Origin of the sequence: Streptomyces sp. P1-3, assembly GCF_050613155.1 — a bacterium.
GTDB lineage: Bacteria > Actinomycetota > Actinomycetes > Streptomycetales > Streptomycetaceae > Streptomyces.
This window is the reverse complement of record NZ_CP192512.1, coordinates 907,936-962,285: the sequence shown is the minus strand read 5'-3', so window position 1 is coordinate 962,285 and position 54,350 is coordinate 907,936. Positions and strand designations below refer to the sequence as shown.

At 73.2% G+C, this 54,350-nt stretch carries 57 protein-coding genes (2 of these 57 only partly in view); 31 read left to right on the top strand and 26 right to left on the bottom strand.

All coding sequences use genetic code 11. From position 1 onward, the window contains the following. Positions 1-590, top strand: partial view of an endo alpha-1,4 polygalactosaminidase gene (locus ACQUSR_RS04050; RefSeq protein ID WP_431041143.1) — the 3' portion only. 298 nt of this gene lie to the left of the window's left edge; only the last 590 of its 888 coding nucleotides appear in the window; the start codon falls outside the window, past its left edge; its stop codon occupies positions 588-590. A 59-nt stretch (positions 591-649) separates the two neighbouring features. Continuing rightward, complete coding sequence (locus ACQUSR_RS04045) at positions 650-901, top strand: EF-hand domain-containing protein (protein WP_431041142.1); 252 nt, start codon at positions 650-652, stop codon at positions 899-901. A 130-nt stretch (positions 902-1,031) separates the two neighbouring features. On the opposite strand, the gene ACQUSR_RS04040 is transcribed toward ACQUSR_RS04045, so the two are convergent. After that, entirely contained in the window at positions 1,032-1,832 is an 801-nt protein-coding gene (locus ACQUSR_RS04040; RefSeq protein WP_431041141.1) for a GntR family transcriptional regulator, read from the bottom strand. 300 nt (positions 1,833-2,132) lie between these two features. Between ACQUSR_RS04040 and ACQUSR_RS04035 the strand changes: the two genes are divergently transcribed. Further along, entirely contained in the window at positions 2,133-3,296 is a 1,164-nt protein-coding gene (locus tag ACQUSR_RS04035) for an ABC transporter substrate-binding protein (RefSeq protein ID WP_431047363.1), read from the top strand. Positions 3,297-3,388: 92 nt separating this feature from the next. Here the strand turns inward: ACQUSR_RS04035 and ACQUSR_RS04030 are convergent, their stop codons facing one another. After that, entirely contained in the window at positions 3,389-4,303 is a 915-nt protein-coding gene (locus ACQUSR_RS04030; RefSeq protein ID WP_431041140.1) for an aldo/keto reductase, read from the bottom strand. Between the two features lie 114 nt (positions 4,304-4,417). On the opposite strand from ACQUSR_RS04030, the gene ACQUSR_RS04025 reads away from it, so the two are divergent. Further along, positions 4,418-5,383 (top strand): ArsR family transcriptional regulator, encoded by a 966-nt coding sequence (locus ACQUSR_RS04025; protein ID WP_431047361.1) that lies wholly within the window; start codon positions 4,418-4,420, stop codon positions 5,381-5,383. An 87-nt stretch (positions 5,384-5,470) separates the two neighbouring features. Here ACQUSR_RS04025 and ACQUSR_RS04020 read toward each other — a convergent pair whose 3' ends face one another. Both ACQUSR_RS04020 and ACQUSR_RS04015 read right to left on the bottom strand, forming a co-directional pair. Further along, complete coding sequence (locus ACQUSR_RS04020; protein WP_431041139.1) at positions 5,471-6,409, bottom strand: D-alanyl-D-alanine carboxypeptidase family protein; 939 nt, start codon at positions 6,407-6,409, stop codon at positions 5,471-5,473. Between the two features lie 158 nt (positions 6,410-6,567). Continuing rightward, complete coding sequence (locus ACQUSR_RS04015) at positions 6,568-7,080, bottom strand: Lrp/AsnC family transcriptional regulator (protein ID WP_431041138.1); 513 nt, start codon at positions 7,078-7,080, stop codon at positions 6,568-6,570. Positions 7,081-7,316: 236 nt separating this feature from the next. On the opposite strand from ACQUSR_RS04015, the gene ACQUSR_RS04010 reads away from it, so the two are divergent. Beyond that, positions 7,317-8,798: an FUSC family protein gene (locus tag ACQUSR_RS04010; RefSeq protein WP_431047359.1), complete on the top strand. Its 1,482-nt coding sequence runs from the start codon at positions 7,317-7,319 to the stop codon at positions 8,796-8,798. A gap of 218 nt (positions 8,799-9,016) precedes the next feature. Here the strand turns inward: ACQUSR_RS04010 and ACQUSR_RS04005 are convergent, their stop codons facing one another. The 7 genes from ACQUSR_RS04005 to ACQUSR_RS03975 all read right to left on the bottom strand — a co-directional run bounded on the left by ACQUSR_RS04005 (position 9,017) and on the right by ACQUSR_RS03975 (position 15,846). Beyond that, positions 9,017-10,021 (bottom strand): sirohydrochlorin chelatase, encoded by a 1,005-nt coding sequence (locus tag ACQUSR_RS04005; RefSeq protein WP_431041137.1) that lies wholly within the window; start codon positions 10,019-10,021, stop codon positions 9,017-9,019. A 184-nt stretch (positions 10,022-10,205) separates the two neighbouring features. Next, entirely contained in the window at positions 10,206-11,429 is a 1,224-nt protein-coding gene (locus tag ACQUSR_RS04000) for an N-acetylglucosamine kinase (RefSeq protein ID WP_431041136.1), read from the bottom strand. A 5-nt stretch (positions 11,430-11,434) separates the two neighbouring features. Continuing rightward, on the bottom strand, positions 11,435-12,247 hold the full coding sequence (locus ACQUSR_RS03995; protein WP_431041135.1) for a phospholipid scramblase-related protein: 813 nt from the start codon (positions 12,245-12,247) through the stop codon (positions 11,435-11,437). A gap of 38 nt (positions 12,248-12,285) precedes the next feature. After that, complete coding sequence (locus ACQUSR_RS03990; RefSeq protein ID WP_431041134.1) at positions 12,286-12,963, bottom strand: uracil-DNA glycosylase; 678 nt, start codon at positions 12,961-12,963, stop codon at positions 12,286-12,288. A 108-nt stretch (positions 12,964-13,071) separates the two neighbouring features. Continuing rightward, positions 13,072-13,359: a hypothetical protein gene (locus tag ACQUSR_RS03985; RefSeq protein ID WP_431041133.1), complete on the bottom strand. Its 288-nt coding sequence runs from the start codon at positions 13,357-13,359 to the stop codon at positions 13,072-13,074. Between the two features lie 161 nt (positions 13,360-13,520). Continuing rightward, positions 13,521-14,609: a WD40/YVTN/BNR-like repeat-containing protein gene (locus ACQUSR_RS03980; protein ID WP_431041132.1), complete on the bottom strand. Its 1,089-nt coding sequence runs from the start codon at positions 14,607-14,609 to the stop codon at positions 13,521-13,523. 145 nt (positions 14,610-14,754) lie between these two features. Then, positions 14,755-15,846 (bottom strand): NADH:flavin oxidoreductase/NADH oxidase, encoded by a 1,092-nt coding sequence (locus ACQUSR_RS03975; protein ID WP_431041131.1) that lies wholly within the window; start codon positions 15,844-15,846, stop codon positions 14,755-14,757. 141 nt (positions 15,847-15,987) lie between these two features. On the opposite strand from ACQUSR_RS03975, the gene ACQUSR_RS03970 reads away from it, so the two are divergent. Further along, positions 15,988-16,356 carry an ArsR/SmtB family transcription factor gene (locus tag ACQUSR_RS03970; protein ID WP_431041130.1) on the top strand — a complete coding sequence of 123 codons (369 nt, stop codon included), beginning with the start codon at positions 15,988-15,990 and terminating at the stop codon, positions 16,354-16,356. 71 nt (positions 16,357-16,427) lie between these two features. On the opposite strand, the gene ACQUSR_RS03965 is transcribed toward ACQUSR_RS03970, so the two are convergent. Next, positions 16,428-17,063 (bottom strand): TetR/AcrR family transcriptional regulator, encoded by a 636-nt coding sequence (locus ACQUSR_RS03965; RefSeq protein WP_431041129.1) that lies wholly within the window; start codon positions 17,061-17,063, stop codon positions 16,428-16,430. 278 nt (positions 17,064-17,341) lie between these two features. On the opposite strand from ACQUSR_RS03965, the gene arsM reads away from it, so the two are divergent. Further along, positions 17,342-18,127: an arsenite methyltransferase gene (arsM, locus tag ACQUSR_RS03960; RefSeq protein WP_431041128.1), complete on the top strand. Its 786-nt coding sequence runs from the start codon at positions 17,342-17,344 to the stop codon at positions 18,125-18,127. Positions 18,128-18,142: 15 nt separating this feature from the next. Here arsM and ACQUSR_RS03955 read toward each other — a convergent pair whose 3' ends face one another. After that, positions 18,143-18,556, bottom strand: a complete 414-nt coding sequence (locus ACQUSR_RS03955) for an arsenate reductase ArsC (RefSeq protein WP_431041127.1) — start codon at positions 18,554-18,556, stop codon at positions 18,143-18,145. A 76-nt stretch (positions 18,557-18,632) separates the two neighbouring features. Here ACQUSR_RS03955 and ACQUSR_RS03950 point away from each other — a divergent pair, with 76 nt between their 5' ends. Beyond that, positions 18,633-18,761 (top strand): hypothetical protein, encoded by a 129-nt coding sequence (locus ACQUSR_RS03950; RefSeq protein ID WP_431041126.1) that lies wholly within the window; start codon positions 18,633-18,635, stop codon positions 18,759-18,761. Next, positions 18,758-20,035 (top strand): APC family permease, encoded by a 1,278-nt coding sequence (locus ACQUSR_RS03945; protein ID WP_431041125.1) that lies wholly within the window; start codon positions 18,758-18,760, stop codon positions 20,033-20,035. The genes ACQUSR_RS03950 and ACQUSR_RS03945 overlap by 4 nt, the downstream gene beginning before the upstream one ends. Before the next feature lie 43 nt (positions 20,036-20,078). Here ACQUSR_RS03945 and ACQUSR_RS03940 read toward each other — a convergent pair whose 3' ends face one another. Then, complete coding sequence (locus ACQUSR_RS03940) at positions 20,079-21,539, bottom strand: PLP-dependent aminotransferase family protein (RefSeq protein ID WP_431041124.1); 1,461 nt, start codon at positions 21,537-21,539, stop codon at positions 20,079-20,081. Positions 21,540-21,642: 103 nt separating this feature from the next. On the opposite strand from ACQUSR_RS03940, the gene ACQUSR_RS03935 reads away from it, so the two are divergent. From ACQUSR_RS03935 to ACQUSR_RS03920, 4 genes are all read left to right on the top strand, one after another. Beyond that, positions 21,643-22,326, top strand: coding sequence for a YczE/YyaS/YitT family protein (locus ACQUSR_RS03935; RefSeq protein WP_431041123.1), 684 nt, complete (start codon positions 21,643-21,645; stop codon positions 22,324-22,326). 126 nt (positions 22,327-22,452) lie between these two features. Continuing rightward, on the top strand, positions 22,453-23,385 hold the full coding sequence (locus ACQUSR_RS03930; RefSeq protein ID WP_431041122.1) for an enoyl-CoA hydratase/isomerase family protein: 933 nt from the start codon (positions 22,453-22,455) through the stop codon (positions 23,383-23,385). Then, positions 23,385-24,521, top strand: a complete 1,137-nt coding sequence (locus ACQUSR_RS03925) for a saccharopine dehydrogenase family protein (protein ID WP_431041121.1) — start codon at positions 23,385-23,387, stop codon at positions 24,519-24,521. Before ACQUSR_RS03930 ends, ACQUSR_RS03925 begins: the two co-directional genes overlap by 1 nt. A 48-nt stretch (positions 24,522-24,569) precedes the next feature. Continuing rightward, entirely contained in the window at positions 24,570-25,364 is a 795-nt protein-coding gene (locus ACQUSR_RS03920) for an alpha/beta fold hydrolase (protein ID WP_431041120.1), read from the top strand. Positions 25,365-25,380: 16 nt separating this feature from the next. On the opposite strand, the gene ACQUSR_RS03915 is transcribed toward ACQUSR_RS03920, so the two are convergent. After that, positions 25,381-25,593 carry a hypothetical protein gene (locus ACQUSR_RS03915; protein WP_431041119.1) on the bottom strand — a complete coding sequence of 71 codons (213 nt, stop codon included), beginning with the start codon at positions 25,591-25,593 and terminating at the stop codon, positions 25,381-25,383. A gap of 295 nt (positions 25,594-25,888) precedes the next feature. Here ACQUSR_RS03915 and ACQUSR_RS03910 point away from each other — a divergent pair, with 295 nt between their 5' ends. Then, positions 25,889-26,065 carry a CsbD family protein gene (locus ACQUSR_RS03910; RefSeq protein ID WP_431041118.1) on the top strand — a complete coding sequence of 59 codons (177 nt, stop codon included), beginning with the start codon at positions 25,889-25,891 and terminating at the stop codon, positions 26,063-26,065. 52 nt (positions 26,066-26,117) lie between these two features. Here the strand turns inward: ACQUSR_RS03910 and ACQUSR_RS03905 are convergent, their stop codons facing one another. Next, on the bottom strand, positions 26,118-27,086 hold the full coding sequence (locus ACQUSR_RS03905) for a pirin family protein (RefSeq protein ID WP_431041117.1): 969 nt from the start codon (positions 27,084-27,086) through the stop codon (positions 26,118-26,120). Continuing rightward, positions 27,083-27,772, bottom strand: coding sequence for a phosphatase PAP2 family protein (locus ACQUSR_RS03900; RefSeq protein WP_431041116.1), 690 nt, complete (start codon positions 27,770-27,772; stop codon positions 27,083-27,085). The genes ACQUSR_RS03905 and ACQUSR_RS03900 overlap by 4 nt, the downstream gene beginning before the upstream one ends. Positions 27,773-27,778: 6 nt before the next feature. Between ACQUSR_RS03900 and ACQUSR_RS03895 the strand changes: the two genes are divergently transcribed. Then, positions 27,779-27,943 carry a hypothetical protein gene (locus ACQUSR_RS03895; RefSeq protein WP_431041115.1) on the top strand — a complete coding sequence of 55 codons (165 nt, stop codon included), beginning with the start codon at positions 27,779-27,781 and terminating at the stop codon, positions 27,941-27,943. Positions 27,944-27,984: 41 nt separating this feature from the next. On the opposite strand, the gene ACQUSR_RS03890 is transcribed toward ACQUSR_RS03895, so the two are convergent. The 4 genes from ACQUSR_RS03890 to ACQUSR_RS03875 all read right to left on the bottom strand — a co-directional run bounded on the left by ACQUSR_RS03890 (position 27,985) and on the right by ACQUSR_RS03875 (position 31,452). Further along, positions 27,985-28,920: a M56 family metallopeptidase gene (locus tag ACQUSR_RS03890; RefSeq protein WP_431041114.1), complete on the bottom strand. Its 936-nt coding sequence runs from the start codon at positions 28,918-28,920 to the stop codon at positions 27,985-27,987. A 222-nt stretch (positions 28,921-29,142) separates the two neighbouring features. After that, on the bottom strand, positions 29,143-29,739 hold the full coding sequence (locus ACQUSR_RS03885; RefSeq protein ID WP_431041113.1) for a DUF5134 domain-containing protein: 597 nt from the start codon (positions 29,737-29,739) through the stop codon (positions 29,143-29,145). A gap of 196 nt (positions 29,740-29,935) precedes the next feature. Continuing rightward, positions 29,936-30,379: a VOC family protein gene (locus ACQUSR_RS03880; RefSeq protein WP_431041112.1), complete on the bottom strand. Its 444-nt coding sequence runs from the start codon at positions 30,377-30,379 to the stop codon at positions 29,936-29,938. A 680-nt stretch (positions 30,380-31,059) separates the two neighbouring features. Beyond that, on the bottom strand, positions 31,060-31,452 hold the full coding sequence (locus ACQUSR_RS03875) for a VOC family protein (protein ID WP_431041111.1): 393 nt from the start codon (positions 31,450-31,452) through the stop codon (positions 31,060-31,062). A 220-nt stretch (positions 31,453-31,672) separates the two neighbouring features. Between ACQUSR_RS03875 and ACQUSR_RS03870 the strand changes: the two genes are divergently transcribed. After that, a complete protein-coding gene (locus ACQUSR_RS03870; protein ID WP_431041110.1) occupies positions 31,673-32,239 on the top strand; it encodes a GNAT family N-acetyltransferase in 567 nt (188 codons plus the stop codon). 256 nt (positions 32,240-32,495) lie between these two features. On the opposite strand, the gene ACQUSR_RS03865 is transcribed toward ACQUSR_RS03870, so the two are convergent. Continuing rightward, complete coding sequence (locus ACQUSR_RS03865) at positions 32,496-33,179, bottom strand: glycerophosphodiester phosphodiesterase (protein WP_431041109.1); 684 nt, start codon at positions 33,177-33,179, stop codon at positions 32,496-32,498. Between the two features lie 359 nt (positions 33,180-33,538). On the opposite strand from ACQUSR_RS03865, the gene ACQUSR_RS03860 reads away from it, so the two are divergent. The 4 genes from ACQUSR_RS03860 (at position 33,539) to ACQUSR_RS03845 (ending at position 37,474) form a co-directional block, all read left to right on the top strand. After that, positions 33,539-34,936: a DUF6421 family protein gene (locus ACQUSR_RS03860; RefSeq protein WP_431041108.1), complete on the top strand. Its 1,398-nt coding sequence runs from the start codon at positions 33,539-33,541 to the stop codon at positions 34,934-34,936. Positions 34,937-34,962: 26 nt separating this feature from the next. Further along, complete coding sequence (locus ACQUSR_RS03855) at positions 34,963-35,748, top strand: SDR family NAD(P)-dependent oxidoreductase (RefSeq protein ID WP_431041107.1); 786 nt, start codon at positions 34,963-34,965, stop codon at positions 35,746-35,748. Next, positions 35,727-36,824 carry a threonine aldolase family protein gene (locus tag ACQUSR_RS03850; RefSeq protein ID WP_431041106.1) on the top strand — a complete coding sequence of 366 codons (1,098 nt, stop codon included), beginning with the start codon at positions 35,727-35,729 and terminating at the stop codon, positions 36,822-36,824. Before ACQUSR_RS03855 ends, ACQUSR_RS03850 begins: the two co-directional genes overlap by 22 nt. Before the next feature lie 71 nt (positions 36,825-36,895). Further along, entirely contained in the window at positions 36,896-37,474 is a 579-nt protein-coding gene (locus tag ACQUSR_RS03845; protein ID WP_431041105.1) for a transglutaminase-like domain-containing protein, read from the top strand. 17 nt (positions 37,475-37,491) lie between these two features. On the opposite strand, the gene ACQUSR_RS03840 is transcribed toward ACQUSR_RS03845, so the two are convergent. Further along, the gene (locus tag ACQUSR_RS03840; protein WP_431041104.1) at positions 37,492-38,223 is read right to left on the bottom strand and encodes a lysophospholipid acyltransferase family protein; all 732 of its coding nucleotides are present in this window, start codon (positions 38,221-38,223) and stop codon (positions 37,492-37,494) included. 242 nt (positions 38,224-38,465) lie between these two features. Between ACQUSR_RS03840 and ACQUSR_RS03835 the strand changes: the two genes are divergently transcribed. The 5 genes from ACQUSR_RS03835 to ACQUSR_RS03815 all read left to right on the top strand — a co-directional run bounded on the left by ACQUSR_RS03835 (position 38,466) and on the right by ACQUSR_RS03815 (position 42,940). Then, the gene (locus ACQUSR_RS03835; RefSeq protein ID WP_431041103.1) at positions 38,466-38,783 is read left to right on the top strand and encodes a TlpA family protein disulfide reductase; all 318 of its coding nucleotides are present in this window, start codon (positions 38,466-38,468) and stop codon (positions 38,781-38,783) included. A gap of 230 nt (positions 38,784-39,013) precedes the next feature. Then, on the top strand, positions 39,014-39,520 hold the full coding sequence (locus tag ACQUSR_RS03830; protein WP_431041102.1) for a flavin reductase family protein: 507 nt from the start codon (positions 39,014-39,016) through the stop codon (positions 39,518-39,520). A 186-nt stretch (positions 39,521-39,706) separates the two neighbouring features. After that, the gene (locus ACQUSR_RS03825; RefSeq protein ID WP_431041101.1) at positions 39,707-40,492 is read left to right on the top strand and encodes an electron transfer flavoprotein subunit beta/FixA family protein; all 786 of its coding nucleotides are present in this window, start codon (positions 39,707-39,709) and stop codon (positions 40,490-40,492) included. Positions 40,493-40,542: 50 nt separating this feature from the next. Continuing rightward, complete coding sequence (locus ACQUSR_RS03820) at positions 40,543-41,505, top strand: electron transfer flavoprotein subunit alpha/FixB family protein (RefSeq protein WP_431041100.1); 963 nt, start codon at positions 40,543-40,545, stop codon at positions 41,503-41,505. 154 nt (positions 41,506-41,659) lie between these two features. Then, the gene (locus tag ACQUSR_RS03815) at positions 41,660-42,940 is read left to right on the top strand and encodes a DUF6986 family protein (protein ID WP_431041099.1); all 1,281 of its coding nucleotides are present in this window, start codon (positions 41,660-41,662) and stop codon (positions 42,938-42,940) included. Between the two features lie 35 nt (positions 42,941-42,975). Here the strand turns inward: ACQUSR_RS03815 and ACQUSR_RS03810 are convergent, their stop codons facing one another. Next, entirely contained in the window at positions 42,976-43,968 is a 993-nt protein-coding gene (locus ACQUSR_RS03810) for a LacI family DNA-binding transcriptional regulator (protein WP_431047357.1), read from the bottom strand. A 205-nt stretch (positions 43,969-44,173) separates the two neighbouring features. On the opposite strand from ACQUSR_RS03810, the gene ACQUSR_RS03805 reads away from it, so the two are divergent. The 3 genes from ACQUSR_RS03805 to ACQUSR_RS03795 all read left to right on the top strand — a co-directional run bounded on the left by ACQUSR_RS03805 (position 44,174) and on the right by ACQUSR_RS03795 (position 48,382). Beyond that, a complete protein-coding gene (locus ACQUSR_RS03805) occupies positions 44,174-45,130 on the top strand; it encodes an ROK family protein (RefSeq protein ID WP_431041098.1) in 957 nt (318 codons plus the stop codon). 354 nt (positions 45,131-45,484) lie between these two features. Then, on the top strand, positions 45,485-47,218 hold the full coding sequence (locus tag ACQUSR_RS03800; RefSeq protein ID WP_431041097.1) for a serine/threonine-protein kinase: 1,734 nt from the start codon (positions 45,485-45,487) through the stop codon (positions 47,216-47,218). 129 nt (positions 47,219-47,347) lie between these two features. Further along, positions 47,348-48,382 (top strand): NUDIX hydrolase, encoded by a 1,035-nt coding sequence (locus ACQUSR_RS03795; RefSeq protein ID WP_431041096.1) that lies wholly within the window; start codon positions 47,348-47,350, stop codon positions 48,380-48,382. 760 nt (positions 48,383-49,142) lie between these two features. On the opposite strand, the gene ACQUSR_RS03790 is transcribed toward ACQUSR_RS03795, so the two are convergent. Further along, positions 49,143-50,513, bottom strand: coding sequence for a dipeptidase (locus ACQUSR_RS03790; protein WP_431041095.1), 1,371 nt, complete (start codon positions 50,511-50,513; stop codon positions 49,143-49,145). 167 nt (positions 50,514-50,680) lie between these two features. On the opposite strand from ACQUSR_RS03790, the gene ACQUSR_RS03785 reads away from it, so the two are divergent. The 3 genes from ACQUSR_RS03785 (at position 50,681) to ACQUSR_RS03775 (ending at position 54,202) form a co-directional block, all read left to right on the top strand. Then, a complete protein-coding gene (locus ACQUSR_RS03785) occupies positions 50,681-51,886 on the top strand; it encodes a geranylgeranyl reductase family protein (protein ID WP_431041094.1) in 1,206 nt (401 codons plus the stop codon). 310 nt (positions 51,887-52,196) lie between these two features. Further along, a complete protein-coding gene (locus ACQUSR_RS03780) occupies positions 52,197-53,540 on the top strand; it encodes a sensor histidine kinase (RefSeq protein ID WP_431041093.1) in 1,344 nt (447 codons plus the stop codon). Next, positions 53,537-54,202, top strand: coding sequence for a response regulator (locus tag ACQUSR_RS03775; protein WP_431041092.1), 666 nt, complete (start codon positions 53,537-53,539; stop codon positions 54,200-54,202). Before ACQUSR_RS03780 ends, ACQUSR_RS03775 begins: the two co-directional genes overlap by 4 nt. Positions 54,203-54,242: 40 nt before the next feature. Here the strand turns inward: ACQUSR_RS03775 and ACQUSR_RS03770 are convergent, their stop codons facing one another. Next, positions 54,243-54,350, bottom strand: the final stretch of a protein-coding gene (locus ACQUSR_RS03770) for a DUF2797 domain-containing protein (RefSeq protein ID WP_431041091.1). 792 nt of this gene lie beyond the right edge of the window; only the last 108 of its 900 coding nucleotides appear in the window; its start codon lies off the right edge, out of view; its stop codon occupies positions 54,243-54,245.

The following is a 54,350-nucleotide window of genomic DNA, read 5'->3' as shown; positions in this document are numbered from 1 at the left end:
GCTACGTCAACGCCTTCCAGGCTCAGCCGGACGCCACCGGCTGGTGGCAGGCCCACCACCCCGACCTGCTGCTCCGCGACGCCAACGGCGCGTTGGTCGTCGACAAGGACTGGGACGAGGCCCTGCTGGACATCTCGACATCCGCCAAGCGCGAGCGGCTCGCCAAGATCGTGGGGGAGTGGATCGACGGCTGCGCCGCGGCCGGCTACCAGGCGGTCGAGGCCGACAACCTCGACTCGCACGAGCGGTCCAAGGGGCTTCTGACCGCCGATCACGACATGGCCTTCGGGAAGTTGCTCGTCGCCCGGGCCCACGCGGCCGGTCTGGCGATCGGCCAGAAGAACGCCGCCGGCCTGGCGCGGCAAGGACGGAGCCTCGGATTCGACTTCGCGGTCGCCGAGGAATGCGGACAGTACGACGAATGCGGCGATTACGCGAACGCATATGACGACCGGGTCTTCGTCATCGAATACCAGGCGGCGGGGCTCACCGCCGCCTGCGCGGCCTGGGGTGGAAGGCTGTCGGTGGTCCTGCGCGACGTGGACGTCGCCCCGGCCGGGGAAGCCGCGCACCGCCGCCGCACGTGCTGAGCGGACGCTCCCGGCCCGGTTGTCGGGCAGGTGCCGGGTCAGGGCAGTACTGTGACTCGATGAGCGAAAAGGCCCGCAAGCTGTTCAAAGCGCTGGACCTCAACGACGACGGCACCCTGACCCGTGAGGAAGTCATCACCGCCCTGCGTACCAAGGGCCCGACCCTTGCCGCCCAAGGCGACCTGCCGTTCTGGGGTCTGGGGGACGCCGACGCCTCCTCGGCCCTGTTCGACGCCGCCGACCAGGACGGCGACAGCGTGCTCACGTTCGAGGAGTTCGCCCGGGAGGTCGACCGCCGCTTCGGCTGGTAGGAGGGCGCCCGACTCCTCGGTGGCCCGAGCTGCGTCCCCGCCGCCGCCGACGCCGCCCGTCGGTCCGCCATGCCCCGCGAACGCGAACGCGAAGGCGGGCAAGCACAGTTCCCTACGTCGCCTACGTCGCCTACGTCGGAGAGCCCTTGCCCGGTCGTCCCTGCCGGGCGTCTCCGTCCGGTAGCGCGATGCCCGGACCGGCTTGCCGGGCCAGGGGGTTGGAGCCGATGGAGTTGTGGACGCTGAAGTTGACCGCGTCCGAGCGATAGCGGTCGTCGGACCACTCGACGGGCCGGCCCGTGTGCGTGGTGGTGACGCGCCGGACCCGGAGCAGGGGGCTGCCGCGGCGGAGGCCGAGGAGTTCGGCGTCCCGGGTGCCGGCCGCCACGGCGTCGATCAGGTGCTCCCCGTAGGTGAACACGAGTCCCGTGCTGTCGTAGAGCCGTTGGGTGACCGACTCGCAGTCCGGTTCGATGTGCTCGACATCCGGGGCGATCCAGTCCGCGTAGACGGTGCGCTCCAGCAGGACGCGTTCACCGTCGAGGCTGCGGACGCGCAGCACCTGGAGGACTTCGGCGCCGTCCCCCAGGTGCAGCCGGGCGGCGTCCTCGGCGGTTGCCGGGCGGCGGCGGCTGGAGATCACCAGACCGGTGGGGGTGCGGCCCAGGGAGTGTGCCCACTGGGCGAAGCTGCACAGTTCGGCGAAGCTCTGGCCGCGCCGGCTGGCCAGGACGACGCGACGGGCCCCCTGGCGGGAGCCGATCAGTCCCTCGGAGGTCAGAGCCGCGATCGCCTGCCGCACGGTGCCGCGTGAGACCCTGTACTCGGTCGCGAGTTGGGATTCGGACGGCAGGAGGGCGCCGACGGCGTACTCCTCGCCGTCGATGGCGCGCCTGAGTGCGTTGGCGATCTCCTCGTGGCGTGCCCCCACCGGCTCCCCCTTCGCTCGACACTTGCGCGACACTTCGCCGTTGTGTGCGCATTTCACCGCATCACGGTCAGCCTAACCGAGCCTTGCGGCCATCCGCTGGTCGCGGGTGGCGACAGGATCGCACTCCGTGAGCGGCTGGTCGAAGCGGGCCTGATCGACTTCTCGTAGGGCATGAATCTTGTTCTCGTGTTCACCTTCCGTTCACCGATGCCGGGCCTACTGAGCCCCAACTTGTTCAGACAAGTTGTCGGCATCGCGCAGGCGACCGCTCGTATCGACCCGTATCGAGGAGACATCGTGATCACGTTCCGGAACAGACGGGCGGCCCTTCCCAAGCCGGCCGCCCTGACCTGCGGCCTCGCCGCCACCGCTCTCCTCCTGAGCGCGTGCGGCGGGTCGGGGGACTCCGGTACGGGCGACGCCGAGAACGTGGCGACCGCGACCTCGATGGAGGAGGCCGGCGGCTTGGACTCCCTCGTCGCGGCAGCCCAGAAGGAGGGCACGCTCAACGCGATCGCCCTGCCGCGCGACTGGGCCAACTACGGGCAGTTGATCGACGGCTTCACCGACAAGTACGGGATCAAGGTGAAGGTCGAGAACCCGGACGGCTCCAGCGAGGACGAGGTCCGCGCCATCACCTCCCGCAAGGGCCAGAGCGGGGCCCCGGATGTGGTCGACCTCGGCAGCTCCTTCGCCATCGGCGCCGCCGAGAAGGGCCTGCTCGCCCCGTACCGGGTCGCCGCCTTCGACGACATCCCCGAGGGCCAGAAGGACCCCAAGGCCCGCTGGTACAACGACTACGGCGGCTACATCTCCATCGGCTGCGACGCCAAGCGGGTCCAGCGCTGCCCGACGACCTTCGCCGAGCTGCTCAAGCCCGACTACGCGGGGAAGATCGGCCTGAACGGCGACCCGACCAAGTCCGGAGCCGCCTTCGCCGCCGTCTACGCGGCCTCCCTGGCCAACGGCGGCTCCTTCGCCGACATCCAGCCGGGACTGGACTTCTTCGCCGAGCTGAAGAAGAAGGGCAACTACAACCCGGTCGAGGCCACCGCCGCCACCATCAAGGCGGGGGAGACGTCGATCATCATCGACTGGGACTACCTCAACGCCGGCTATGCCGAGCAGTTCAAGACCAAGGGCGTGGACTGGCAGGTCGCGGTTCCCGACGACGGCCAGTTCGCCCAGTACTACTCGCAGGCGATCAACAAGGACGCACCGCACCCCGCCGCGGCCCGGCTGTGGCAGGAGTACGTATACAGCGCCGAGGGGCAGAACACCTACCTCTACGGCTTCGCCCGCCCGGCGCTGATGATCGCGATGGCCAAGAACGGCACCCTGGACCGGGACGCCGCGTCCAAGCTGCCGCCGGTGATCGGCGTCCCGTCCTTCCCCAGCGAGGCCCAGCAGGCCCAGGCCAAGCAGACCGTGGCCCGGGGCTGGAGCAAGGCCATCTCTGGCTGACGCCGCCCTCGGTTCCGCTGCCCGCGGCCGGCGGCTCGCCGTCCACGGGCAGCGGACGGCGCAGGGGCTGTCCGCCGCCCTGTTCTTCCGGCTCAGGCTCCGTCCTGGTGGAGTCGGTCCAGGGCGGCCAGTTCGTCCTCGGAGAGGCGCAGCGCGCCGGCGGCCACGTTGGCGACCAGGTGATCGGGGTTGCCGGTACCGGGGATGGCCAGCACATGCGGCCCGCGGTGCAGCGTCCACGCCAGCCGCACCTGCGCCACGCTCACCCCGTGCGCCCGCGCGACGGCGAGCACCTCCTCGCTGTCGGCGCCGCTCGCGCCCGCCTCGCGTCCCGCACCGGCGACCGCGTAGAACGGTACGAACGCGACTCCCTGCTCACCGCAGCTCCGCACGAACTCGTCGTGCTCGGGCCGCACGCCGATGCCGTACATGTTCTGGACGCAGACCACCGGCGCGATGGCCTGCGCCTCGGCGAGGTGTTCGGGGGTGACGTTGGAGACGCCCAGGTGGCGGATGAGCCCGGCGTCGCGTAGTTCGGCCAGGGCGCCGAAGCGCTCGGCGATCGAATCGGTTCCGACGACGCGCAGGTTGACCACGTCGAGGTGGTCACGGCCGAGCTGGCGCAGGTTCTCCTCGACCTGGCCGCGCAGCTGCTCCGGCGTCCTCGCATGCGCCGCCCACTGCCCTGACGCGTCCCGGCACGGCCCGACCTTGGTGGCGATGACGAGATCGTCCGGGTAGGGGGCGAGTGCCCGGTTGATCAGCTCGTTGGCGGAGCGCAGCGGCGAGAAGTAGAACGCGGCGGTGTCGATGTGGTTCACCCCGAGCTCAACGGCGCGGCGCAGCACGCCGATCGCCTCGCCGCGGTCGCGTGGCACGGCGTCGGCCGAGAGCGCCGCGCCGGTCTGCGGCAGGCGCATCGTGCCGAATCCGATGCGGTTGATCTCCAGGTCGCCGCCGAGCTTCCAGGTGCCTGACGCGGCCGCGTTGATCGTTTGTGAGGTCATGCCGCAATGATCTCCCCGCTGTAGGCTGACGGCCATTCATTAAGGAATATGTGAATCCTGGGTGGGGTGGCCGTCCTGGCGGAGCTGGCGTTCTCGGCGAGTGATCTGGCGCAGATGCGGTTCGCCATCTCGCCGATGTGGGAGGTCGGGACCAGCTTCCGGCTGCTGAGCTCCGGGGCCGCGCATCCCGTGCACCGGCCCTGGGCCGAGCAGGTGCGGCCGCGGGTGGCGGCCGCCGGGCTCGACCGGGGGTGGCTCGCCGAGCTCATCCCGCCCTCGGGCTACGTTCCCGACTTCCTCAACCCGGCACCCGCCGGCCCGGCCCCCACACTCGCCGAGGAGTTGGCCGGGATCCTGGCCGCTCCCGTGGCCCGCGTACGCCAGGACCTCGACCGCCTGAGGGACGACCAGGGGCGTCGCGGCCCCCGGTTGCGGACCCTGTACGCCGAGCCGCGGGCCCGCCTGGCGCGGGTCGCGGAAGAGATCGAGACGTACTGGGAGCTGGCGCTGGCCCCCTACTGGGCGCGGATCCGGACCGTGCTCGACGCCGACGTCCTCCACCGGGCCCGGCAGGTCGCCGAGCAGGGCACGGGCCGCCTCTTCAACGATCTGCACCCCTCGGTGAGCTGGGACGACAACGCGCTGCGACTGGCCCTCCGGCAGCGGCCTCTGCCCCGCAAGGCGGCGGGCGCGGGGCTGCTGCTGATTCCCTCGGCCTTCACCGGACCGGGCCCGTTCACCCGCGTGACGCTTCCGGACCCGCCGCAACTCGCCTACCCGGCGCGCGGCGTCGGCTCACTGTGGGAACCCCGGCCGCTGGCCGGCACCGGCGCCATCGCCGCCGTACTCGGCCGCTCGCGGACCCTGCTGCTGACCGAACTGGAGACCCCGGCCTCCACCACCGAACTGGCCCGCCGTACGGGGCTCTCCCCGCCCGGGGCGTCCCAGTACCTCACCGCGCTGCGCGACGCGGGCCTGGTCAGCGCCCACCGGGCAGGCCGCTCAGTGCTCTACGCCCGCACCTCCGTCGCCGAATCCCTCCTCGCCGCCGCGCGCGGCGGCCGGGGCGACAGGCCCTGACGGCAGGGTGCTCCGGCCGGACTCGGTCCGGCCGGAGCGTCGGGTCCGCTCAGTGGTCTCGGGCCCTGAACCGAGGCAGGCCGGACGTCAGTCCTGCTGCGCCTCGGGCGAGAGCTCGCGCCACTTCACCGCGGACTTGGTGCGGAACGACCAGTCGAGCATCTTCTTGGCGTCCGTGTAGCGGTTGGTGTCGTTGAGGATGACGCCCACCACCGTGCGGTCGCCGCGCTTCGCGGCGAACACCAGGCACTTGCCGGCCGCGGTGCCGGTGCCGGTCTTTATGCCGATGGCACCCCGGTACGACCCGAGCAGCTTGTTGGTGTTCTCCCAGGAGTAGATCCGGGTCCTGCCGTTGGCCGCCGGGGCCTTCTGCTTGGTGAACGTCGTCTTCACGACCGTGCCGAACGTGGAGTCGCCGATCGCGTGCCGGGCCAGCTTCGCCAGGTCCCGCGGCGTGCTGAAGTTGCGGTTACTCGACGAGATGCCGTCGAAGGAGTCGAACTGGGTCTTCGTCATCCCCAGTGCCTTGGCCTTGCTGTTCATCTTGGAGACGAACGACTTGGTGCGCTTGGCCATGGTGTCGCCGGTGCCGAAGGTGTCCGCGAGCGCGTAGGCGGCGTCGCAGCCCGACGGGAGCATCAGCGCGTACAGCAACTGCCGCACGGTGAGCTTGTCGCCGGTCTTCAGATCGGCCGTGCTGGCACCCTGACGGGTGACGTAGTCACGGTACGCCTTCTTGACGGTGACCTTCTTGTTCAGGTTCACCCCCTTGGTGTCGAGTACCACGACCGCGGTCATGATCTTGGTGGTGCTCGCCATCTGGCGCTTGGTGTCGGCGCCCTTGGCCCACAGCTGCTTGTCGGACCCGCTGTCCAGCAGGTACGCGCCCTTCGCCGTGACGCCGGACGGGCTGCTGGTCGCCGCTTCGGCGGTGGCGGTCGGCAGCACCACTGACAGGGCCGCGGTCGAGGCTATGACCGTCGCTCCCCAGCGGCGCATCGCCCTGCCCCCACATGCTCGTTCCATATGCGCTCCGTTCTCCGAATGGATGGAATTGGGCGAGCGCATAGTCTCATCCGGTCAAATCCGAAATCTCCACGGGGGCGGTGGCCCACCGTCAGGAGTGCGCGTACGAGGGGCGGATGCGGGGGCCGGTCCGCGAGTCCACAGAGCGGGTCGCCGGGTCAGAGCGGGCGGCGGGCGCGGGCCGCGGCGGCGCGGCCGATCTCGTCGACGAGCGGCAGCACGCGGTACGCCACGCGCTCGCGCAGCGCCATCTCGGTGCGGGTGCGCACCACGCCCGGCAACCGGATCAGCCGCTGGATCACGTCCTCCAGATGCTCGTTGTCCCGCGCCACGACCCGCGTCAGCAGATCGCCCCCGCCGGTGATCGAGAACGCCTCGATGATCTCCGGCACCGCGGCCAGGGCGTCACCGACGTCGTCCAGATGCCCCTGCGTGACCTCGATGTGGACGAACGCCAGCACCGGATGGCCGAGGGCCGCGGGCGAGAGGTAGGGGCCGGAGCCGGTGATCACGCCGTCCCGCTCCAGCCGGTCCAGCCTGGCTTGCAGGGTGCCGCGGGCGATGCCCAGCATGCGGGCGTACTCCCGGACGCTGGTGCGGGGCTGCTCCAGCAGCAGACGCAGGATCCTCGCGTCGAGCGCGTCCACCGGCGCCGGGTCCACCGCCGACATGGGCCAACGGCCTCCCTCTGGTCGGATCATCTCGCATCTGACTGTACCAATGGCACACCTGCGGCTGCATCGGTTGAGCCATCGTCCCTGCGGATGCTTTCCTTCCGTTAACAATGGCGTTGCGGGGAGTCCTCGCAACGCCTTTTCCATGCCGGAAACAGTTTTCCCACGTCGGAAACAGCGCGTATCAGAGGATTCAGGTGAGCAGGGGGCGTTCGGCGACAGTGCTGCAACGGATGTTCGTGACTCCGGACCCGGGCCGGCTGCGGCTGCGTACCTCGGCGCGGGCCGTCGTCGGCGTCGGCCTGGCGGTGACCGCCACCGTGCTGTGCGGGCTGTCCTTGGCCGCCTCGATCACCGCGGGGCTCGCCGCGATGCTGGCGCTGTTCACCGTCGCCGACCCGACCGTACGCCGCCAGGCCGCCACCACCGCGCTGCTGCCACTGGTCGGGTTCCCCGTGCTCGCGGTGGCCACCGCGCTGCACGAGCTGCCGCTGCTGCGGGACGCCGCCTTCCTCGCCGTGGTCTTCTGCGGGGTCGCGGCCCGCCGCTGGGGTCCGCGCGGCAACGCGCTGGGCATCTTCGCGTTCATGATGTTCTTCGCCACCCAGTTCCTCCACGCGGTCCCCGGCCAGCTGCCCCAGCTGTACGCGGCCGTGGCCGTCGCCCTGCTGGCGGTGGCGGGCGTCAGGTTCGGCGCCTGGTGCGTCGAGCGCCGCAACCCGCCGCCCGCCGCCCCCGCCCCGCCGACCGGGCGCCGCCTGGCGCACCCGGCGACCCGGCAGGCGTTCCAGGCCACCGCTGCCTGCGCGTTCGCCCTCGCCATCGGGCAGGCGCTCTCCGGCGAGCGCTGGTACTGGGCCGTCGGCGCCGCCTGGTGGATCTTCGTCAACACCGCCTCGCGCGGGGAGACGCTCGTGCGCGGGTTCCGCCGGATCGTCGGCACGGTCTGCGGCATCGCGGCCGGGCTGGTGGTCGCCGTACCGCTGCACGGCGCGCCCGCGCCCACCGTCGCGCTGATCGCCGTCTGCGTGTTCGGGATCTTCTACACCGCGGCCCCGTCGTACAGCTGGATGATGTTCTTCGTCACCGTGATGGCCGCCCTGCTGTACGGGCTGCTGGGCGTGCTGCACCCGGGGCTGCTGGCGCTGCGCTTCGGGCAGACCGCCGTCGGCGCGCTCGGCGCGGCACTGGCCGTCGCGACCGTCCTGCCGATCACCACCCACGCCGCGACCGACGCGTGGATCCAGCGCGCCCTGAACTGCGTACGGCGCTGCACCGCGGCGGCCGCGCGGCGGCTCGCGGGCGACGCGACCGCCGACCCCGCTCCCGACGTCGCCGAACTGGAACTCCTGCTGGCCCGGGTGCGGCTCTCCCTCGCCCCGCTGCTGCACCCGCTCAGCCCGCTGCGCGCCCGCAAGGACCGGGCCCGCGCCGTCATGGTGCTCCTCGACGACTGCGCCCGGCAGGTGCGCGGGCTCGCCGAGACGGCCGCCGACCCCGACGCCTCCCACGACGCGCGGCTGACCGCGGCCTGCCAGCGGGTGGAGGCGGCGGTCCACCGGCTGACCTCGCCCGGCTGCGAACCGTCGCCCGCGTCCGCCGCCCTCACGGCCGACGCGCACCACCACCCGGGGGCGGAGCGGGCGCTGGCCCATCTGCACGGGCTGGAGACGGCACTGACCGGCCTGGCCGCGCCGCTGGGCGCGGCCAGGTAGCCGAGGGCCGGGGCGGCTCCCGGCCTGGCCCCGCCTCGGGCCTCAGAACGCCGAATGGGGCCCTCCGCGACGCGGAGGGCCCCATTCCGTGCAAGGTGCGCTGAGCGAGCGCGTACGGCTCGCACAGCGGCTCGTACAGGTCGTACAGCGGGTGGTGCGGCTCGTGCGGTGGCTCGTGCCGTACGAGAGGGTCGGGCCGTACGGGGAGCGGACGGTGCTCAGCGCAGCGGCGCGCCCTGTGCCCCCGACCGCAGCGTGATGCCCAGAGCCGCCGCGTACATCGACAGCACCAGCTTGCCCACGGCCGGATAGGCCCCGAGCGGCTCCGCCGTCGCGCAGCCGGCCTCCCGGGCGGCCTCGGCGGGCACGCCGCCGGCCACCTCGGGGCCGATGAGATACGGGGCCAGGGCGAGCTGCCCGGAGCCGGAGCCCCGCAACTGCTCGGCCACCCGGACCACGGAACCCTGCTCGTCCAACGCCGCGGCCATCACCGGCACCGCGAGGCGCGCGGAGAGCAGCATGCCGGTGATCCCGGCGGCCTGCACGGCCTCGGGGCCGCCCACCGTCGCCAGGATGATGCCGTCCGCGGCCGTCGCCACGGTGAACAGGCGGGCGCGGTCGGCACGGGCGAGCCCGGCCTCCGACAGCCGCACGTGCAGCGCCTCGGCCAGCAGCGGGTGCGGGCCCAGCACATCGGTGATCTCGGCGGCGGAACCGCTGCTCACCACGGCTTCGCGTATCCGCCGCAGCAGGCCGGACTCCGGACCCGCCAGCAGCGGGACGACGACGGCGGCCGGACCCTGGGCGGCGGCGCGCACGCCGGAGTCGTCCAGCGGGACCTCGGCCGGGTCCACACCCTCCGCCTCGGCGACGACGAGCAACTCCTCACGGGCCGCACGCGCCGCTTCCTCGGCCCGGCGCACCCGGTCCCCGCGCTCCTCGGCCGCCTGCTTGAGCACGGCCTCCAGCTGCGGGAACTCCTCGCCGTCCGCCGCGGCGAAGGCCAGCCGGGCGTCGAGGCCGGGCAGCTCGGAGCGGGTGATGCTCAGGATCTCCTCCGCCACGCCGCGCGCGGCGGCTTCGGGCGCGCCCGGGACGGCCAGCACCAGCGGAGGTGCGCCGACGGGTGCTGCCGCGGGCTCCGGTCGGCGGTGCCGTCCGGACTGGCGGGGACGCGGTGTTCGTACTGGCAGGCCGGACGAGGGCCCTGTGGGGGAGCTCATGGCGCCGCATGTTAGTCGTTCGAAGGCCCGTGCTGCGCAGGCGGGTGCGACGTAGCGTCATACGTCCGGCTATGCCGGTTTCCATATTGACGCCGCCGGTCCGGAAGGGCCCTTGGCGGGTCGTCGTACGGGACCCGTGCCCGCGCCGCACGCGTGCCCGCGCCGCACGGGGCGTGCCCGCGCCTCACGCGATGCGCAGCAGCGCCGCGTCCTGAGGGAGCAGCAGCCGGTCCGTGGCGAGTGCCGCCGCCACGCGCAGCGCGCCGGTCAGGGGGTCCGCGACGGACTCGACGACCCGGGCCCGCGGCAGCCGCGCCGACAGCTCGGCGTGCAGGGGACGCAGCAGCGGCTCGCCCATCCGGAAGAGCCCGCCGGTGAGTGCCACCGTGTACGTCTCGCCGCGCCCGGCCGCCCGCTCGGGAGCACGCCCCGCCGAGGCCGCCACGGCGGTCGCCGTCCTCGCCCGGCCCGCGGCCGAGCCAGCGGCGCGCCCGCCCGCCGGACCGGCATGCCCCGCCAGGTCGGTCGGATGCGCGATGCTCTCGGGATCCGCCGGGATCGCGCGCGTACGGCGCCCGTCCCACGCCCTGCCGCGCGTACCGGCGGCGCCCCGGTCGTCGCCTTCCGGCGCCCCGCCGTGCGGGCAGACCGCTTCCGCCGCCTCGGCGATATGCCGGGCCGCCTGCCGCAGGATCCGCGCCGCCACCGGGTCCTCGGCCGCGCACCGGCCGACCTCCGGCGCGAACGACGCCAGTACGGCGGGCCGGTCGGCCCGCGGATACAAGATGCCGGGCAGCTCTCCGGCCGGCCCGAAGGCCGCCTCCGCCCGCGCGAGCAGTGCCGCCGAGCCGCCGCGCCGCCCGTCGTGGGCGCGCATCGCCGCCTCCAGACCGGCCCGGCCGATCCACGCGCCGCTGCCGCAGTCGCCCAGCAGGTGCCCCCAGCCGTCGGCGCGCCGCCAGCCCGTGACCAGGTCGGTGCCCAGGGCGATGAGCCCGGTGCCCGCGGCGATCACCGCGCCGGGCCGCTGGCCGAGCGCTCCGGCGTACGCGATCACCCCGTCGGCGGCCAGTGCGAGCCGCCGTACGCCGAGCTCCCGCGCCAGCGCGTCCGGGAGCGCGGCCCGCAGATCGCCGCCGAGCGCGGCCATGCCCGCGGCCCCGACACAGGCGGCCGCCGGCCGCGCCGCTCCGGCCTCGCGCAGCAGGTCATGGGCGGCTGGCAGCACCTGCGCCAGCAGACTCCGCGCGTCGATGCCGCGTGCGCCGACCACGGCCGGGGTGGGTGAGGACCACGTCAGAGGCTGGCCGGGGCCGTCGACGGGTGCCACCGCGACCCGTACGCCCGAGCCGCCGGAGTCGATGCCGAGCACGTGGCCGGGGTGCTCCGGGTGCCGTCGTGCGCCCATCGGGCTCAGCCGAATCCGCGGGCGTCCTGCTTGAGCGCGGTGTCGACCGTCAGCGCGGTCGCCACGACCAGGCTCAGCAGCGGGTCCGGAAGCGGCCGGTGGATCTGCAGGACGTAGTTGTCCGCTGTGGTGAACATGGTCTTCGCCAGGCCCTCCCACGTCTTGGTGATCCGGGCGATCTCCGTCTCGGTGTGGTCGACGATGGCGAAGTTCCAGGCGCGCCAGTTCTCCGCCTTGATCGCACCGACGCGCTGCCCGTTGGCCTCGATCGAGAAGTTGATCTTGCCGATGACGTTCTGCTGGACGATCTCGCCGACCGGCTGCCCGTCCGGGCGCGCCACGATGACCCGGGACTTCATGAACTTGGCCGGGCGCGTGAGCACCAGGTGTGGCTGCCCGTTCGCGTCCCGGATCTCCAGGCGGTGGGTCATGAACTGGTCGAGGCTGGAGACGAAGCGCGCGACCTTCTTCAGCGTGCTCTGCCCGACCTGCACCACCGAACCGATGGTCCGGCCGTGCTGGTCGAAGACGCTGTACTCGTTGGTGAGCTCGATCAGCTTGGCCTTCTGGTTCACCACCAGGACCGGCTCGCTGAACAGCGTGCCTCCCCCGACCCCCGCCGGGGCGACCCCTGCCTGCTGATGGACCTGGTGCTGGATCTTGACCGGGTCCGCGGGCGCGGGCTGCTGCGGGACCTGGCCGGGCTGCCCGGGGTGGGTGTGCTCGGTCCATTGGGTGCCGTCCCACCAGCGCAGCAGGTTCGGCGTGCCCTGCGGGTCGGCGTACCAACCCGAAGGGGTGTTCGGTTGCGTCGTCATGGCGGGCACCCTACCTCCGCCCGCTGTCACCCGCCCGGTCAGGGAAGACGCCACTCCACGGGCTGCGCACCCTGCTGGACCAGCAGGTCGTTGGCGCGGCTGAACGGCCGGGAGCCGAAGAAACCGCGGTCGGCGGACATGGGGGAGGGGTGGGCGGACTCCACGCACGGCAGCCCGCCCAGCAGGGGCCGTACGTTGCGCGCGTCCCGGCCCCACAGGATCGAGACCAGCGGGCGGCCTCGCGCGGCCAGCGCCCGGATGGCCTGCTCGGTGACCTCCTCCCAGCCCTTGCCGCGGTGCGCGGCGGGGCGGCGCGGGGCGGTGGTGAGCGCCCTGTTGAGCAGCAGCACCCCCTGCTGGGACCACGGCGTGAGGTCCCCGTTGGAGGGGCGCGGGTGCCCGAGGTCGTCGTACATCTCGCGGAAGATGTTCTCCAGACTTCCGGGCAGCGGCCGCACCTCCGGGGCCACCGAGAAGCTCAGCCCGACCGCGTGGCCGGGGGTGGGGTACGGGTCCTGTCCGACGATCAGCACCCGCACCTCGTCGAAGGGCTGCTGGAAGGCGCGCAGCACATTCGCCCCCGCGGGGAGGTAGGTACGGCCCGCGGCGATCTCGGCCCGCAGGAAGTCGCCCATCGCGGCGATGCGCCCGGCGACCGGCTCCAGCGCCTTGGCCCAGCCCGGTTCTACGATCTCGTTCAACGCTCGTGCAGCCACGATGCGTCACTCTATCGGCTCAGCCTGTGAGGGCCTCACCGGTGCGGCGGGCGGTCGGGCGGTACGGGGCAGGAGCGGCCGCGGGCGCATCGTCCCGCGGGGAAGTGATCAGCTCGTCGAGGTCTGCTCGATCCGGATGCGGCCGCCGTCGCCGGGGGTCACCGAGTATGTGCTGGGGGCCACCGAGAATCCTCCGAAGAGACCCGAGAGTCCGTCGTCGTCCTTGTCGGAGCCACCCGAGCCACCGGAACCGCCGGAACCACCAGAGCCCTGCGAGCCTCCGGAGCCTCCGAAGTTCCCGAGGTCGTCCCAGGGGTCGTCGGCGGCCGATGCGGGGGCCGCGAAACCGAACATGAATGCCGCGATTCCGGCGGCGGCGACCAAAGTTCTGCGCATGCGAAATTCTCCTTTGCGGTGAAGTGCTGGAAGGGGTGAGGTTGTGGGAAGCAAGCACAGGAATGCCCCGCCCCGCACCCGGATATTCCTTGGTTAGTTCGCATGGAGCAGTCCCACTTGACTCGCCCGGCGCAGGCTCCCTCGATTCGCCAGGAGCGGTCTCAGCCGATTACCGCGGCCCGGACGCACAGCACGTCAGGCAGGTGCGAGGCGATCAGTCGCCAGCTGTCTCCCTCGTCCGCGCTGGCGAACACCTCGCCATTGCGATTTCCGAAATACACCCCCGCGGGATCGGCGTCGTCGGTGCGCAGCGCATCGCGCAACACCACTCCGTAGTGGTCCTCCGCGGGCAGCCCCGCGGTGAGAGCGGACCATGAGGACCCGGCGTCCTCGGTGCGGAAAACCCGGCAGCGGTAGTCCGGCGGAAAGCGGTCACTGCCGTCACTGACGGGGAAGACATACGCGACGCCGCCGCGCCGGGGGTGGGTGGCCACGGCGAATCCGAAGTCGGCGGGAAGCCCGGCGCCGATCTCCGTCCAATTCGCCCCGGCGTCGTCGCTGCGGTACACCCCGCCGTGGTTTTGCAGATACAGCCGATCGGGGTCGGTCGGGTCAGGGGCGATCTTGTGCACGCACTGGCCGAACTCCGGATAGGGATCGGGCAGGAACTCCGCCTTGAGGCCCGCGTTGGACGGCTCCCAGCTCGCGCCGCCGTCGCGGGTGCGGTAGACCCCGCCGGCGGAGACGGCGACCAGCACCGACCCCGTTTCCCGCGGGTCGGTCACCACGGTGTGCACGGCCTGGCCGCCGAACCCCTCCCCCCACTGCTCGCGTTGCGGGTGCTCCCACAGGCTCCGTACGAAGGCGAAGGTCTCGCCGCCGTCGTCCGAGCGGAACAGGGCGCCCGGCTGCGTGCCCGCGTAGACGACGTCCGGCTCCGCGGGGCCGGCGGGCTGCAACTGCCAGACCCGCTCCAGCGAAGCGCCGGTGTCCCGCGGGAACTTCACCGCGGGCTTCGGCGGTTCCTGCCAGGTGGCTCCGAGGTCGTCGGAGCGGAAGACCGAGGGCCCCCAGTGTGAGCTGTCCGCCCCGGCCAGCAGCCGGGGCAGGGCGCGGCGGGTGTCGATGCCGACGGAGTACACCGCCTGCATGGGGAAGTGCGGGCCGGTGAAGGCCCAGTCGGCCCCGCCGCCGCGGCGCCCCAGGAACAGCCCCTTGCGCGTGCCCACCGCGAGCAGCACGTCCGCCATGGCGCGTCACCTCCGGGATTGAGGATGTGTCCGGCACCACAGAGTCTGCACCCCGGCACTGACAACGGCTTGCCGGCGACGTGCCGACGGCCTGCCGCCTGCCGCCTGCCGCCCGGGACGGCGGCAGGCGCGGGGCAGGGTCCCGTCAGGCGGCCCGGCCGTACTGCGGCGGAACCGCGACCGCCGCGCCCAGCTCGCGTGCCGCGCGCCGGGCCCAGTACGGGTCGCGCAGCAGCTCCCGGCCCAGCAGCACCGCGTCCGCCTCGCCATCCGCGAGGATCCCCTCGGCCTGCTCCGGTTCGGTGATCAGCCCGACGGCGGCGACCGGCAGCCCGGTCTCGGCCCTCACCCGCGCGGCGAACGGCACCTGGTAACCGGGGCCGGTCGGGACCCGCACGCTCGCCGCGTTGCCGCCGCTGGAGACGTCCAGCAGATCCACACCGTGCTCCTTCAGCAGGCGCGCCAGCCGTACGGTGTCGTCCACCGTCCAGCTCTCGCCCGCGCCGTTCTCCGCCAGCCAGTCGGTGGCGGAGATCCGGAAGAACAGCGGCAACTCCTCGGGCCACACCTCCCGTACCGCGTCGACCACCTCCAGCGCGAAGCGCGTGCGGTTCTCGAAGGACCCGCCGTACTCGTCGGTGCGGTGGTTGCTGTGCGGCGAGAGGAACTCGCCGATCAGATAGCCGTGCGCGCCGTGGATCTCGACGACCTCGAAACCGGCCGCGAGCGCGCGCCGTGCCGCGTCCGCGAACTGCCCGGTGATCTCCTTGATCTGCGCGGCCGTCAGCTCGTCCGGCACCGGGTGGCGCTCGTCGAACGCCGCCGGGCTCGGCCCCACCGGCTGCCAGCCGTGCTGGTCCGGCCCGAGTGGCGCGCCGCCCCGCCACGGCCGGTCCGTCGACGCCTTCCGCCCCGCGTGGCCGATCTGGATTCCGGGGGTGGTGCCGTGCTCCTTGAGGAAGCCGGTGATCCGGCGGAACGCCTCGACCTGGGTGTCGTTCCAGATGCCCAGGTCGAACGGGCTGATCCGGCCCTCGGGGCTGACGGCGGTGGCCTCGGTCAGGATCAGACCGGTGCCGCCGCTGGCGCGCGAGGTGTAGTGGGAGAAGTGCCAGTCGTTCGGGACGCCCGCGTCCGGCCCGCAGGGCTCCGCGGAGTACTGGCACATGGGAGCCATCCAGATCCGGTTGGCAATGGTCAGGGACCGCAGGGTGCAGGGCTCGAACAGGGCGCTCACGGGCTGCCTCCATGTCTCACGTCCGGCGGGATGCCGCTCGTACGATAAACCTCGTACTACGGCGAGTGTCAAACTACGATGGTTCTCGTACGATGGGGGATCCGATGGAGATCCCTACGGAGAGCGAGCGAGGTCCCCGCCGTGCCGACGCAGACATCCAGCACACCGGAGTCCCCGGCGGGCCGCGCCCTGGACCACCCCGAGCGGGCGGCCATCCGTTTGGAAGACGTGCTGCACGCACTGTCCGACCCCATGCGCCTGCGGGTGGTCCGGGCGCTCGACGCCGGCGCCGACGCGCTGGCATGTTCGGAGATCGAGCTGCCCGTGAGCAAGTCGACCTGCACGCACCACTACCGGGTGCTGCGCGAGTCCGGTGTGGTCAGCCAGATCTACCGGGGTACGGCCAAGCTGAACGCCCTGCGCCGGGAGGACCTGGACGAGCTGTTCCCCGGACTGCTGGACGCCGTCCTGCTGGCCGCCGCCCGCCAGTCCGACCGGCTCGGCCATTGATCCTCTGATCCCCGGCCGTTGACCCTCGGTCGGTGCGGTTGCCGGTGTCAGTGCCCCTGTCGATGCCGGTGTCAGTGCTGGTGGTGCGGCCCGGCCGGCGGTCCGCCCTCCGGCGGGTCGCCCTGGGTCCAGTCCAGGCCGTACCGGTGGAAGAGTTCCGCGCGCAGCCGTTCCGGCGGCATCGGCGCCCCCGGCAGCAGGATCGCCACCACCGCGCCCATCAGCAGCGCGCGCAGCAGGACGTAGTCCTCGTCCGGGTCCCGCGAGCCGTATTCGGAGACCGTGCGGCGCAGCAGGGCCGCGAGCCGCTGCTGCTCGGGGCACTGGACGAAGCCCTCCGCCGTCAGGATCCCCGCCATGTGGGTGCGCATCAGGCGCGGCCGGTCGCGGGCGAGCCCGAGGATCGCGTCGATCGCGCGCGCCAGCCGCTCCCGGCCGGCGTCCGGTCCGGTGGGCAGCGGCTCCCGGTCCAGGGCGGCGGCCAGCCGTATGTGCATCAGGCGGTGCACCGCGCTCTGCAGGAGCTGGCGCTTGCTGGGGAAGTAGTACGAGACCAGGCCGCGGGCGGTCCCGGCCCGGTCGGCGATGCCGGCGAGCGTCGTGGCCTCGTAGCCGTGCTGGCCCACCAGCTCGACCGTCGCCTCCAGCAGTCGCGCCTTGGAGCGTCGGCGCAGTTCCTCGTTGACCGATGCGCTACGCGGGGACATGCGATAACTCCTGCGTTGACTGGCTGGTAGCCAATATACTCAGGGGGCCGCCGGGCATCCGTGCTCCGCCGAACAGTTCGGATTCCGGTGGCTGCCGTCGATTTCGGGCGAAACGGGGGATCGTCCGAAATCGGCGGCTTCGTGCGTCTGGCGTGCTGGAGGCGCCGGCGGCGATCCAGCCCCGAAGCGGGCCAGCTAATTAGATGAATATCTATGTTGACAGACGTCGATGCAGGGAGGAGAGTCGTGTCCGCGGGGACATGAAGGAAGGAGCGGTCATGACCGACCATGCCTCTGATCTGCGCGAGATCGTCCGAGCCGGATACGCGGCGGCGGCCCTCAAGGTGGCCGAGGGGGGTACGGCCTGCTGCGGCTCCGGGGCGGCTTGCGGCCCGGGGGCGGCCGCGGAGGTCGACGAGAACTTCGGCGCCGGGCTGTACGGGGCCGAGGAGCGGGACTCGCTCCCCGCCGAGGCGGTCGCGGCGTCCCTCGGCTGCGGCAACCCGCTGGCCGTCGCGGACCTCCACGACGGTGAGCGGGTCCTGGACCTCGGCTCCGGAGGCGGCATCGACGTCCTGCTGTCCGCCCGCCGCGTCGGCCCCACCGGCAAGGCGTACGGCCTGGACATGACCGAGGAGATGCTGGCGCTCGCCCTGACCAACGCCGAGAAGGCGGGCGTCACCAATGCCGAGTTCCTCAAGGGCACCATCGAGTCCGTGCCGCTGCCCGCGCACACCGTCGACGTCGTGATCTCCAACTGCGTGATCAACCTGTCCACGGACAAGCCCGCCGTCTTCGCCGAGATGTTCCGCGTGCTGGTCCCCGGCGGCCGCGTCGGCGTCTCCGACATCGTGGCCGACGACCACCTCACACCGGATCAGCGCGCGGAACGCGGCGACTACGTCGGCTGCGTCGCCGGTGCGCTGTCGTTCGCCGAGTACCGCACCGGCCTGCGGGCCGCGGGATTCACCGCTGTCGAGATCACCCCGACCCATCGCGTGGCGGACGGCATGCACTCCGCCGTCATCCGGGCCGTCAAGCCCGCGGCGGCGACGGGGCTCTAAGCCGTCACCGGGCCGTCACCCGGCCGTCTTCGGGGCGATGTCCTCGATCAGGTCCGCGACGAGTCTCCTGATCTCGTCGCGGATGGGGCGCACGGCCGCCACGCCCTGCCCGGCGGGGTCGTCCAGCTTCCAGTCCAGGTAGCGCTTGCCGGGGAAGACCGGGCAGGCGTCGCCGCAGCCCATGGTGATGCACACGTCCGACGCCCTGACCGCGTCGACGGTGAGGACCTTGGGTACCTCGGCCGACATGTCGATGCCGACCTCGCGCATGGCCTCGATGGCGGCCGGGTTGACCTGGTCCGCGGGGGCGGAGCCCGCGGACCGGACCTCGACGCGGTCCCCGGCCAGGTGGGCCAGCCATGCGGCGGCCATCTGCGAGCGGCCGGCGTTGTGGACGCAGACGAACAGCACGGAGGGCTTGTCGGGCATCAGGCGGTCTCTCGTCTCTGTCTCATGGCGGGGTCGGCGTGACGTGAAACTATCAGCGCATGCCGAGGTCCTGTCCGTGACCGGGACGACAACGCAGGCCACCGCTGCCGACGGGCCGGTACTCCCGGCCGGGGCGCTGGTGTATGTCTCCCTCTCGTGGCGGAAGACGTTCCGCGACCGCGCCGACGAGGGAGTGGGCCCATGAGCAAGCCATCGACCGCCGGAGCCGCCCCGGAGGAACTGCGGCGGCGGCTGGGGGTGTTCGACGCGGTGGTGATCGGCCTGGGGGCGATGATCGGCGCCGGGATCTTCGCCGCGCTGGCCCCGGCGGCGCGTGCGGCCGGGTCGGGGCTGCTGCTCGGCCTGGCGGTGGCGGCCGTGGTCGCGTACTGCAACGCGACCTCCTCGGCACGGCTGGCCGCCCGCTACCCGGCCTCCGGCGGCACCTACGTCTACGGCCGCGAACGGCTCGGCGACTTCTGGGGCTACCTGGCCGGCTGGGCGTTCGTCGTCGGCAAGACCGCCTCCTGCGCGGCCATGGCGCTGACCGCCGGTTCGTATCTCTGGCCCGGCCAGGCGCACGCGACCGCGGTGGCCGCGGTGGTGGTGCTCACCGCGGTGAACTGCGCCGGGGTGCAGAAGTCCGCCTGGCTGACGCGGGCCATCGTCGCGGTCGTCCTGGCCGTGCTCGCCGCCGTGGTGGTCGCCGCGCTCACCTCCGGCGATGCGGACACCGTACGGCTGGACGTCGGCGACGACGCCACCTTCGGCGGCGTCCTCCAGGCGGCGGGTCTGCTGTTCTTCGCCTTCGCCGGATACGCGCGCGTCGCCACCCTCGGCGAGGAGGTCCGCGACCCGGCCCGCACCATCCCCCGCGCCATCCCCACCGCGCTCGGCATCACCCTGGCCGTCTACGCCGTCGTCGCCACCGCCGTCCTCATGGTGCTGGGGCCGCAGCGGCTGGCGGAGGCCGCCGCACCGCTGTCGGACGCCGTACGGGCCGGGGGCGCGGACTGGCTGGCACCGGTCGTCCGCGCCGGCGCGGCCGTCGCCGCGCTCGGCTCCCTCCTCGCCCTGATCCTCGGCGTCTCCCGTACGACCCTGGCCATGGCGCGCGACCGCCACCTGCCGCACGCCCTGGCCGCCGTCCACCCGCGCTTCAAGGTGCCCCACCGGGCCGAACTCGCGGTCGGCGCGGTCGTGGCGGTGCTCGCGGCAAGCGCGGACGTGCGCGGGGCGATCGGCTTCTCGTCCTTCGGCGTGCTGGCCTACTACGCCATCGCCAACGCCAGCGCCTGGACCCTCACCCCGGCCGAGGGCCGGCCACCGCGGATCATCCCCGTGGTCGGACTGACCGGATGCCTGGTCCTGGCCTTCGCGCTGCCGGTCTCCTCGGTGGTCTCCGGTGCCGCGGTGCTGGCCGTCGGCGCCGCCGCGTACGGGGCCCGCCGCGCGATCACCGCCCGGCGGGAGAGGTGAGGGCCGGAGCGCTCAGCGCGCCCGTCCCGACGGGGAGCCGCTCTCAGGCGACCCAGTGCGCCCGCCGGCCGGCGGGCGAGGGCCAGGGTCCGTCCGCGAGGGCGGTGGCCATGCGGCGCACAGCCTCGCGCAGGGTGTCCGGAGGCGTGGTGTAGGGGATGCGAAGGCGCTGTTCGAAGATGCCCGGGTCGGTGGCGAAGTAGGCGCCGCCCTCCATCCGCACCCCGTAGCCCAGTGCCTGCTCGGCCAGTGTCGAGGCGATGGGCTCGCCCAGATCGACCCAGAGCGACAGACCGCCGGGCGGCAGCCGCCAGCTCCACTGGGGGAGGTGTTCGGCCAGGGCGGCGGCCAGGGCGGCGCGTTGCCCGCGCAGCTGCTCCAGGCGGGGCGGCAGCAGCTCCCCCGTCCGGGCCAGCAGGGCCAGGGCCAGGAGCTGGTCCAGGACCGAGCCGCCCATGTCGGTGGCCACCCGCTGGCCCGCGAGTTCGGTGACGAGCCGCGCCGGGGCGCGCAGCCAGCCGATGCGCAGCCCCGCCCAGTGGGTCTTGCTCATCGAGCCGACGGTGATGACCTGGCCGGTGCCACCGGGCGCGGCGTGGCAGGCGAAGGGCGGCGGCGCCGGAACGTCGAGGGCGAGGTCGGCCAGGGTCTCGTCGATGACCAGCCAGGTGCCGGAGCACTGAGCGGCGCGCAGGAGGCGGGCGCGCTCCTCATCGGGCATGAGCGCACCGGTCGGGTTGTGGAAGTCGGGGATCAGATAGGCCAGGCGGGGCACCACCTGACGCAAGGTCGATTCGACGATCTCGATGTCCCAACCGGTGTCGGTCACGGGGACCGAAACGGCGCGCAGTCGGGCGCGGCGCATGGCGTCCAGAGCGTTCGGGTACGACGGGTTCTCCACCATGGCGCGGTCGCCGGGCCGGCACAGCAGCCCCAGGACCAGCGTGAGCGCGTGCTGAGCGCCGGAGGTCACCAGGATCTGCTCGGGCACGGTGGCCAGTCCCCGCCGGGTGAATCGCTCGGCGACGGCGGCGCGCAGTTCCGGAAGCCCATAAGGGTGGTAGCCGGGAGTGTGCGCGTGCTCGGCCAGTCGCGGGGTGACCTGGGTGAGGGCGTCGACGAGCGTCTGCCCGGGCAGCCCGGGGGCGGCCCGGGCCAGGTCGATCGCGGTGTCCTCGGGGCCGAGGAGCCGGGTGATGCCGTTGGGCCTGCGGCCTTCCGGCAGCTCCGTCCAGGTACCGGAGCCCTGGCGGCTGCGCGCGTAGCCGCGTTCGCGCAGCAGGTCGTAGACGGCGGTGATGGTGGCCCTGCTGGTGTTCAGGGAGGCGGCCAGTTCCCGTTCGGCGGGGAGTCTGACGTGCAACGCGATCCGCCCGTCCAGGATCAGCGTGCTGATCGCCTGCGCCAGGTGCCGATAGGCGGGCCGCGCCGCGGCCGGGTCGGGCAGCATGGCGGCGAGCTGCCGGCTGCCCAGCGCCCGGTCACCGCGTTCCATCCCCTCCATACCAACCATTCTCCTGAGATTGGCCATGTTCTCTGGGCCAATCACTCTACAGAATCGCCCCATTGGTCTTGAAGGCAGACAAGCACCTTGTGGAGCGAGCGGTATGAAGCAGGAAGTCACCTACATCCCCCTGGGCGAGCGTCCGCTGCGACGCCTGCCCCAGTTGTTCATAGGCCTCGGCCTGTACGGATTCAGCATCTCGCTCATGGTCCGGTCCTCGCTGGGCATCAGCCCCTGGAGCGTCCTGAACGAGGGTCTGGAGCACCACACCGTCCTGAGCTTCGGCACGATCAGCGCCCTCGTTGGTGCTCTCGTGCTGCTGCTGTGGATCCCCCTCAAACAGCGGCCGACGTTCGGCACCGTAGCCAACGTCGTCATCGTGGCGTGCTCGTCCGACCTCGGTCTCTGGCTCGTCCCCGAGCACCTCGGGCTCCCCGCCCGGATGGGCCTGCTCGCCGCAGGTGTCCTGCTCAACGGGCTGTCCATCGCCGTCTACGTCGGGGCGCGCTTGGGCCCCGGACCCCGGGACGGGCTGATGACCGGCGCGTCCGCCGCGACCGGGCGTTCCATCCGGCTCGTCCGTACCTCGATCGAGGTCACCGTGCTCGCCGTGGGCTGGCTGCTCGGTGGCAGCGTGGGCGCCGGCACCGTGCTGTACGCCCTCACGATCGGCCCGACCGCCCAGTTCTTCATGCCGCGGTTCGCCTACACCGGCGCCGCCGAACGCGCCGCCGAACGCGTCGGCGACACGGCGCCGTCCGAGGAGCCGAGTCCGGCGGAACGGTGACCGACACCCCGGGCTCGGCCTGCCTGCCGTCCGTCGGGTGGGCCCAGTTGTAGCTTGCAGCGAAAGGGCGACGGCCAAGGACCCAGGGGGGCTCAAACGGAGGTTCGATCGTATGGAGGCACAGCGATGAGCGGCACGCTCACCGTGGAGGAGCGGGGAAACGTCCTGGTGGCGACCATCGCCAACCCGCCCCACGCGTTGCTGGACGCGGCGATCCACATGGAGCTGGCGGCGCTGGCCCGACGCGCGGACGAGGATTCCGGCGTCGGGGCGGTCGTCCTCACCGGCGCGCATCCGGAGCGCTTCGTCGCGCACTTCGACGTCAGCCTCGTCCTCGCGAACGCCGAGTCCTCCCCACCGATGAGCCCCAAGACGGCGCACGCCGCCCTGAAGGCCGTCGGCGCGGCCCTGCGCGTTCCTGGTTCCCAGGAGGCGCTGCGCCGTAGCCCGGCCGCCGGGCTGGCGGTCATGGAGCGCATGCGCCAGGTCAGTCTGGGGATCGAACGCTGCGCGGCCGTGTGGATCGCGGCTCTCAACGGCCATGTGGGCGGCGGTGGTTGTGAGCTCGCCCTGGCCTGCGACATGCGGCTCATGGCCGACGGCGACCACTGCATCGCCCAGCCCGAGGTCTTCCTGGGCTTCCCGCCGGGCGGCGGGGGGACCCAGCGGCTCACGCGGCTGCTGGGCCGAGGCGCCGCCTTGCGCATGTGTCTGGACGGCGGGCCCCTCACCCCCAAGGAGGCGCTGGACATCGGGCTGGTCGACGAGGTCGTCGACCCGGAGCGGTTGGTCGAACGAGCGGTCGAGGTGGCCTCCCGCCTCGGACGGCGCCCGAAGGCGGCGATCGGCGCGATCAAACGCGCCGTCAACGTCGGCGGCTCACTGCCGCTCGTGGACGGTCTGCGCCTGGAGGCGGCGGAGTTCCTGAGCGCGATCACCACGCCGGAGGCGATCACGGCGATGAAGGCCTACGCGGCGGCGACGGAGGAGCTGGGCGATCTCCCGGCGTCCGATCCCCGCGTCGTCGACGAGGTGCTCGAGCGCGGAAGGTTCGCGTGATGGCCGGCCGGATCGTGGTCTTCGGGGCCACGGGCTACACCGGGGAACTCGTCGCCCGCGCCCTCGTCGCCCAGGGAGCCCGCCCCGTACTCGCCGGCCGCTCCGCCCGGCGCCTGGAGCGGCTCGCCACCGAGCTCGGCGGCCTGGACACCGCCGTCGCCGAGGTGGACCGCCCGCGGACGGTACGCGAGCTCGTGGACCGCGGCGACGTGCTGGTCTCCACGGTGGGCCCGTTCGACTCCTGGGGCGACCCCGCGGTCGAGGCGGCGATCGCGGCCGGGGCGACCTACTTCGACTCGTCCGCGGAGCAGCGCTTCATCCGCCGCGTGTTCGAGCACTACGGGCCGAAGGCGGCCGCCGCCGGATGCGGCCTGCTCACCGCCTTCGGATTCGAATGGGTGCCCGGCCATCTCGCCGGAACCCTGGCCCTGCGCGAGGCCGGGCCGGACGCCGTGCGCGTGGACATCGGCTACTTCCCCCACGGCGGCGGGAAGAGCCGCGGCACGCGGGCGAGCCTGAAGGGCTTCATGCTCGAGCCCTCCTTCGGCTTCCGCGGCGGGCGGCTGCGGCCGGAGCGTACGGGCGTGCGGATGCGAGCCTTCGACATCGGCTGCTCCACGCCGCGCTACGGGGCCAGCGTCGGCGGTACGGAGCACTACGGGCTGCCGGCGGCGCACCCGACGCTGCGCGACATCGACGTCATCCTCGGCTCCTTCGGGTCGCTGTCCCGCGCGATGCCCGTCCTGTCGGTCGGCATCGCGGCGGCCGCGCGGATCCGGCCGGTCAAAGCCGGGCTCACGGCAATCCTCGACCGGCAGGCGGCGACCGGCTCCATCGGCGGTCCGGGCCCCACGGCACGCGAACGGAACGGCACGACGGTGGTGGCCGAAGCGTTCTCTCCCGAAGGGGACCGGCTCGCGCGCACCACGCTGCACGGCGTCAACGGGTACACGTTCACCGGCAACTTCCTCGCCTGGGGCGCGATGACCGCGTCGCAACACGGCGTGGACGGAGTCGGCGCGCTCACCCCGCTGTCCGCGTTCGGATTCGACGCGTTCCACTCGGGCGTCACGAAGGCCGGCCTCACGTGTGCGGAGGACACGTCCCTGAGCGGTCGGCGGCCGCCGGGGACGTGACCGGCCGACGCCTGGTCAACCGGGCGGCGCCACGAGGAGACTGGCGCCATGGAGCTCTCTGTGGCGGTCAACGACGGTGAGGTATGGGCGGACGACTCGGGAGGGGACGGCCTGCCGCTGGTCCTGCTGCACCCGGGAGTCGGAGACTCCCGCATCTGGGACAAGGTCATGCCGCACCTCGTGCGGCGGCACCGGGTCATACGGTACGACGCCCGGGGCTACGGGCGGTCCCCCCAGCCCACCTCGCGGTACTCGTTGGTCGAGGACCTGGTCGCGGTCCTCGACCACTTCGAACTGAGCCGGGTGGCCCTGGTCGGCTCCAGCATGGGCGGTGCCACGGCGATCAGCCTCGCCCTCGACGACCCCGCGAGGGTCGCCGCACTCGCCTTGTTCTGCCCGGGTGTCACCGGCGATGCCGGGCTGGCCTCACCGGAAATGATGGCCGAGATCGAGAGGCTCGCGAAGGCGGGTGACATGGACGGCCTGGTGGCCCTGGCGCTGCGCACCTGGGCGGCGGCCGGAGTCGGTGTCGATGCCGATACCGACGCCAACGCCGAGGCCGAAGCCCAGCTGCGAGCGGCGATCCCGGCATGGTTCGCCAACCACCCGTACCAGGTGCCGGACGCACCCGCCTTCGACCGGCTCGGCGAGCTGGCCGCGCCCTGCGTGCTGGCCCTGGGGGAGCGGGATCAGGCCGAGGTGGTCCGCTGCAACGAGGAGATGGCCGCGCGCATCCCCGGCTGCCGACTGGTGAGGCTGCCGGGGAGCGACCACGTTCCGTCGCTGCGTGAGCCGGACACGGTCGCCAGGCTGGTCCTCGAGCTGTGCGACGGCGTGCGGTGACCGCCGCTCGTCGGGTTCAGCTCTTCTGGACCTGCAGGATCTCCTGGACGGCGGTCATGCACAGGGAGCAGTAGCGTTCCGTGAGCGCGTCCTGGCGGATGGACGTCAGGGGGTCGCCCGCGGCGAGGTTCCGCCCGCACAAGGTCGTGCAACCGTCCCTCTCGGCCATGACATGCCAGACAGGCCCCGGGCTGCTGGTCGTCGCGGGTCCGGCACGCATCTCGTACATCGGCTGCCTCCTGGCCTGCGACCACGGGCCCGGCCTCCCGCCCGCTCCTCCCATGGAAAGCCCCAGTACCTGATCGGACCAACTGATGGAGTCCGTTCGGGCGACGGGCCCAGCGCACAGTGCCGGAGTTCCCTGGAGAGGGTTTCCTCGCCCGCCTGCGGGTACCCGGGGAGCCGATCGGTCCGCGTCGGCTCGCGGCGCCCGGGGCGCACGTCAACGGGGGCGGGCCCGGCCCACCGGACCGAGGCCGCACCGCACCGCGACTCCGTCGAACCCGGAGAGGAAGCGATCCGCGATGAGCAAGGGCAAGGCCAAGGCGAAACAGATCAAGGGCAAGATCAAGGAGACCCTGGGCAAGGCCACGGGCGACAAGTCCACGGAACGCGAGGGGCGGGGTGAGCATCTGACCGGTAAGGCGCGGGAGGCGGCGGAAAAGGCGGCCGACAAGGCCCGGAAGAGGTTCGGTCACTGACTCATGGTCTGAGGGGAGCTCAGCATGCCCGCCCCCGTGGTCTGAGGGGAGTTCAGCGTGCCCGCCCGCGTGGTTTCAGCTGTGTGGCGGGCAGGGCCGGGGCGGGCAGCGGAGCGCCGTGGTAGCCCTTGACCTCACCGAAGCGGGCCCCGGACATCCAGTCCTCACGAGCCTGCGCGATGTCCTCGTGCGACCGTCCGACGAAGTTCCACCACATCACGATCCGCTCCTCGAACGGCTCGCCCCCCAGCAGCATGAAAGCGCTGTCCACGTCGGCGCGCAGGGGCAGTTCGGAGCGCCCGCAGCCCAGGTACAGCAGTGAGCCGGGGGCCAGCCGTACGCCGTCGACCTCCGCCTCACCGGAGATGGTCAGCGCGGCGTACTCGTAGTCGGGCCGGACCGGCAGGCGGGTGTCCGTGCCCGCCGCGAGTGCGACGTCCGCCCCGACCAGCGGGGTGAAGGTGCTGCCGGGGGAGACCGCGCCGTCCAGCTCGCCCAGGATGACGGTGGCCCGCAGCCCGCCGCCGCCCGTGACCCGCGGCAGTTCGGCATGGTGCTCCCAGCGCGGCTCGATGTGCCGGTCGCCGTCCGGGAGCGCGACCCACAGCTGCGCGCCGTGGAGGTAGCGGGCGTGCTCCCGCGGCGACTCCTCGGAGTGCGCGATGGCCCGACCGGACGTCATCAGCCCCAGCTCGCCGGGGCGCAGCGTCTGGAGGCTGCCCAGGCTGTCACGGTGCAGTACCTCGCCGTCGTGCAGCCAGCTCACCGTCTGCAGACCCATGTGCGGGTGCGGCGGGACCTGCATCCCCGGTTCCTCGGCGATGTCGTCGGGCCCGTAGTGGTCGACGAAGCACCACGCCCCGACCATCCGCCGCCCGATGCTGGGCAGCAGGCGGCGGACCACCGTGGACTCGCCGAGCGGAACGTCCTTGCCGGACAGCAGTTCGCGGACCGGTCGCGCGGTGACATCGGCGCGCCCGCCGCACACCGTCGCCGGGGGCCTGAGGTCGAGGTTGCTCATGACGGAACTCTCCCATCGCGGACGTGGTCGTTGTCGCGGCCGGCACCACGGGTCCGTGCCGGTTCGTACGTGGCGACGGCGGCGGCCACCAGCGCGGCGCCCAGGAGCCAGCCGCCCAGGACATCGCTCGTCCAGTGGACGCCCAGGTAGACGCGGGTGAATCCCACGCCCAGCACCGATACGGTCGCGACGGCGGCCGCGGGCGCCAGCCAGCGGGTCCGTACGCCGTGCCGTGCGAGCAGCCAGAGCACGAGTCCGCAGGAGACGGTCGCGGTCACGGCGTGGCCGGAGGGGAACGCGAAGTAGTTGCCCGAGTCGACCGGGTCCGGCCAGCGCGGGCGCTCCCGCCTGACCGTCGCCTTGACGGTCCATTGGAGCACCGTGCCCAGCGCCGAGGTGAGCACCACCCAGAACGCGAGCCGCCATTCCCGGCGCCACGCGAGCCAGCAGACCGCCACGGCCAGCAGCGCGCGCATCGTCATCGGGTCCCAGACCCGGTCGGTCAGCACGCGGTTGGCCTCGGTCCAGCCGTCGTGGGCGACCGCCCAGCGATGCAAGGACCGGGAGATCTCCCGGTCGGCGGACTCCAGCGGACCCCAGCCGGCCGCCACCGGCACCAGGAGCAGGAGGAACAGCCCGGCGAGCAGCGTCGCGGTACGCGAGGCACGGGTGGTCGGCACCAGCATGGATCGATGATCGCGCAGAGCCGTGCGCAGGCCAAGCGGGTGGGGAGTGGTGTGCGGGCCGAGCGGGTGTGGAGCGGTGCGCGGGCCGAGCGGGTGCGGAGCGGTGTGCGGGCCGAGTGGGTGTGGAGCCGTGTGCGGGCCGAGCTCGACCGCCCGCGCCTCTCTGCCTAGATCGGTCGCGCCTCTCGGTCGAGCTCGACCGCCCGCCCCGCTCAGCCGAGCGCGCGCAGCGCCGGGACGAAGGTCACCAGCACCGGAACCGCCGGGACGAGGGCCGCCGCGGCCGTCAGCCGCAGCCGCCGTGCCGCCGACAGCCGGGACGCGGGCGCCAGCAGCCGGTCCACCCGGCGCGGCACCGCCGCCAGCGGCGCGGGGCAGGGGCCGAACACCCCGCGGTCCTCGTTGAGTTCGACCAGCGCCAGCGCGGTGGTCAGCCGCCCGAAGCGGCGGGAGGCGGCGTCGTCGGCGGCCAGTTCGACCAGCCGGTGCACCTCGTCGCGGAACGCGGCGAAGACCGGCACCTGCGGAAAGCCGGTGGCCAGCGCGGACGCGCAGTGCAGCAGCCAGTCGTGCCGGGCCCGCGCGTGCCCCTGCTCGTGCGCCAGGATGGCGTCCAACTGCCGGCCCTTGAGCCGGCGCAGCGCCGCCGTGGTGATGACCAGTTGAGGGGTGGGGCTCGGCAGCCACCAGGCGCCGGGCCGCTCGCCCTCCAGGACCACGAGCCGCTCCCCGCGCGGCTCCTCGCCGGGCATCAGCGGGGAGCGTACGAGGAGCTCCGCGCGCCGTTGCCTGCGCCGGGAGCGCGCGCCGCGGACCTCCCGGGTGAGCATCACAACGGTCCATACGGCACCGGCGGCGAGGACGACCGCTACCGGCGCGGCCCACGGACCGTACACCCCCAGGGCATACGCCTCGACCACACCCTGCGGGGCGGGCGCGAAGACGTTGCCCCGCACGGCCTCGGAGGCGGCGGCCGCGCTCAGCGCCATCGCGAGCCCGCAGCACAGCAGCACGCCGACGACCACGCACTGCCACATCCACAGGGCGAGTACGGGTTCGCGGTCGGGCCAGTCGGAGCGGGCCAGCAGACGCGGTGCCATCGCCGCGGCCAGCGTGCCAAGAACCAGCAGCGCGAGCGGGACCATCATGGCGATCAGCCTATGAGCGAGGCACTACCAGGCGGTACGGTCGTGCGGGCGAAGTGACGCACACCACGGTTTCCGTGGCCGGCGCCCGCGGATTCGGCATGTTGGGAGAGGAGCGGCACGCCCGACCGCCTCTTCTGCGTCTGCCTACGGCTACGGCTACGGCTACGGCTACGCATGCGGCTTGGGCTACGCATGCGACTCTGGCTGAGAATGCGCCTCCGCTCACAGCGTCAGCAGCATCGCGCACATCCCCGTGCCCATCGCCACGCGGCAGGCGTCCACCACCTCAGGCCGTTGCGACCAGGCGACCGGGCCCGCACCGCCGACCAGGTCAGCACCCGTGACCGGTACCAGCCGGGCCCCGCCCCGTATGACGTACGCCGCGAAGTACGCCAGCAGCGCGCCGGTGAGCAGCGGTTCGCCGCCGCGCACGCCATCCGCGGGGCCGCCGGTATGGCCCGTGTGCCCGCCCGCGCCGCCCGCCGTCATCGCGACGGCCATGTAGACCATCGCGCAGGCCTCGACGGCGTGATGCATCCGGTGCGGTGGCGGCCGGCCGGTCCAGCGGTTCGGCAGCGGGAGCAGCGCGTGCACCGCCGCCGCGCCGAACACCGCCACGAACACCGGTGGCCCCCATGCGCGTTGGCCCAGCCCGGCCGCCGGGACCGCCATCACCGCCATGCCCCATGCCATGAGCGCCTCCTCCCCGGCCGATCGCCGTAAGTCCGGCGGGGCCGCGCGCAGCCGCAGCAGGCAGTACGCCCCGGTCGCGGCGCCGAGCGCCACCAGCAGCCAGCCGACGAGCGGTGGTCCGTGCACGGCGCACCTCCGTGGGGGCACTCCGGGTACCGGCGGTCTCCTTCCCATTCGGCCACCCGGCTACTCGGGCATCCGGCCATCGGGCCATCGGGGCCATCCGGCCGAAGGTCGAGAGAGGGAGGGGTACGTCCGGAGCATGCCCGCGCGCGCCCGGCGTACGGCAGCGCACGGGCGCGGCCGGGGAGCGCGGCGCGCTTCAGTGGGCCACGGGCGGCGGAGGCTCCTCCCCGAAGACCCAAGGGGCGAGGACGACCAGCCAGCCGTCGGGGTCCTCAAACAGGACCGCGCCCCGTTCGGGCCAGTAGGGATTCGCCGCGGGGACGGGCCGGTGGCCGTGCTCGGCGAGCGCGCGCACCGCGGCGGCGACGGCCTCCGGGCCGCGCAGATAGAGCACGAGCTGGTTCTCCGGATGCGGCTCGGGGATCCTCGGGGGCGTTCCGTGCTGGGTGATCTCCATGTGGACAGGGGTTCCGGGGAGCCCGAAGAGCAGGCCGTCGTAGCCGCTATGGCCCCGCCATTGGCCGAGCACGGGGAGGCCGAGGGCGTCGCGGTAGAAGACCAGGACGTCGTCGTAGCGGGCGGTTGGCCGGGCGAACCGCACGGCGCCGACGTCGAGATGGGCGGGCCAGGAAGTCGTCATGGGGGTGATGCTGGCATCCAGGGCGGGCGCGCCACATCGGGCGCCGGGCCTCGGTCCGGAGACCGAGTCGGCTGGCCGTCCGGCCCGGGGGCGGGCCGGCCGGGCGCGATCCCGCCCGGCGTCTTCCGGTCCTGCCGAGCCCGGCGCGGTCCGGTGGCCTGCTCGGCGCACGTTCCCACGCCGCCAGGCCCGGCGCGGTCCGGTCCCGCCCGTCGCGGCCCGCCCAGCCTCACACCGGGCCCGGTGCGCTCAGCCCCGCCTGTCGCGGTCCGTCTCGACCCGCCCGTCGGCGGTTGCGCGTCCGCTCAGCCTCGCCCGGGTGCGGTCCGCCGAACCTTGCCCGGTGCGGTTCGCCCAGCTTCGCCCGGATGCGGTTTGCGCGGCCTCGCCCGTCGCGGTTCGTCTCGACCCGCTCGCCGGCGGTTGCGCGTCCGCTCAGCCTCGCCCGGGTGCGGTCCGCCGGGCCTTGCCCGGTGCGGTTCGCCCGGCCCCGCCCGGGCCCGGCCCGCCCAGCATCGCCTGGCGGCGAAGTGCCGTGCCCGCTCAGCCCCGCCCGGCGGCGGTTCCGTGCCAGCCCCAGCCTCTCCTGTGCCTGCCCAGCCCCGCCCGGCGGCGGTTCCGCGCTCGCTCGGCGTCGCCCGTGCCCGCCCGGCCTCGCCCGTGCCCGGGTAAGGCCGCCGTCAGATTCCAGGGCGATACCGCAGCGGATGGTCCGCGGGTACCTCCACCACGCAGATCCGGACCCCGTCCGGGTCCGCGATCCACATCTCCACCAGCCCCCACGGCTCCTGCCGCGGCGGTCGCAGCACCGTGGCCCCGCCGCCTGCCAGCTCCTCGTGCGCGGCCCGCACATCCGGCACTTGGAGCCACAGTTCGAGGCCGGGTGCCGGCGGTGTGTCGGATTGCCCGGACACCTCCAGGAAGCCGCCACCGAGGAAGTACACCGTGCCGCGCCGCGGCCCCGTGCCGAACTCGCGGTAGACCGCGAGGCCGAGCGTCGTTCCGTAGAAGGCCCGCGTCCGCTCCGGGTCGGTGGGCCGCAGCAGCATCCGGCTGCCCAATACGTGCACCATGCCGTGACCCTACGCGGTCGCTCCCCGCGCGCCCGGTGGCCCGCGCGCACACGTGCCCGCGTCCCGCGTTAGTGTCGACTGCCGCCATACGGCCCGGATTCGCCGTACGGCCCAGACCTACGCCGTAGGGCGCGGAACGCCGCCGCACCCCCACGTCGCGCCGTACAACACACGACGCGCGACGCACGACGCACAGCGCACGGAAGGACACCGCACACCGATGGAGACCGCCGACATCACCCGCCCCGCGGACGCACTGACCTTTCGGGTGGGCACCCGCTCCGATGTGCCGGAGCTCGTGGCGCTCATCGAGTCCGCCTACCGTGGCGAGGCCAGCAAGGCCGGCTGGACGACCGAGGCGGATCTGCTGGACGGCCAGCGCACCGACCCCGAGGGCGTCGCGGCTGTGATCGACGCCGAGAACAGCCGACTGCTGACCGTCGAGCGGGACGGCGAGCTGGTCGCCTGCTGCCAGGTGGAGCGCCGGGGCGAGCACGCGTATTTCGGCATGTTCGCGGTGCGGCCCGCACTCCAGGGCGCGGGCCTGGGCAAGGTGATCATCGCCGAGGCCGAGCGGTTCGCATGGGCCGAGTGGGGCGCGCGGGAGATGCACATGACGGTGATCTCCGCGCGGGAGGAGCTGATCGCCTGGTACGAGCGGCGCGGCTACTCCCGTACCGGGCAGATGAGCCCGTTCCCGTACGGCGACGAGCGCTTCGGCGTCCCGCGACGCGCGGATCTGCAGTTCGAGCTGCTGGTCAAGTCGCTGGTCAAGCCGCTGGTCTGAGCGCGCGTCAAGGCACTGGCCCGCATCGCGTTCAAGCCGTCGGCCTGAACGCGTCAGCCGGTGGACCGTCCTCGCGGGGGCGGGGGCGAAAGGCGGCGCGGGGGCGGGGGCGAAAGGCGGCGCGGGGGCGGGGGCGAAAGGCGGCCAGCCACGCCCGGTGCGCCCGCCGCGCCACGCACCACGCGTCCGAGCCCCCGCCCGGCGATCCCGGTGGTGCCCGCCCACCCGGCGGGCACCACCCGGCGGACCCGCGGGGTTACGCCGTGTAGCGCGTCGCGCGCCGGATCTCCGGGAAGTCCGTCGTGCCGCCGTCGAGTCCGAGCCCCCGCGCCAACCGCAGCTGGTCCTGGGTGTTCACGGTCCACCCGATCACCTTCAGCCCGGCCGCGTGCGCCCGTTCCACCAGCTCCAGGGTGAGGCGGCGGATGTTGAGGACGAGCATCCCGGCGCCGACGGCCCGCGCCCGGTCGATCACGTCCAGCCCGTACCTGCTGGCCACCAGCGCGGTGCGCACCGCGGGCAGCAGGCCGCGGATCTCGGCGAGCGCCTCGTCGTGGAAGGACAGCACGTCGACGCGGCCCAGCAGGTCACGCCGCACCATCACCTCGGCGAGCGCCCGCGCCGCCGCCTTGTCCTTGATCTCGGCCTGGAGCGGAGCCCCCACCGCGTCCAGGACCTCCTCGAAGAGCGGGATCCGCTCGCCCCGCCCGGCGTCGAGTTCCCGCAGCTCGGCGAGCGTGTGCTCGCTGATCGCGCCTGAGCCGTCGGTCGTCCGGTCCACGTCGGCGTCGTGCATCACCACCAGCGCGCCGTCCTTGCTCAGGTGGAGATCCAGCTCGATGACGTCCATGCCTTCGCGTTCGGCTCGGATGAACGACCGGACGGTGTTCTCCGGCTCGACGCCCATCACTCCGCGGTGTCCGATGGTGAGGAAGGTCAACGCAGTCTCGCTTCTGTCGGCTGTGTCTGCTGTATCGGCTCTGTCGGGCTCTGTCGGCTCTGTCGGAGGAGGCTCTCTCCGGGGCCCCCGGTGCCCCTTCCGGCGGCTCTGTCGGCGGCTCTGATCGGCGGCGGCTCCATTCGGCGGCGGACAGCCTAGCGGCCGCCCACGGGCCGAGTGGTGAATGGCGCGATGCCGCCAGGCGACCCGGAGGCGGCCGGGCAGCCACGGGGGTGTGACAGGAAAAACACCGGTCACGGTCTGATGACGCCGGATAATTTCCCGTTGGATCACTTGAGCGGGGGAAGCGCTCATAGATACGGTGGGCTTACGCGAGGTTCTCCTGTGGAGGTTGTGACATGACGGAAATTCTTGCGCCCGAGGCGACAGACAGAGCGGTTCTGCCCGCCCAGCGCGTGGTGGACCACCCTGCCTGGCCCGTGCTCAAGGCCGCCGTGGAGGAGATCCGGCCCTGGCAGTCCGCGGACGGCTCGATCGATCTCGACGCGGAGAACGCCCCTTCGGGTGACACCGTCCGGGCTTCCGTCGACCGCATGACCGCCGCCATCGGGGAACTGGACCCGCTGCTGCCGCACAACGCCGCGTACCACCAGGCGCTCGTCGCCGACCTGCGCCGCTGGGCCGACGGCGGTTTCGGCGTCCCCGACTTCCTCAACTCGCTGCTCGCCTTCCAGCCCGCCCAGCAGCGGGTCGACGGCCTCCAGCACCTCGTCGTCTTCCCCATGTACACGCAGAACGGCAACCCGGACCGCAACTTCGAGGCCGTCGTGCTGCGCATGGTCTGGCCGGAGTGGCTGTCCGACCTGGAGCGCACCCGCTTCGACAACCCGCTCTTCCTCGGCATCACCTTCGAGGACTTCACCGCCGGGTACGACACCAACTCCGCGGTCCTCTTCCCGGAGACCATCGCCGTCCGCGAGGCCCCCGAGCGCTTCACCTGGGGCGGCATCTTCTGCGACCGCGAGGCCGCGCGCTTCCGCAAGGTCAGCGAGGCCGCCGTCGACGTCCTGGGCATCGAGCTCCCCGAGGACATCAAGCAGCTGATCGCCGACCAGAAGCGCTGCGAGGAGGCGTTCGTCCTGTGGGACATGGTCCACGACCGCACCCACAGCCACGGTGACCTGCCCTTCGACCCCTTCATGATCAAGCAGCGCCAGCCGTTCTGGATGTACGGCCTGGAGGAGCTGCGCTGCGACCTCACCGCCTTCAAGGAGGCCGTGAAGCTGGAGGCCGAGGGCTTCGCCCAGGCCCGCGACGTGCAGTACGCCGTGATCTTCGACCGGATGTTCCGCTTCCCGGTCACCGGCGACCGGGTCCGCAACTACGACGGCCTCGGCGGCCAGCTGCTCTTCGCCTACCTGCACAAGCACGACGTGGTGCGCTGGACCGACAACACCCTGCGCATCGACTGGGAGCGCGCCCCGCAGGTCACCAACCAGCTGTGCGGCGAGATCGAGCAGCTCTACCGGGACGGCATCGACCGCCCCAAGCTGGTGCACTGGTTCAAGGCGTACGAGCTGGTCTCCACCTACCTCGCCCCGCACCCCGGCTCCGTATGGGCCAAGGGCCCCGACGCCTTGGACCTCACCCAGCCGCCGCGCAAACTGGTGGATGAGGTACTCGCCGACGAGTTTCCGCTCAGCATGTTCTACGAGGCCCTCGCCAAGAAGCTGCGCGGCGTGATCAAGTCCACCAAGGGCATCACCGCCCACAGCGACATTCAGGCCGCCGCGTGAGCGCGGGGCAGGAGGAGGCGACCGAGATGACCACTCCCACGTCGAGCCCGACCCCCAACGAGCCGAACGGCAGGGGGCCGCTGGACGGCGCCGTCGTCGCCGTCGCCGGAGCCGCCGGACCGGCGGGCCGGGCGGCCCTGCTGCGCCTTGCCGAGGCCGGGGCGACGGTCGTCGCCTGCGACGCCGACCCCGGGCGGCTCGCCGAGGCCGTCGACGCGGCGCGCTACGCCCACGGCGGCGCCACCGTCACCGGCGAGACCGTCGACCTCCTCGACCCGGAGGCCACCCGCGCCTGGGCGGACCGTACGGAGAAGGAGTTCGGCCGGATCGACGGGCTGGTGCACCTGGTCGGCGGCTGGCGCGGCGGCAAGACCTTCGCCGACGCCCCGCTCGCCCACTGGGACACCCTGCACAACCTGCTGATCAAGACCGTCCAGCACACCTCGCTGGCCTTCCACGACGCGCTCCAGCGCAGCGGCAACGGGCGCTACGTGCTGATCAGCGCCGCCGGTGCCTCCCAGCCCACCGCCGGGAACGCCGCGTACGCGGCCGCCAAGGCCGCCGCCGAGGCGTGGACGCTGGCGCTCGCCGACTCCTTCAAGAAGCTGGCGGGCGAGAGCGGTCTGTCGGCCGCGGCTACCATCCTGGTGATCAAGGCGCTGGTGCACGACGCCATGCGCGAGGAGCGCCCGAACGCCAAGTTCGCGGGCTTCACGGACGTCCGCGAGCTGGCCGAGGCCATCGCCGGTGTCTGGGACCGACCCGCCCAGGAAGTGAACGGAACCCGTCTGTGGCTGACCGAAAAGCCGTGACCGCCGACCCCGCCAAGACCGACGCACGGCGCCGTCACGACCCCGAACTGCGCGGCTTCGCCAGCGACAACTACGCCGGGGCCCACCCGGAGATACTCGCCGCGCTCGCCCTCGCCAACGGCGGCCACCAGGTCTCCTACGGCGAGGACGAGTACACCGCGCATCTGCAGAGCGTCATACGCAGCCACTTCGGGTCGTCCGCCGAGGCCTTCCCGGTCTTCAACGGCACCGGCGCCAACGTCGTGGCCCTCCAGGCGATGACCGACCGGTGGGGCGCGGTCATCTGCGCCGGTACCGCGCACATCCACGTCGACGAGTGCGGCGCGCCCGAACGCGTCGGCGGGCTGAAGCTGCTCACGATCCCCACCGAGGACGGCAAGCTCACCCCCGAGCTCATCGACCGCGAGGCGTGGGGCTGGGACGACGAGCACCGCGCCATGCCGCAGGTCGTCTCGATCGCGCAGACCACCGAGGTGGGCACCTGCTACACGCCCGAGGAGATCCGCGCGATCTGCGAGCACGCCCACGAGCGCGGCATGAAGGTCCACCTCGACGGCGCCCGCATCGCCAACGCCGCCGCGACGCTGGACGTCCCGATGAGGACGTTCACCAACGTCGCGGGCGTGGATGTGCTGTCCTACGGCGGCACCAAGAACGGCATGATCTTCGGCGAGGCCGTCGTGGTGCTCAACCCCGACGCCGTGCGGGCCATGAAGCATGTGCGGAAGCTGTCGATGCAGCTCGCGTCCAAGATGCGCTTCGTCTCCGTACAGCTGGAGGCGCTGCTCGCCAAGGACCTGTGGCTGCGCAACGCCCAGCATGCCAACAAGATGGCCAAGCGCCTGGCCGCGGGCGTACGGGCCATCGACGGCGTCGGGATCAAGTACGCCGTGGAGTCCAACGCGGTCTTCGCCACCCTGCCGCACGACGTCGCCGAGCGGCTCCAGAAGCGCTACCGCTTCTACTTCTGGGACGAGGCGGCCGGGCTGGTGCGCTGGATGTGCTCCTTCGACACCACCCCGGAGGACGTCGACGACTTCACCGAGGCGATCGCCGAGGAGATGGGCAAGCGCTAGCTCTGTATGAGTATGCACCCGGCCGTAAATCCATTGACGAGCGGCCGGGTGCTTCGCTACGCTCTGTAGTCATGGAGCTGATCCCGGAGACGGCCGATCCGTCCGCCTACCTCGCCGCCGACGACGCCATCGACCACGAGCATCCGCTGGTGCGGGAGACCGCGGCCCGCCTGCGCGCGGGTGCCCCCGACCCCGACGCGTACGCCCGCGCCGCCTACGAGTTCGTGCGCGACACCATCCCGCACTCGGCAGACGCCGGAGACATGCGTGTCACCTGGCGGGCCTCCGATGTCCTCGCCCTGCGCACCGGCATCTGCCACGCCAAGGCGCACGCTCTTACCGCCCTGTTGCGCGCCGAGGGCATACCCGCGGGGCTGTGCTACCAGCGGCTGGCCGACGACGACGGCTCGAACCCGATGATCCACGGGCTCATCGCGCTCCGATTGCCCGGACGCGACCGTTGGGCCCGCCAGGACTCGCGCGGCAACAAGCCCGGCGTGGACGCGCAGTTCCGCCTCGATGCCGAGCAACTGGCCTGGGTGCCTCGCCCGGAGCTGGGCGAGGTCGACTATCCGACCGTGTGCGCGGCGCCGGCGCCCGCCGTCCTGGCTGCGCTGCAAGGCGCCACCGACCGGCCGCACCTGTGGTGAATACTGCCCGCGGCGCTCTAGCCGCGGCGGTCCAGCACGGCCGCCTGCTCGGGGCTCGGTGCCGTGCCGCCCAGGTGCGCCGGCACCCACCAGGTGTCGTCCGGGCCCTTGGGACGCACCGGGTAGGCCCGCTGCGCCGCCTCCAGCAGGTCCTGCACCCGGGACCGCAGCCGGTCGGTGATCTTGTCGGGGTGCTCCGCCGGGTCGGCCTCCATCGGCTCGCCCACGCGCACCGTGACGGGGAAGTGATTGCGGCCCAGATCCCGCTTGTGGCCCTTGGTCCACAGCCGCTGCGTGCCCCACAGGGCCACCGGGAGCAGCGGCACCCCCGCTTCCTGGGCCAGCCGCGCCGCCCCCGACTTGAACGTCTTCAGCGTGAAGGACTGCGAGATCGTCGCCTCCGGGAAGACCCCGATGATCTCGCCCGAGCGGAGCGCCTTGAGCGCGTGCTTGTACGCCTCCATGCCCGCGGCCCGGTCCACCGGGATGTGCTTCATCGCCCGCATCAGTGGCCCCGACACCCGGTGCCGGAAGACGGACTCCTTCGCCATGAAGCGCACCAGCCGCTTGGCCGGGCGGGCGGTCAGGCCGCAGAAGATGAAGTCCAGATAGCCGATGTGATTGCTCACCAGGACCGCCCCGCCCTGCCGGGGGATGTTCTCGGTGCCCTTGATGTCGAAGCGCAGGTCGAGCGCCTTGAACATGGTGCGGCAGGCACCGATCACCGGCGGGTAGACGAGTTCAGCCATGGGTGGGGGGACCCTTCCTGCTCTCCTGGGAGGTTCTCCCGATGGAAGTTACGCGGCCGTAGGTTGGGGCTTTCGGCAGATCGTGCCCCATGTCGGCCCGGTCTGCTACCGGCAGGACCTCGCTGGCCAGGAGATTCTCGTCACGTCACACGGCAAATGCCCGGAAGCGCACATCGGAATACCTGGTGCGTCCGGCACGCTACAGGCAGGGAATCAGGACCGGAGCACGCGGGAGGGAAGGCGTGGGCGACGAGGTGTGGCTGACTGCCGACCGGATCGGAGGCCGGCTGGGGGATCGTGCCACGCTGGTGCAGTTCTCCAGCGCCTTCTGCCAACCGTGCCGGGCCACGCGGCGCACCCTCGCCGAGGTGTCGGCCATGGTGGAGGGCGTGACCCACATCGAGATCGACGCCGAGGCGCAGCTGGAGCTGGTGCGCGAGCTGGATATCGTGCGCACCCCCACCGTGCTGGTCCTGGACGCCCGGGGTCGGATCGTCCGCCGCGCCACCGGCCAGCCGCGCCGGGCCGATGTGATCGCCGCGCTCGGCCAGGCGGTCTGATCCGGTGTCCGCGGTCTCCGCGCTGGTCGCGGCGTGCCCGGCCCGTGAATCGCACTTGACGCTGCGTACCGCGAATCGCCACTGTGACGCCATGCGGCGCCGATCCCCGCTTCTGTACGGGCGCGCGCACGTGGGCCTGATGCGGACCGCGAGCGCGCGCTGTCCGGACCCGTGAGTCTTCCGACCGCACGGCCTCCGGCACCTCCTCTCGGTAGAAGGACATCCACCCCATGACGGCAACGCCCGACCTCGGCACGCATCGGCTCGCCGCCCCCGAACTCTTCCGTTCCGTCTTCCGCCGGCACGCGGCCGGTGTCGCGGTGATCACGGCGCGGGGCAGCGGCCCCGTCGGCTTCACCGCCACCTCCCTGACCTCCGTGGCCGCCGAGCCGCCGCTGCTCTCCTTCGGCGTGGGCAACGGCTCCTCGTGCTGGCCGGTGCTCGCCGAGGCCGGGCACGTCGGAGTGCACATCCTCGGTGAGGACCAGCGGGAGCTGGCCGCCACCTTCGCGCGCAGCGGTGCCGACCGGTTCGCGCCGCCCACCCGCTGGCGCAGCGGACCAGCGGACGTGCCGCTGCTCGACGGGGTGCTGGCGTGGCTGGTGTGCCGGGTCGCGGCCCGCATACCCGCCGGTGACCATCACGTGGTCATCGCCGAGGCCGTCGCCGGCGACCCCTCGGGCAGCGGCCGCCCGCTGCTGTACCACCAAGGTCGCTTCAACGCGCTGCGGGAGTGAGACGTTGCGTCCGCGGCCGTTGGAAAGGTCACAGTTCAGTGGCCTTGCCTCTCGCGAAACCACTGGGTGTACTGACGAGTAATATTTCGTTCGGCGAGTGGGACGCCCCGACCGGGATCCGGCCCACGAGGCGCCTATGCTGCCAGCACAAGGCAGCTCAAGAGACGATGCAGTAGGAGAGCCGGCGTGAGCTTGAGGATCGTTGTCTGTGTGAAGTACGTGCCCGACGCCACCGGCGACCGGCACTTCGCCGAGGACCTGACCGTCGACCGCGACGACGTGGACGGCCTGCTCTCGGAGCTCGACGAGTACGCGGTCGAGCAGGCGCTGCAGATCGCCGACGAGGCGGACGACGCCGAGATCACCGTGCTGACCGTGGGTCCGGAGGACGCCAAGGACGCGCTGCGCAAGGCGCTGTCCATGGGTGCCGACAAGGCCGTCCACGTCGAGGACGACGACCTGCACGGCACCGACGTGATCGGCACCTCGCTCGTGCTCGCCAAGGCCATCGAGAAGACCGGCTATGACCTGGTCATCTGCGGTATGGCCTCCACCGACGGCACCATGGGCGTGCTCCCGGCGCTCCTCTCCGAGCGCCTGGGCGTGCCGCAGGTGACGCTGCTCTCCGAGGTGTCGGTGGAGGACGGCAAGGTGACCGGCCGCCGCGACGGCGACACCGCCAGCGAGCAGCTGGAGGCGTCGCTGCCGGCCGTGGTGTCGGTGACCGACCAGTCGGGCGAGGCGCGTTACCCGTCCTTCAAGGGCATCATGGCCGCCAAGAAGAAGCCGGTGGAGTCCTGGGACCTGGAGGACCTGGAGATCGACGCCGACGAGGTCGGTCTCGAGGGTGCCTGGACCAAGGTCGAGGAGGCCACGGAGCGCCCGGCGCGCACCGCGGGCACGATCGTCAAGGACGAGGGCGAGGGCGGCAAGCAGCTCGCCGAGTTCCTCGCGGGCCAGAAGTTCATCTAAGGCCCACGCCCCCTCAACCGCCGTCACTTTTCCCGCAGGAGAGCAGAACCATGGCTGAAGTCCTCGTCTACGTCGACCACGTGGACGGCGCCGTCCGCAAGCCCACCCTCGAACTGCTGACCCTGGCCCGCCGGATCGGCGAGCCGGTCGCGGTCCACCTCGGCGCCGGTGCCGACACCGCCGCCCCGGTCCTGGCCGAGCACGGCGCGGTGAAGATCCTCACCGCCGACGCCCCGGAGTTCGCCGAGTACCTCGTCGCTCCGAAGGTCGACGCCGTACAGGCCGCCTACAAGGCCGTCTCCCCGGCCGCCGTGCTCTTCCCGTCCTCCGCCGAGGGCAAGGAGATCGCCGCCCGCCTGGCGGTCCGGATCGGTTCCGGCATCATCACCGACGCCGTCGACCTGGAGGCCGGCGACGAGGGCCCGGTGGCGACCCAGTCGGTGTTCGCCGCCGCGTTCACCACCAAGTCCCGGGTCAGCAAGGGCACCCCGGTCATCACGGTCAAGCCGAACTCGGCCGCCGTGGAGGCCGCCCCGGCCGCGGGCGCCGTCGAGCAGCTCGCCGTCAGCTTCGGCGCGCAGGCCACCGGCACCAAGATCGTCTCCCGTACGCCGCGTGAGTCCACCGGCCGCCCGGAGCTGACCGAGGCCGCGATCGTCGTCTCCGGCGGCCGCGGCGTCAACGGCGCCGAGAACTTCCCGGTCATCGAGGCGCTCGCCGACTCGCTCGGCGCGGCCGTCGGCGCCTCCCGCGCCGCGGTCGACGCCGGCTGGTACCCGCACACCAACCAGGTCGGCCAGACCGGTAAGTCCGTCTCGCCGCAGCTGTACATCGCGGCGGGCATCTCCGGCGCGATCCAGCACCGCGCCGGTATGCAGACCTCGAAGACCATCGTGGCCATCAACAAGGACGAGGAGGCCCCGATCTTCGAGCTGGTCGACTACGGCGTCGTCGGCGACCTGTTCGACGTGGTTCCGCAGCTGACCGAGGAGGTCAAGGCCCGCAAGGGCTGACCCGCCCCGGCTGTGTGCCCAGGATGGCCCCCGTACGCACCGCGTACGGGGGCCATCCGCGTGTCAGACGGGTGTTGACCTGCGAGCATGCCCCCGATAACTTCGCTCTACGGATTGTTGATTCCGTGCAGCGGAAAAGATGGAGGGTGTGGGTATGGGGCAGCACGAGACGGTGACGACGAGCCTCGGCAGCGCCGTGCGCGAGGACATCGCGGCCTCCCTCGCCGCGGTGGACGCCGAACTGGCCGCCCGCTACCCGGGAGACCCCGGCACCCGGCAGCCCGTCCACACCGTCTACGTCCCCGCCGACGCCTTCGCCGCCGACACCGTCCGCGAGTGGGGCGACCAGGCGCTGGCCGCCCTGGACGCGCACGCCCCGGACGCCGCCGCCCTGGCTGCCGTCCTCGGCCTCCCCGACGAGCTGGCGGAGCCCGTCTACGCGCGCGTGCGCGCCAAGTTGGAGCGCGAGCCCATCGAGGACCTGCGGATCGACTTCGAGGACGGCTACGGCCCGCGCCCCGACGCCGAGGAGGACGCCGCGGCCGCCCGCGCCGCCCGGCTGGTGGCCGAGGCGTACGCGAAGGGCACGGCCGCGCCGTACATGGGCATCCGCATGAAGTGCATGGAAGCGGCCGTCCGCGACCGCGGCATCCGCACCCTCGACATCTTCCTCACCGGGCTGACGGAGGCGGGCGGCCTCCCCGCCGGGCTCGTCCTCACCCTCCCGAAGGTGACCTACGCGGAGCAGGTCACGGCCATGGCCCGGCTGTGCGAGGAGTTCGAGAAGGCCCACGGGCTGGAGGCGGGCCGCATCGGCTTCGAGATCCAGATCGAGACCACCCAGGCCATCCTCGGGCCCGACGGCCGGGCCACCGTCGCCCGGATGATCGACGCCGCCGAGGGACGCGCCACCTCCCTGCACTACGGCACGTTCGACTACAGCGCCTCCTGCGGTGTCAGCGCCGCCTACCAGTCGATGGACCACCCCGTCGCCGACCACGCCAAGGCCGTGATGCAGGTCGCCGCCGCGGGCACCGGCGTCCGGCTCTCCGACGGCTCCACCAACGTCCTCCCCGTCGGCCCCACCGAGCGCGTGCACGACGCCTGGCGGCTGCACCACGGCCTCGTACGTCGCTCCCTCGCCCGCGCCTACTACCAGGGCTGGGACATGCACCCCGGCCACCTGCCCACCCGCTACGCCGCCGTGTACGCCTTCTATCGCGAGGGGCTGGAGCAGGCTGCCGCGCGGCTCGCGGCGTATGTGGGCCGGGCGGGCGGCGCCATCATGGACGAGCCCGCGACCGCCAAGGCGCTCAGCGGCTATCTGCTGCGCGGCCTGGACTGCGGGGCGGTCGACCCCGGCGAGGTCGAGCGGCTGACCGGACTGACCCGGGCCGGCCTCGACGAACTCGCCGGCCGGGCGCCGCGCCCGTAACCCGTACGGTTTCTCCCGGCCCGTGCCGACCGGGGTCAGGCGTCCGGCGGCGGGGGGAACTCGCCCGAGCCGCGCACGATGAGACGGGTCGGCAGCACCACGCGGCGCGGCGCGTCCGCTCCGCCGTCGAGGCGGCGGAAGAGCATGTCCGCGGCCGTACGGCCCAGTTGGGCGGGGTCCTGCGCCACCACGGTGACCGCGGGGGAGAGCAGATCGGCCAGTTCGAAGTCGTCGAACCCGACGAGGGCGACGGGCCGGATCCGGCCGGCCAGGACCCGCACGATGGTGACGGTGACCCGGTTGTTGCCCGCGAACAGCGCGGTGACCGGGGCGGGCCCGTCGAGCATCGCCCCCGCCGCGGCCCGCACCCGATCCGGCCCGGTGGGGCCCAGCGACACCCATGCCTCGTCCACCGGCAGCCCGGCGTCGGCCATCGCGGCCCGGTAGCCGCACAGCCGCTCGGCGGCCGTGTGGATGCGGGGCTGGTCGCCGATGAAGCCGATCCGGCGGTGGCCATGCGCGATGAGGTGGGCCACCGCGGTGCGGGCGCCGCCGAAGCTGTCGGCGAGCACCGCGTCGGCGTCGATCCGCGCGGCCGGGCGGTCCACGAAGACGGTGGCGACGCCGGCGGCGATCTCCGGTTCCAGATAGCGGTGGTCGTCCCCGGCGGGGACGACCACCAGGCCGTCCACCCGGCGTGCGCACAGCGCCAGGACCAGCTCCTGCTCCCGCTCGGGGTCCTCGGCGCTGGAGCCGTTGATCAGCAGGGCGCCGTGTGCCCGGGCGACCTCCTCCACCGCGCGGCTCAGCGGCCCGTAGAAGGGGTCCGCGAGGTCCTCCAGGACCAGGCCGATGCTGGCGGTGCGGCCCTTGCGCAGGATGCGGGCGCTGTCGTTGCGCCGGAAGCCGAGGGCGGTGATGGCCTCCTGCACCCGCCGTTCGGTGTCCGGGGTGACCCCCGGCTCGCCGTTGACCACCCGGGACACCGTCTTGAGGCCGACTCCGGCGCGCGCCGCGACGTCCTTCATCGTGGGCCGGGTGCCGTAGCGGCGCGGGACGGAGCTGCGGACAGGGTCGGCCACGGTGCGCTCTTCCTGTTCTTTCGCCGGCGGAGGGGGATTTCAGGATAGGAATGAAGTGATGAGCATAGCCCCTGGACAACGTTGTCAGTGCCGGGGAGACTGTCCGTGTGCCACCCGCCCTTCCTACCCTCTGCCAGGAGAACCGACTCGCATGCCACGTGACCTCATCGCCGCGCTCGACATCGGCGGCACCAAGATCGCGGGCGCCCTGGTGGACGGCAGCGGGAAGCTTCTCGTACGGTCCCGGCGCGCCACCCCCGCGCAGGAGGACGGCGCGACCGTGATGGGCGCGGTCTCGGCGGTCCTCGGCGACCTGGCGTCCGGTCCGCAGTGGTCGCGGGTGGCCGCCGTCGGCATCGGCAGCGCCGGGCCGGTGGACGCCTCGGTCGGCACCGTCAGCCCGGTCAACATCCCCGGCTGGCGGGACTTCCCGCTGGTGGCGGGGGTCCGTGAGACCACCGGCGCGCTGCCGCTCACGCTGGTCGGCGACGGGGTGGCGATCGCCGCCGCCGAGCACTGGCAGGGTGCCGCCCGCGACCGGAGCGACGCCCTGTGCATGGTCGTCTCGACCGGAGTCGGCGGCGGACTCGTGCTGGGCGGGAGGCTGCACCCCGGCCCCACCGGCAACGCCGGGCACATCGGGCACATCTGCGTCGACCTGGACGGCGACCCGTGCCCGTGCGGGGGGCGCGGCTGCGTCGAACGCATCGCCAGCGGCCCGAACATCGCCCGCCGCGCGCTCGCGGACGGCTGGCGGCCGGGCCCCGACGGCGACACCAGCGCCGCGGCCGTGGCCGCGGCGGCCCGCGCGGGCGACCCCGTGGCCCGGGCCTCGTTCGAACGGGCCGCGCGGGCGCTGGCCGCCGGGATCGCGGCGACCGCGGCCATGGTGGAGATCGAGGTGGCGGTGATCGGCGGCGGGGTTGCGGGCGCCGGGGACGTCCTCTTCGCCCCGCTGCGCCGGGCGCTGCGCGACTTCGCCACGTTGTCCTTCGTGCGGGAACTCGCGGTCGTACCGGCCCAGATGGGCACGGACGCGGGTCTGGTCGGGGCCGCCGCCGCGGCCGCGCAGGAGGTCCGGCTGGCGGGGTTCGCCGCCGTGGCGTGACGGGGCGGATCGGGGGCCGCCGGTCCGTCTCCGCTCCGACCGGCGGACGGTGACGCCGCCTACGGCCCGATGGCCACACTGTCCAGCGGGTGGACCGGGTACCGACCCGGGCGCTCCTCGCGGAAGGCGAGCCGAGTGCCGGTCCGCCTCGCGACATGCCAGTTCCCGTACCCACAGCGGCCGGGCTGGAGGAGCACGGTGCCGCACCGACCCGCCCACCGGGCCCGGGCGCCCACCGGCGGCGTGCCCGGGAGCGACAGCCGAGGGCGCGGCGACAAGATCCTGGCCACTCCGCGGTCAGCCGCCCCTAAGCTGGTGCGCCAAGCACGGCCGCGTACGAGGGGAACCGGACAGGTGGCAACGGGGGACAGGGGCTCGGACCTCACCGGGCGACTGCTGGGCGGGCGCTACCGCGTCACCGGTCAACTCGGCCGCGGCGGCATGGGGGTCGTCTGCCGGGCGGTCGACGAGGTGCTCGGCCGGGAGGTCGCCGTCAAGGTGCTGCGCGCCTTCACCGACGCGTCCGCGGGCGAACTGGCCGATCTACGTGCCCGTATGCGGCGGGAGGCGCGCGCCGCCGCCCGGATCCGGCACTCCGGCGTCGTCACGGTCCACGACGTGGCGGACGAGGCGGGGCTGCCGGTCATCGTCATGGAACTGGTCGACGGGCCGTCCCTGGACGACGTACTGGACGAGCGCGGCCCGCTCGGCCCCCGCGAGGCGGCGGCCATCGGAGCCGAGGTGCTCGACGCCCTGGACGCCGCCCACCAGGTCGGAGTGCTGCACCGGGACGTCAAGCCCGGCAACATCCTGCTCGACCGCACCGGCAGAGTGGTCCTCACCGACTTCGGCATCGCCAGCATGGAGGCGCCCGACGACGGCGCGACGACCCGGCTGACCCGCAGCGGCGAACTCATCGGCTCCCTGGACTACCTCGCGCCGGAACGCGCCCAGGGCCAGGAGCCCGGCCCCGCGTCCGACGTCTGGGCGCTGGGCATGACGCTGTACGCGGCGGTGGAGGGCTCCTCCCCGTTCCGCCGCACGTCCGTGTGGTCCACGCTGACCGCGATCGTCACCGAGCCGCTGCCCGAGCCCCGGCGGGCGGGTCCGCTGGCGCCCGTGCTGCTCGCGCTGATGGCCAAGGACCCGGCGGCCCGGCCGACCGCGGCGCGGGCCCGGCGGATGCTGGAGGCGATCGCGGACGGCACGGCCCCTCTGGTCCCCGGCCCTCCGGTGCCCGGTGCGGACCGTACCCCCACCGCACCCGATGTGCGCGCGGGAGCCGTACCGCCGCCGGGATTCGGCCCGGCTCCGGGGACCGAGCCCGTGGTCGCCCGCGGCGGTGGTGACCCCGCGGCGGGGCCGGCGCCCGCGCGGCGCCGCCCCGGGCGCGGTCGGCTGGCGCTCGCGGCCGCCGTCGCCGCGGTGCTGCTGGCGGGCGGCGGGGTGACGTACGCGCTGGTCGGCGGGGACGGCGGCGAGACCGTCGGGGCCGAGCCGCCGGGATCGCCGGCGACGACGCCGGAAGCCGGGGCACGGTCCGGCGGTGGCGCGGCCGACGGGAAGCCCGAGCGCGGGAGCACCGAGGCGACCCGCGAGGGCAAGCCCTCCCCGAGCCATGGCGAGGACCGCGAGGAGGACGGCGGCAAGGGTGACGAAGACGGGGATGGCGGCTCACCGGCCGGCGGCTCCGACGGCTCCGGCGAGGGCACGGACAGCGGCGGCGGATCCGACGACGGCGGGAACGGCGACGGCGACGGGGGCACGTCATCGGGAGGCGGTACCGATCCCACCACCGCCCCCGCACCGGTCTGCCACGGCATCGGCGGCGGCAAGCACAACTGCGACGTGTGGCGGAAGTCGACCTCCTACACCGGGAGCGGGGAGCCGGTCGGGGTGCTCAACGAGGGCCTCAACTACTTCTACTGCCAGGCGGATCTGGGTCGCAGGGAGACGTACGGGAAGTGGACCAACGTGTGGTGGGCCAAGACCGACGACGACAGCGGCAACACCGGTGTCTACGTCAGCGTCGTCTACGTCAAGGGCGGCGGCAACGACCAGCCCGTCCCCGGCCTGCCGGTCTGCTGAGGGGGCACGCCGACATGGCCGCCGCTGACCGGGACCGACGGCATGGGCGGCAGGCGCCGCCGCGCCACCGGCGTTTCCGTGGCAGGGTGATGCGGGCAATTCTCGGGTGGCGACAAAAGGGGGAAAACCGTGATCGTCTGGCTGAACGGCGCGTTCGGTGCGGGCAAGACCACTGCGGCCCGCGCTCTGGTGGATCTGCTCCCCGGCAGCACGCTGTACGACCCGGAGCTGGTCGGAGCGGGCCTGCGCGTGATGCTGCCGCACAAGCGGCTGGCGGAGGTGACTGACTATCAGGATCTGCCGTCCTGGCGGCGGTTGGTGGTGGAGACCGGGGCGGCGCTGTACGCCGAGACGGGTGGCCCGCTCGTGGCTCCCATGACCCTGCTGAGGCAGGACTACCGGGATGAGATCTTCGGAGGCTTCGCCTCCCGCCGGATACCGGTCCGCCATGTCCTGCTCCGTCCCGACGAAACGATCCTTCGCGAACGGATAGACCAGCGTGAGGAGGTGCCCGGCGACCCCGAGGCGAGTGAATCGGTGCGCCGCTGGTGCCGGGACCATCTCGCGCCGTACCGAAGCGCGCTGGCGTGGCTGGGTGCCGACGCCCATGTCGTCGACACCACCGGGCTCACGCCCGCGCGGACCGCGGAGCGGGTCGCGGACGCGCTCCGCCGCGGGGCGGGCACCTGCGACATCGTCCAGACCCCGGAGCCGGGGTCCGCGACCGTGGCGGCCGGGGTCCTGCTCTTCGACGAGCGGGACCGGGTGCTGCTGGTGGACCCGACGTACAAACCCGGCTGGGAGTTCCCCGGCGGGGTCGTGGAGAGCGGGGAACCACCGACCCGCGCCGGGATCCGCGAGGTGGCCGAGGAGTTGGCGGTACGGCTCGACGGGCCGCTGCGGCTGCTGGTCCTCGACTGGGAGCCGCCCCGGCCGCCTGGCCACGGCGGCCTGCGGCTGCTGTTCGACGGCGGCCGGCTGGACCCGGAGGCGGCGCGGCAGGTGACTCTGCCCGGTGAGGAACTGCGCGGCTGGCGCTTCGTCACCGAGCACGAGGCGGCCGGGCTGCTGCCGCCGGAACGGCTCCACCGGCTGACGTGGGCACTGCGGGCGCGGGAACGGGGCCGCCCGATCAACCTGGAGGCGGGCACGCCGGTGGGCTGAGCGGTTCCCTCTGGCGGTCTCGGGTTCGCCTTCCTGCGGTCGGCTGTGGGGTACGTGGGCGTCTACTGGCTGGTGGCGGGGGCGCCTCCCGGCAAGGGGCGGTGCGGGTACGTGGGCGTCCACCGGCCGGTAGCGGGGCGCGCTGTGCCGGTGGCGGGGTCGGTGCCCCTCCGGGGCGTCTCCTCGTACGGCGAGCCTACTGGTCCGCCGAGGGGTGGGCCGGTGATTGCTTCACCTTCTGCGGGGAGCGCCCCTGCACGGCCCCTCCCGCCGGTCCGGCGCCTGACCGCCGGCGGGGGCCGATGCCGACCACGTACCCGGTCCGGGCCGGTGTCGGCCGCGTACGCCGCCCCCCGTAACCCCTCGCCTGTACTTCGGCAGGCCGACGCCATGCGCGTATCCCGGGCGGGATGGTGCCACCGGCGGGCGGTCGCGTACGAGGCGGGAGGGGCGTGCAGGGGCACTCCCCGCAGGACGGTGAACCAAGTACCGGCCCACCCCGCGGTGGACCAGTAGGGTCGCCGTCCGAGTGGGGGCACCTCCCAGCGGCCGCGCTGGGGGAGCCCCGGAGGGACCCGACCCCGCCACCGGCGCAGGCGCACCCCGCAACGACGCAGGAGGCAACCCCCGCCGCCGGCGGCAGGCGCACCCCGACCCCGCCACCCGGCGCGCGCGGTACGCACCCCACGGCCCCCGCCGGGAGGCGCACCCCACGGCGTAGGTACCCCGTGTCACGGCCCCCAGCCGGGAGGCGCTCCGTTCAGCCCTGGTGCTTCCTGGCCGCCTGCGCCATCGCGTACTTGCGCAGGAACAGCGCCTCCGTCAGCGACAGCCGCTCCAGTTCCCGCGGCGACACGCTCTCGTTGGGCGCGTGGATCTGCGCCTCCGGCTCGCTCAGGCCGATCAGCAGGATCTCCGCCTCCGGGTACAGCGCGCCCAGCGTGTTGCACAGCGGGATGGAGCCGCCCTGTCCGGCGATGGCCATCTCCTGGCCGTCGTACGCCTCGCGCATGGCCTCGCCCATCGCGGTGTACGCGGGGCTGCCGGTGTCCGCTCGGAACGGCTGCCCCTGGCCGACCTGCTCGACGGCCACCCGCGCGCCCCACGGGGCCGCGTTGTGCAGATGGGCCGTCAGCAGCTTGGTGGCCTCGGCCGCGTCCGTGCCCGGCGGCACGCGCAGGCTCACCAGAGCCCGCGCGCTCGCCTGGACGGACGGGGTGGCGTCGGCGACCGTCGGGCAGTCGATGCCGATCACGGTCACGGCGGGGCGCGCCCAGATGCGGTCGGCGACCGTACCGGAGCCGATCAACTCGACCCCGTCCAGCACCTTCGCGTCCCCGCGGAAGTCGTCCTCGCCGTACTGGAGGCCCTCCCAGGATGTGGCCGACACCAGGCCGTCGACGGTGGTGGAGCCATCCTCGGCGCGCAGCGAGTCCAGGATGCGGATCAGCGCGGCGAGCGCGTCCGGTGCGGCGCCGCCGAACTGCCCGGAGTGCAGATTGCCTTCCAGGGTGTCCACCTGGATCCGCAGCATCGTCATGCCGCGCAGCGTCGCGGTCACGGTCGGCAGCCCGACCCGGAAGTTCCCGGAGTCGCCGATGACGATGGCGTCCGAGGTCAGCAACTCCGGGTGGGCCTCGGCGTACCGCTCCAGACCGCCGGTGCCCTGCTCCTCCGAGCCCTCCACGATCACCTTGACGGCGACCGGTACCCCGCCGTGCTCCTTGAGCGCCCGCAGCGCGATCAGGTGCATGATCAGGCCGCCCTTGCAGTCGGCGGTGCCGCGCCCGTACCAGCGGCCGTCGCGCTCGGTCAGCTCGAACGGCGGGGACAGCCACGCGTCCTCGTCCAGCGGCGGCTGTACGTCGTAGTGGGCGTAGAGCAGCACCGTCGGGGCGCCGGCCGGACCGGGCAGGAAGCCGTAGACGGACTGGGTGCCGTCCGGGGTGTCGAGCAGCTCGACGTCCTGGAACCCCTCCGCGCGCAGCGCGTCCGCGGCCCAGCGCGCGGCGCCCTCGCACTCGCTCACGGGGAACCGGGCAGGGTCCGCGACCGAGCGGAAGGCCACGAATTCGGTCAGTTCGCTCTTGGCCCGCGGTATGAGTGCGGCGACGGACGCGGCGAGATCCATGGGAACGCTCCTCGGGTGCACGGCGTTGGGCACATTGTTGGGCACGTATGTACGACTTGTGTGCCGTCGATCATCCCACAGTGAGCGTCGGACCCCTCGCGCCGTAGGATGCGGAAAGAGCCGGAAGCGACGGGTCCGAGGTCAGTCGAGTGGGAGCGGAAGCACACGTGAGCAGCGACAACGCAGCCCAGGGCAAGGGTTCGGTGTGGGACGTCGTCGTAGTCGGAGGAGGCCCCGCGGGTGCCTCCGCGGCATACGCGGCCGCCTGCGCGGGACGCCGGGTGCTGCTGGTGGAGAAGGCCGAACTGCCTCGGTACAAGACGTGCGGGGGCGGCATCATCGGCCCCTCCCGCGAGGCGCTGCCGCCGGGCTTCGAGCTGCCGCTGCGGGACCGGGTGCACGCGGTGACGTTCTCGCTGAACGGCAAGCTGACCCGTACCCGCCGCTCCAAGCAGCCGCTGTTCGGGCTCATCAACCGCCCCGAGTTCGACGCCGGGCTGGTGGCGGCGGCCAGGGACGCGGGCGCCGAGATCCGAACCGGCGCCGCCGTCTCACGGGTTGAGCAGCACGGCCCGTCCGTGCCCGACCGGCGGACGGTCGCCGTGGTGCTGGCCGACGGCGAGACGGTGCTGGCGCGCGCGGTGGTCGGCGCGGACGGCAGTGCGAGCCGCATAGGAGCGCATGTCGGGGTCAAACTCGCCCAGGTGGATCTCGGTCTGGAGGCGGAGATCCCGGTTCCGCCGACGGTCGCGGAGGACTGGGCGGGCCGCGTGCTCCTCGACTGGGGCCCGATGCCCGGCAGTTACGGCTGGGTCTTCCCCAAGGGCGACACGCTGACGGTCGGAGTGATCTCGGCACGGGGCGAGGGCGCGGGTACCAAGCGCTATCTGGAGGACTTCATCGCCCGGCTGGGCCTCGCCGGGTTCGAGCCGACCATCTCCTCCGGGCATCTGACCCGGTGCCGTTCCGACGACTCGCCGCTGTCCCGTGGCCGGGTGCTGGTCTGCGGCGACGCCGCGGGCCTGCTGGAGCCATGGACACGTGAGGGCATCTCCTTCGCGCTGCGCTCGGGGCGGCTCGCGGGGGAGTGGGCGGTCCGGATCGCCGAGGCGAACGACGCGGTCGACGCCCGCCGCCAGGCCCTGAACTACGCCTTCGCGATCAAGGCGGGGCTGGGGGTCGAGATGGGCGTCGGACGGCGGCTGCACACGGCGTTCTCCCGCCGTCCGGGGGTGTTCCACGCCGCCGTCACGGGGTTCCGGCCGGCGTGGCGGGCGTTCACGAAGATCACGCGGGGCACGACGAGCCTGGCGGAGATCGTCCGTACGCATCCGACGGCGCGGCGGGCGCTGACGGTGATGGACCGCGGCTAGCCGCGACGGCACGCGTCCGGCGGCCCGGGCCCTGCCCGGGCCGCGGTTCCGTTGCCCCGTTCCTCGCGAGGCGACGGGCCCGTCCTCACATGACGTACGGGCGCCAGACGTCCGACGCGGTACACGGGGGCGCGGGGCGACGCGCCGCAGTTCGTGCCGCGGCGGCCTCGCCGCCACCCCGTCGAAGCAGCCGCCGCCCTCCCAGCCCCAGCGCCGCGGATGCGCCTGGAGCGGCTACTCCCCGTGGAGTACGCGCGACCACCGCACTCGGCGGACGCCGCCGCGCGCCCGCGCGGTCTAGCGTGGCCGTATGAGTGTGGGCGAGGGACGGGCGCGGTGGCGCGGCGGCCGACCGGGGCGGTGGCTGCCCCCCGGGCCGTGTCCGCGCGCCCTGGCCCCGGGGCGCGGCGCACCGGACGGCGCCGGCTCCGGCGCGGACGGCCCGCTCCCGCTGCCCTGGCGGTCCACACTCCTGCTGCTGCTCTTCACGCTCGTCGGTACGGGCTTCGCCGCGCGGAACCAGCCCGAGCGCGCGGACCTGGACCCGTTCGCCCTCACGCTGCTCGTCCTCACCCCCGCCCTGCTGGTCCTGCGTCACCGCCGTCCGGCGCTGACCGTCCACGGCGTCGCCGTGGCGACCCTGCTCTACCTCGGCGCGGGCTATCCGTACGGACCGATCCTGGTCAGCGTCGTCGTCGCCTCGTACGCGGCGGTCGTGGCGGGCCGCCGCCACGCTGCCTGGGCCGCGCTCGGCATGCTGTGGGCGGGCCATCTGCTGATCACCCACTGGCTGTACCGGTGGCTGCCGCCGGGTGGCGACGACGCGGCCGGGTGGGGGCAGGAACTGGCGGTCGCCGCCTATGTCACGGCGGTGCTCGCCGCCTCCGAACTCGCCGCCGCCCGCCGCGAGCAATGGGCCCGCGAACGCGCGGAGCGGGCGGCGGCCGAGCGCCGCCGGGCCGACGAGGAGCGGCTGCGGATCGCCCGCGAACTGCACGACGTGCTCGCCCACAGCATCTCCGTGATCAACATCCAGGCGGGCGTGGGCCTCGCCCTCCTCGAACAGGACCCCGAGCAGGCCCGTACCGCCCTGACCACGATCAAGGCCGCCAGCAAGGAGGCGCTCGGCGAGGTCCGCCAGGTGCTGGACACCCTGCGCGCGCCCGGTGCCGCGCCGCGCGCGCCCGCGCCGGGCCTGGACCGGCTGCCGGAGCTGACCGCACAGGCGGCGGACGCCGGACTGACGGTGGCCGTCACCGCCGAAGGCCCGCGGGCCCCGCTGCCGCCCGGCGCCGACCTGGCCGCCTTCCGGATCGTGCAGGAGGCGCTGACCAACATCGTGCGGCACTCCGGATCACGCACCGCGCGCGTGCTGCTGCACTACGCGCCCCACGCGCTGGAGGTGACCGTCGACGACGACGGCCCCGCCACCGGCGACGGCGGCATCACCGGCGGCGGCAACGGCCTGATCGGCATGCGTGAGCGGGCCGCGGCCCTGGGCGGCTCGGTGGCCGCGGGCCCCCGCCCCGACGGCGGGTTCCGGGTCCGCGCCCGCCTGCCGGTCGGCGCCGACGCCGACGAGACGGCGAGCCCCGCCCCTGAGACCACACCGCAACGCGCCACCGAGCCCGCCCCCGGGAAGGAGAGGTCTTGATCCGCGTCACCCTCGCCGACGACCAGGTCCTGGTCCGCGCCGGATTCCGCGCCCTGCTCGACGCCCAGCCCGACATCGAGGTGGTCGGTGAGGCCGCCGACGGCGAGCAGGCGGTCGCGCAGGTCGCCGAGCTCCACCCCGACGTGGTCCTCATGGACATCCGCATGCCGCTGCTCGACGGGCTCGCCGCGACCCGCCGGATCACCGGGGACCCGGAGCTGTCCGGAGTCAGAGTGGTCATGCTCACCACCTTCGAACTCGACGAGTACGTCTTCGAGGCGATCCGCTCCGGCGCCTCCGGCTTCCTGGTCAAGGACACGGAGCCGGACGAACTGCTGCGCGCGGTGCGGGCGGTGGTCGAGGGCGACGCGCTCCTCTCGCCGGGCGTCACCCGTACCCTGATCGCCGAGTTCGCCGCCCGCTCCAAGGAGCCCGCGGCGGACGCGCGGCTGGCGGAACTGACCGAGCGGGAACGGGAGGTGATGGCGCTGGTCGGCATCGGGCTGTCCAACGAGGAGATCGCCCGCCGCCTCGTCGTCAGCCCGCTCACCGCCAAGACCCACGTCAGCCGCACCATGGTCAAACTGGGCGCCCGCGACCGCGCCCAACTGGTCGTCCTCGCTTACGAGTCGGGCCTGGTCCGCCCCGGCTGGCTCGGCTGACGGCGGGGCGCTCGGAGCGGCCCCCTGGCAGCGGCGCGCCTCAGAACAGCGCCTCCGCTTCGGGCGCCGTCGCAGACCTCACCTGAGCGGTCGTCACGGCGCCCGGCTCGGCCGCCTCCAGCGCCCAGCCCGCGAGCTGCCGTACGTC

Coding starts and splice junctions, on each gene's coding strand:
- ACQUSR_RS04045 (WP_431041142.1), top strand. CDS start 650: ATGAGCGAAAAGGCCCGCAAGCTGTTCAAAGCGCTGGACCTCAACGAC.
- ACQUSR_RS04030 (WP_431041140.1), bottom strand. CDS start 4,303: ATGACCTCACAAACGATCAACGCGGCCGCGTCAGGCACCTGGAAGCTC.
- ACQUSR_RS04025 (WP_431047361.1), top strand. CDS start 4,418: ATGCGGTTCGCCATCTCGCCGATGTGGGAGGTCGGGACCAGCTTCCGG.
- ACQUSR_RS04020 (WP_431041139.1), bottom strand. CDS start 6,409: ATGGAACGAGCATGTGGGGGCAGGGCGATGCGCCGCTGGGGAGCGACG.
- ACQUSR_RS04015 (WP_431041138.1), bottom strand. CDS start 7,080: ATGTCGGCGGTGGACCCGGCGCCGGTGGACGCGCTCGACGCGAGGATC.
- ACQUSR_RS04010 (WP_431047359.1), top strand. CDS start 7,317: ATGTTCGTGACTCCGGACCCGGGCCGGCTGCGGCTGCGTACCTCGGCG.
- ACQUSR_RS04005 (WP_431041137.1), bottom strand. CDS start 10,021: ATGAGCTCCCCCACAGGGCCCTCGTCCGGCCTGCCAGTACGAACACCG.
- ACQUSR_RS04000 (WP_431041136.1), bottom strand. CDS start 11,429: ATGGGCGCACGACGGCACCCGGAGCACCCCGGCCACGTGCTCGGCATC.
- ACQUSR_RS03995 (WP_431041135.1), bottom strand. CDS start 12,247: ATGACGACGCAACCGAACACCCCTTCGGGTTGGTACGCCGACCCGCAG.
- ACQUSR_RS03985 (WP_431041133.1), bottom strand. CDS start 13,359: ATGCGCAGAACTTTGGTCGCCGCCGCCGGAATCGCGGCATTCATGTTC.
- ACQUSR_RS03980 (WP_431041132.1), bottom strand. CDS start 14,609: ATGGCGGACGTGCTGCTCGCGGTGGGCACGCGCAAGGGGCTGTTCCTG.
- ACQUSR_RS03965 (WP_431041129.1), bottom strand. CDS start 17,063: ATGTCCCCGCGTAGCGCATCGGTCAACGAGGAACTGCGCCGACGCTCC.
- arsM (WP_431041128.1), top strand. CDS start 17,342: ATGACCGACCATGCCTCTGATCTGCGCGAGATCGTCCGAGCCGGATAC.
- ACQUSR_RS03955 (WP_431041127.1), bottom strand. CDS start 18,556: ATGCCCGACAAGCCCTCCGTGCTGTTCGTCTGCGTCCACAACGCCGGC.
- ACQUSR_RS03945 (WP_431041125.1), top strand. CDS start 18,758: ATGAGCAAGCCATCGACCGCCGGAGCCGCCCCGGAGGAACTGCGGCGG.
- ACQUSR_RS03940 (WP_431041124.1), bottom strand. CDS start 21,539: ATGGAGGGGATGGAACGCGGTGACCGGGCGCTGGGCAGCCGGCAGCTC.
- ACQUSR_RS03935 (WP_431041123.1), top strand. CDS start 21,643: ATGAAGCAGGAAGTCACCTACATCCCCCTGGGCGAGCGTCCGCTGCGA.
- ACQUSR_RS03930 (WP_431041122.1), top strand. CDS start 22,453: ATGAGCGGCACGCTCACCGTGGAGGAGCGGGGAAACGTCCTGGTGGCG.
- ACQUSR_RS03925 (WP_431041121.1), top strand. CDS start 23,385: ATGGCCGGCCGGATCGTGGTCTTCGGGGCCACGGGCTACACCGGGGAA.
- ACQUSR_RS03920 (WP_431041120.1), top strand. CDS start 24,570: ATGGAGCTCTCTGTGGCGGTCAACGACGGTGAGGTATGGGCGGACGAC.
- ACQUSR_RS03915 (WP_431041119.1), bottom strand. CDS start 25,593: ATGTACGAGATGCGTGCCGGACCCGCGACGACCAGCAGCCCGGGGCCT.
- ACQUSR_RS03910 (WP_431041118.1), top strand. CDS start 25,889: ATGAGCAAGGGCAAGGCCAAGGCGAAACAGATCAAGGGCAAGATCAAG.
- ACQUSR_RS03905 (WP_431041117.1), bottom strand. CDS start 27,086: ATGAGCAACCTCGACCTCAGGCCCCCGGCGACGGTGTGCGGCGGGCGC.
- ACQUSR_RS03900 (WP_431041116.1), bottom strand. CDS start 27,772: ATGCTGGTGCCGACCACCCGTGCCTCGCGTACCGCGACGCTGCTCGCC.
- ACQUSR_RS03895 (WP_431041115.1), top strand. CDS start 27,779: ATGATCGCGCAGAGCCGTGCGCAGGCCAAGCGGGTGGGGAGTGGTGTG.
- ACQUSR_RS03890 (WP_431041114.1), bottom strand. CDS start 28,920: ATGATGGTCCCGCTCGCGCTGCTGGTTCTTGGCACGCTGGCCGCGGCG.
- ACQUSR_RS03880 (WP_431041112.1), bottom strand. CDS start 30,379: ATGACGACTTCCTGGCCCGCCCATCTCGACGTCGGCGCCGTGCGGTTC.
- ACQUSR_RS03875 (WP_431041111.1), bottom strand. CDS start 31,452: ATGGTGCACGTATTGGGCAGCCGGATGCTGCTGCGGCCCACCGACCCG.
- ACQUSR_RS03870 (WP_431041110.1), top strand. CDS start 31,673: ATGGAGACCGCCGACATCACCCGCCCCGCGGACGCACTGACCTTTCGG.
- ACQUSR_RS03860 (WP_431041108.1), top strand. CDS start 33,539: ATGACGGAAATTCTTGCGCCCGAGGCGACAGACAGAGCGGTTCTGCCC.
- ACQUSR_RS03855 (WP_431041107.1), top strand. CDS start 34,963: ATGACCACTCCCACGTCGAGCCCGACCCCCAACGAGCCGAACGGCAGG.
- ACQUSR_RS03845 (WP_431041105.1), top strand. CDS start 36,896: ATGGAGCTGATCCCGGAGACGGCCGATCCGTCCGCCTACCTCGCCGCC.
- ACQUSR_RS03840 (WP_431041104.1), bottom strand. CDS start 38,223: ATGGCTGAACTCGTCTACCCGCCGGTGATCGGTGCCTGCCGCACCATG.
- ACQUSR_RS03830 (WP_431041102.1), top strand. CDS start 39,014: ATGACGGCAACGCCCGACCTCGGCACGCATCGGCTCGCCGCCCCCGAA.
- ACQUSR_RS03820 (WP_431041100.1), top strand. CDS start 40,543: ATGGCTGAAGTCCTCGTCTACGTCGACCACGTGGACGGCGCCGTCCGC.
- ACQUSR_RS03815 (WP_431041099.1), top strand. CDS start 41,660: ATGGGGCAGCACGAGACGGTGACGACGAGCCTCGGCAGCGCCGTGCGC.
- ACQUSR_RS03810 (WP_431047357.1), bottom strand. CDS start 43,968: ATGAAGGACGTCGCGGCGCGCGCCGGAGTCGGCCTCAAGACGGTGTCC.
- ACQUSR_RS03805 (WP_431041098.1), top strand. CDS start 44,174: ATGCCACGTGACCTCATCGCCGCGCTCGACATCGGCGGCACCAAGATC.
- ACQUSR_RS03790 (WP_431041095.1), bottom strand. CDS start 50,513: ATGGATCTCGCCGCGTCCGTCGCCGCACTCATACCGCGGGCCAAGAGC.
- ACQUSR_RS03780 (WP_431041093.1), top strand. CDS start 52,197: ATGAGTGTGGGCGAGGGACGGGCGCGGTGGCGCGGCGGCCGACCGGGG.